Source organism: Amycolatopsis sp. NPDC051106, assembly GCF_040682775.1.
Lineage (GTDB): Bacteria > Actinomycetota > Actinomycetes > Mycobacteriales > Pseudonocardiaceae > Amycolatopsis.
Genome location: NZ_JBFBBQ010000051.1, coordinates 1 through 57671, shown reverse-complemented (window position 1 = coordinate 57671; position 57671 = coordinate 1). Strand labels below are relative to the sequence as shown.

47 protein-coding genes and 1 pseudogene (1 of these 48 running past the window's edge) are annotated in these 57671 nt (G+C 71.6%); 25 read left to right on the top strand and 23 right to left on the bottom strand.

Annotation, left to right across the window (positions count from 1 at the left end):
* Positions 1-596 carry the 5' portion of a helix-turn-helix transcriptional regulator gene (locus tag AB0M83_RS31300; RefSeq protein ID WP_364522304.1) on the bottom strand. It extends 283 nt beyond the left edge of the window, so 596 of the gene's 879 nt are visible here — the first part of the coding sequence; its start codon is at positions 594-596; its stop codon lies off the left edge, out of view.
* Between the two features lie 200 nt (positions 597-796).
* Between AB0M83_RS31300 and AB0M83_RS31295 the strand changes: the two genes are divergently transcribed.
* Complete coding sequence (locus AB0M83_RS31295) at positions 797-1594, top strand: SAM-dependent methyltransferase (RefSeq protein ID WP_364522330.1); 798 nt, start codon at positions 797-799, stop codon at positions 1592-1594.
* Between the two features lie 13 nt (positions 1595-1607).
* Here AB0M83_RS31295 and AB0M83_RS31290 read toward each other — a convergent pair whose 3' ends face one another.
* Entirely contained in the window at positions 1608-1988 is a 381-nt protein-coding gene (locus AB0M83_RS31290; protein WP_364522302.1) for a sterol carrier family protein, read from the bottom strand.
* A 61-nt stretch (positions 1989-2049) separates the two neighbouring features.
* Between AB0M83_RS31290 and AB0M83_RS31285 the strand changes: the two genes are divergently transcribed.
* From AB0M83_RS31285 to AB0M83_RS31265, 5 genes are all read left to right on the top strand, one after another.
* Positions 2050-2748 (top strand): type VII secretion system-associated protein, encoded by a 699-nt coding sequence (locus AB0M83_RS31285; protein WP_364522299.1) that lies wholly within the window; start codon positions 2050-2052, stop codon positions 2746-2748.
* A 99-nt stretch (positions 2749-2847) separates the two neighbouring features.
* A complete protein-coding gene (locus AB0M83_RS31280) occupies positions 2848-3648 on the top strand; it encodes a lysozyme (protein WP_364522297.1) in 801 nt (266 codons plus the stop codon).
* A gap of 192 nt (positions 3649-3840) precedes the next feature.
* Complete coding sequence (locus AB0M83_RS31275; RefSeq protein WP_364522295.1) at positions 3841-4710, top strand: lysozyme; 870 nt, start codon at positions 3841-3843, stop codon at positions 4708-4710.
* A gap of 216 nt (positions 4711-4926) precedes the next feature.
* A complete protein-coding gene (locus AB0M83_RS31270; RefSeq protein WP_364522293.1) occupies positions 4927-5820 on the top strand; it encodes a hypothetical protein in 894 nt (297 codons plus the stop codon).
* Positions 5821-5824: 4 nt separating this feature from the next.
* Complete coding sequence (locus tag AB0M83_RS31265; RefSeq protein ID WP_364522291.1) at positions 5825-6904, top strand: pentapeptide repeat-containing protein; 1080 nt, start codon at positions 5825-5827, stop codon at positions 6902-6904.
* Between the two features lie 624 nt (positions 6905-7528).
* Here AB0M83_RS31265 and purL read toward each other — a convergent pair.
* Complete coding sequence (purL, locus tag AB0M83_RS31260) at positions 7529-9811, bottom strand: phosphoribosylformylglycinamidine synthase subunit PurL (protein WP_364522328.1); 2283 nt, start codon at positions 9809-9811, stop codon at positions 7529-7531.
* Positions 9812-10074: 263 nt separating this feature from the next.
* Positions 10075-14838: pseudogene (locus AB0M83_RS31255) on the bottom strand (beta-ketoacyl synthase N-terminal-like domain-containing protein); the annotation flags it as partial.
* Positions 14839-15641: 803 nt separating this feature from the next.
* Here AB0M83_RS31255 and AB0M83_RS31250 point away from each other — a divergent pair.
* Positions 15642-16751, top strand: a complete 1110-nt coding sequence (locus AB0M83_RS31250) for a pyridoxal-phosphate dependent enzyme (RefSeq protein WP_364522288.1) — start codon at positions 15642-15644, stop codon at positions 16749-16751.
* Positions 16748-17365 carry a PAS domain-containing protein gene (locus AB0M83_RS31245; RefSeq protein WP_364522286.1) on the top strand — a complete coding sequence of 206 codons (618 nt, stop codon included), beginning with the start codon at positions 16748-16750 and terminating at the stop codon, positions 17363-17365. The genes AB0M83_RS31250 and AB0M83_RS31245 overlap by 4 nt, the downstream gene beginning before the upstream one ends.
* Positions 17366-17412: 47 nt before the next feature.
* Here AB0M83_RS31245 and AB0M83_RS31240 read toward each other — a convergent pair whose 3' ends face one another.
* Entirely contained in the window at positions 17413-18804 is a 1392-nt protein-coding gene (locus AB0M83_RS31240; protein WP_364522284.1) for an amino acid permease, read from the bottom strand.
* A 173-nt stretch (positions 18805-18977) separates the two neighbouring features.
* Between AB0M83_RS31240 and AB0M83_RS31235 the strand changes: the two genes are divergently transcribed.
* The 4 genes from AB0M83_RS31235 (at position 18978) to AB0M83_RS31220 (ending at position 24582) form a co-directional block, all read left to right on the top strand.
* Positions 18978-19883 (top strand): glutaminase, encoded by a 906-nt coding sequence (locus AB0M83_RS31235; protein WP_364522282.1) that lies wholly within the window; start codon positions 18978-18980, stop codon positions 19881-19883.
* 109 nt (positions 19884-19992) lie between these two features.
* Complete coding sequence (locus AB0M83_RS31230) at positions 19993-20994, top strand: LacI family DNA-binding transcriptional regulator (RefSeq protein ID WP_364522280.1); 1002 nt, start codon at positions 19993-19995, stop codon at positions 20992-20994.
* A gap of 80 nt (positions 20995-21074) precedes the next feature.
* Positions 21075-23921 carry a glycoside hydrolase family 2 TIM barrel-domain containing protein gene (locus AB0M83_RS31225; protein ID WP_364522278.1) on the top strand — a complete coding sequence of 949 codons (2847 nt, stop codon included), beginning with the start codon at positions 21075-21077 and terminating at the stop codon, positions 23919-23921.
* A 67-nt stretch (positions 23922-23988) separates the two neighbouring features.
* The gene (locus AB0M83_RS31220; protein ID WP_364522276.1) at positions 23989-24582 is read left to right on the top strand and encodes a hypothetical protein; all 594 of its coding nucleotides are present in this window, start codon (positions 23989-23991) and stop codon (positions 24580-24582) included.
* 19 nt (positions 24583-24601) lie between these two features.
* On the opposite strand, the gene AB0M83_RS31215 is transcribed toward AB0M83_RS31220, so the two are convergent.
* Entirely contained in the window at positions 24602-25297 is a 696-nt protein-coding gene (locus AB0M83_RS31215) for a TetR family transcriptional regulator (RefSeq protein ID WP_364522274.1), read from the bottom strand.
* 90 nt (positions 25298-25387) lie between these two features.
* Between AB0M83_RS31215 and AB0M83_RS31210 the strand changes: the two genes are divergently transcribed.
* Entirely contained in the window at positions 25388-26524 is a 1137-nt protein-coding gene (locus AB0M83_RS31210) for an FAD-dependent monooxygenase (RefSeq protein ID WP_364522272.1), read from the top strand.
* A gap of 32 nt (positions 26525-26556) precedes the next feature.
* Here AB0M83_RS31210 and AB0M83_RS31205 read toward each other — a convergent pair whose 3' ends face one another.
* Positions 26557-27234 (bottom strand): NUDIX hydrolase, encoded by a 678-nt coding sequence (locus AB0M83_RS31205; protein ID WP_364522270.1) that lies wholly within the window; start codon positions 27232-27234, stop codon positions 26557-26559.
* 83 nt (positions 27235-27317) lie between these two features.
* On the opposite strand from AB0M83_RS31205, the gene AB0M83_RS31200 reads away from it, so the two are divergent.
* From AB0M83_RS31200 to AB0M83_RS31180, 5 genes are all read left to right on the top strand, one after another.
* A complete protein-coding gene (locus AB0M83_RS31200; RefSeq protein ID WP_364522268.1) occupies positions 27318-28319 on the top strand; it encodes an SPFH domain-containing protein in 1002 nt (333 codons plus the stop codon).
* Complete coding sequence (locus AB0M83_RS31195) at positions 28316-29185, top strand: hypothetical protein (protein WP_364522266.1); 870 nt, start codon at positions 28316-28318, stop codon at positions 29183-29185. The genes AB0M83_RS31200 and AB0M83_RS31195 overlap by 4 nt, the downstream gene beginning before the upstream one ends.
* Before the next feature lie 243 nt (positions 29186-29428).
* A complete protein-coding gene (locus tag AB0M83_RS31190; RefSeq protein WP_364522264.1) occupies positions 29429-29734 on the top strand; it encodes a DUF6403 family protein in 306 nt (101 codons plus the stop codon).
* Positions 29727-31052, top strand: coding sequence for a hypothetical protein (locus AB0M83_RS31185; RefSeq protein ID WP_364522262.1), 1326 nt, complete (start codon positions 29727-29729; stop codon positions 31050-31052). The genes AB0M83_RS31190 and AB0M83_RS31185 overlap by 8 nt, the downstream gene beginning before the upstream one ends.
* Positions 31049-31918 carry a hypothetical protein gene (locus AB0M83_RS31180; protein WP_364522260.1) on the top strand — a complete coding sequence of 290 codons (870 nt, stop codon included), beginning with the start codon at positions 31049-31051 and terminating at the stop codon, positions 31916-31918. The genes AB0M83_RS31185 and AB0M83_RS31180 overlap by 4 nt, the downstream gene beginning before the upstream one ends.
* Here AB0M83_RS31180 and AB0M83_RS31175 read toward each other — a convergent pair.
* Together AB0M83_RS31175 and AB0M83_RS31170 are read right to left on the bottom strand one after the other, a co-directional pair.
* Positions 31906-34128 carry a glycoside hydrolase family 15 protein gene (locus tag AB0M83_RS31175; RefSeq protein ID WP_364522258.1) on the bottom strand — a complete coding sequence of 741 codons (2223 nt, stop codon included), beginning with the start codon at positions 34126-34128 and terminating at the stop codon, positions 31906-31908. The genes AB0M83_RS31180 and AB0M83_RS31175 overlap by 13 nt on opposite strands.
* A 257-nt stretch (positions 34129-34385) precedes the next feature.
* Positions 34386-35081: a TetR/AcrR family transcriptional regulator gene (locus AB0M83_RS31170; protein WP_364522256.1), complete on the bottom strand. Its 696-nt coding sequence runs from the start codon at positions 35079-35081 to the stop codon at positions 34386-34388.
* An 88-nt stretch (positions 35082-35169) separates the two neighbouring features.
* On the opposite strand from AB0M83_RS31170, the gene AB0M83_RS31165 reads away from it, so the two are divergent.
* Positions 35170-36165, top strand: coding sequence for an aldo/keto reductase (locus AB0M83_RS31165; RefSeq protein WP_364522254.1), 996 nt, complete (start codon positions 35170-35172; stop codon positions 36163-36165).
* Positions 36166-36212: 47 nt separating this feature from the next.
* On the opposite strand, the gene AB0M83_RS31160 is transcribed toward AB0M83_RS31165, so the two are convergent.
* From AB0M83_RS31160 to AB0M83_RS31115, 10 genes are all read right to left on the bottom strand, one after another.
* Positions 36213-37313 (bottom strand): glycerate kinase, encoded by a 1101-nt coding sequence (locus AB0M83_RS31160; RefSeq protein ID WP_364522252.1) that lies wholly within the window; start codon positions 37311-37313, stop codon positions 36213-36215.
* Complete coding sequence (locus AB0M83_RS31155; protein WP_364522250.1) at positions 37310-37687, bottom strand: gamma-glutamylcyclotransferase; 378 nt, start codon at positions 37685-37687, stop codon at positions 37310-37312. The genes AB0M83_RS31160 and AB0M83_RS31155 overlap by 4 nt, the downstream gene beginning before the upstream one ends.
* Positions 37678-39144 carry an NCS2 family permease gene (locus AB0M83_RS31150; RefSeq protein ID WP_364522248.1) on the bottom strand — a complete coding sequence of 489 codons (1467 nt, stop codon included), beginning with the start codon at positions 39142-39144 and terminating at the stop codon, positions 37678-37680. The genes AB0M83_RS31155 and AB0M83_RS31150 overlap by 10 nt, the downstream gene beginning before the upstream one ends.
* A gap of 124 nt (positions 39145-39268) precedes the next feature.
* Positions 39269-39751, bottom strand: coding sequence for a nucleoside deaminase (locus AB0M83_RS31145; RefSeq protein WP_364522245.1), 483 nt, complete (start codon positions 39749-39751; stop codon positions 39269-39271).
* A 1-nt stretch (position 39752) separates the two neighbouring features.
* On the bottom strand, positions 39753-42044 hold the full coding sequence (gene pucD, locus AB0M83_RS31140) for a xanthine dehydrogenase subunit D (RefSeq protein WP_364522243.1): 2292 nt from the start codon (positions 42042-42044) through the stop codon (positions 39753-39755).
* Positions 42041-42511, bottom strand: coding sequence for a (2Fe-2S)-binding protein (locus AB0M83_RS31135; RefSeq protein ID WP_364522241.1), 471 nt, complete (start codon positions 42509-42511; stop codon positions 42041-42043). The genes pucD and AB0M83_RS31135 overlap by 4 nt, the downstream gene beginning before the upstream one ends.
* Positions 42502-43371, bottom strand: coding sequence for an FAD binding domain-containing protein (locus AB0M83_RS31130; RefSeq protein WP_364522239.1), 870 nt, complete (start codon positions 43369-43371; stop codon positions 42502-42504). Before AB0M83_RS31130 ends, AB0M83_RS31135 begins: the two co-directional genes overlap by 10 nt.
* A gap of 195 nt (positions 43372-43566) precedes the next feature.
* Complete coding sequence (gene gcl / locus AB0M83_RS31125) at positions 43567-45255, bottom strand: glyoxylate carboligase (RefSeq protein ID WP_364522237.1); 1689 nt, start codon at positions 45253-45255, stop codon at positions 43567-43569.
* A 1-nt stretch (position 45256) separates the two neighbouring features.
* A complete protein-coding gene (locus tag AB0M83_RS31120; RefSeq protein ID WP_364522235.1) occupies positions 45257-46144 on the bottom strand; it encodes an NAD(P)-binding domain-containing protein in 888 nt (295 codons plus the stop codon).
* Entirely contained in the window at positions 46141-46953 is an 813-nt protein-coding gene (locus tag AB0M83_RS31115; RefSeq protein ID WP_364522326.1) for a TIM barrel protein, read from the bottom strand. The genes AB0M83_RS31120 and AB0M83_RS31115 overlap by 4 nt, the downstream gene beginning before the upstream one ends.
* 133 nt (positions 46954-47086) lie before the next feature.
* Between AB0M83_RS31115 and AB0M83_RS31110 the strand changes: the two genes are divergently transcribed.
* The 5 genes from AB0M83_RS31110 to AB0M83_RS31090 all read left to right on the top strand — a co-directional run bounded on the left by AB0M83_RS31110 (position 47087) and on the right by AB0M83_RS31090 (position 51111).
* On the top strand, positions 47087-47377 hold the full coding sequence (locus AB0M83_RS31110) for a barstar family protein (RefSeq protein WP_364522233.1): 291 nt from the start codon (positions 47087-47089) through the stop codon (positions 47375-47377).
* Between the two features lie 129 nt (positions 47378-47506).
* Positions 47507-48430, top strand: coding sequence for an ABC transporter ATP-binding protein (locus tag AB0M83_RS31105; protein ID WP_364522231.1), 924 nt, complete (start codon positions 47507-47509; stop codon positions 48428-48430).
* On the top strand, positions 48427-49212 hold the full coding sequence (locus tag AB0M83_RS31100) for an ABC transporter permease (RefSeq protein WP_364522229.1): 786 nt from the start codon (positions 48427-48429) through the stop codon (positions 49210-49212). The genes AB0M83_RS31105 and AB0M83_RS31100 overlap by 4 nt, the downstream gene beginning before the upstream one ends.
* 40 nt (positions 49213-49252) lie before the next feature.
* The gene (locus AB0M83_RS31095) at positions 49253-50446 is read left to right on the top strand and encodes a histidine kinase (RefSeq protein WP_364522227.1); all 1194 of its coding nucleotides are present in this window, start codon (positions 49253-49255) and stop codon (positions 50444-50446) included.
* On the top strand, positions 50443-51111 hold the full coding sequence (locus AB0M83_RS31090) for a response regulator transcription factor (protein WP_364522225.1): 669 nt from the start codon (positions 50443-50445) through the stop codon (positions 51109-51111). The genes AB0M83_RS31095 and AB0M83_RS31090 overlap by 4 nt, the downstream gene beginning before the upstream one ends.
* A 1-nt stretch (position 51112) precedes the next feature.
* On the opposite strand, the gene AB0M83_RS31085 is transcribed toward AB0M83_RS31090, so the two are convergent.
* The 4 genes from AB0M83_RS31085 to AB0M83_RS31070 are packed head-to-tail and all read right to left on the bottom strand — an operon-like array spanning position 51113 to position 56649.
* The gene (locus tag AB0M83_RS31085) at positions 51113-51976 is read right to left on the bottom strand and encodes a 2Fe-2S iron-sulfur cluster-binding protein (protein WP_364522223.1); all 864 of its coding nucleotides are present in this window, start codon (positions 51974-51976) and stop codon (positions 51113-51115) included.
* Complete coding sequence (locus AB0M83_RS31080) at positions 51973-53718, bottom strand: NAD(P)H-dependent oxidoreductase subunit E (protein WP_364522222.1); 1746 nt, start codon at positions 53716-53718, stop codon at positions 51973-51975. Before AB0M83_RS31080 ends, AB0M83_RS31085 begins: the two co-directional genes overlap by 4 nt.
* A gap of 2 nt (positions 53719-53720) precedes the next feature.
* On the bottom strand, positions 53721-55640 hold the full coding sequence (locus tag AB0M83_RS31075) for a molybdopterin-dependent oxidoreductase (protein WP_364522220.1): 1920 nt from the start codon (positions 55638-55640) through the stop codon (positions 53721-53723).
* 13 nt (positions 55641-55653) lie between these two features.
* Positions 55654-56649, bottom strand: a complete 996-nt coding sequence (locus AB0M83_RS31070; protein WP_364522218.1) for a 2-dehydropantoate 2-reductase — start codon at positions 56647-56649, stop codon at positions 55654-55656.
* Between the two features lie 183 nt (positions 56650-56832).
* Between AB0M83_RS31070 and AB0M83_RS31065 the strand changes: the two genes are divergently transcribed.
* Positions 56833-57570, top strand: a complete 738-nt coding sequence (locus AB0M83_RS31065) for a GntR family transcriptional regulator (protein WP_364522216.1) — start codon at positions 56833-56835, stop codon at positions 57568-57570.
* The last annotated feature ends 101 nt before the right edge of the window (positions 57571-57671 follow it).

The window sequence follows — 57671 nt, the reverse complement described above, 5'->3', positions numbered from 1 at the left end:
TGCTGCTTGAGTACTTTCATCCCGCCGATCGGCCGGTGCAGGACGGACTCGTCGAGCACCATCCACACCCGGGGCGCGTCCGGCCTGCTGAACATCTTCTGCCGCCGCATGCGCAGCGCGACCAGCTGGTCGACGCGCTCGTCGGCCATCTCCGGGCGGCCGTGGCTGAAGATCGCCCGCGCGTACCCCTCGATCTGCAGCAGCCCCGAAACGTACAGCGGCTCCCAGATCTGGATTCGCGCGGCGGCTTCTTCGAGGCCGACGAGGTCGGTGAACCAGTTCGGCATCGTGTCGCCGAAGCGCCGCCACCAGCCCGGCTCGTTCGACTGCTTGACCATGTCGAGGAACGTCTGGCGCTCGTTCGGGTCCTCGACGCCGTACATCGTCAGCAGGTCGGTGACGTCGCGTTCCTTGAAGCCCACCCGGCCCAGTTCGAGGCGGCTGATCTTCGATTCGGACCCGCGGATGTTGTACCCGGCCTGCTGGCGGGTGATGCCGGCCTCTTCACGGAGGCGCCGCAGCTGCGAGCCCAAGATCATGCGGCGCGCAGTGGGGCCGATGTTCTGTTCTCCTGCGGACGCGTTCACCGCGTTCATTCCCGGACCTTCCGCGCTCACGTCACCAGGGGGTTCTAGCCCGACTACTGAAAGTACACGCTAACCCGTCCTGCGCAAAGAGGTGACCCGGTTTACCCCATGCGCGCGTCGGCCTACTCTACGTAGAGTACGAGACTTTCGACACAGAACTTGCGAGGTTCATCATGCCCGACGCCGCGACCCGGACCGAACGAGTTCCCGTGGGGGTCGACCCGACCCGAGCGAGCATCGCGCGCGTGTACGACGCCTTCCTGCTCGGGAAGGACAACTACGAGATCGACCGGGAGGTCCTGCACAAGGTGCAGCAGGCCGCTCCGGAGGCCCAGGACCTCGCGTTCGAAAACCGCGGGTTCCTCATCCGCGCGTGCCGGTTCCTCGCCGGCCAGACCGGCATCACCCAGTTCCTCGACCTCGGCTCCGGCCTCCCGACCGCCGAGAACACCCACCAGGTCGTCCAGCGGATCAACCCGGAGACCAAGGTCGTCTACGTCGACAACGACCCCGTGGTCCTCGCCCACGGCCGCGCGCTGCTCGAAGAGAACGAGCACACCCACTTCGTCGCGGAGGACATCTTCGAGCCGCAGCGGATCCTCGAAAACGAGATCGTCCGCGAGCACATCGACTTCACGCAGCCGCTCGTGCTGCTGCAGATGGGCACCCTGCACCACTTCAAGGGCGACGACGACCGGCCGGCCGAGATCATGCGGGAGTACGTCGACGCGCTGCCGTCCGGCTCCTTCGTCGGGCTCAGCCACTTCTTCGACCCCGAAAACGAAGACTCCGCGACCGCGCGCCGCATGGAGGACTTCTTCCTGCACAGCCCGATGGGGTCCGGCACGTTCCGGACGCAGAAGGAGATCGAAGCGCTGTTCCCCGGCCTCGAGCTCGTCGACCCCGGCGTGACCCTGTGCGCCGACTGGTGGCCGGACGGCCCGCGGCTCAAGGAGCTCAACGTCGCGCAGCGGACCATCGCCGGCGGCGTCGGCCGCAAGCCTTAGGCACCTTCCTCCGTCAAAGGCGGACGAGGGGGAGCCAGTGGGAAAGGTCGGCCCGGGTGCCCGACGCGGACACCCGGCCGTCCGCCACCGCAGTGGTCCAGTCCACCCGGCCGGTGGCCAGTTCAAGCCACGTGCGCGGGTCGGTTTCGATCACGTTCGGCGGGGTGCCGCGCGTGTGCCGCGGGCCGTCGACGCACTGCACCGCCGCGAACGGCGGCACGCGGACCTCGACCGTGCGGCCCGGCGCGTCGGCCGCGAGCGCGCGCAGGCTGAGCCGGACCGCCGCGGCCAGTTCCGGCCGCGCCGGATCGGGCGCGTCGCCTTGCAGCCACGCGGAAATCGCCAGCACCGCCGCACGTAACTGTCCGGGGTCGACCGAACGCGAAGAGGCCATGGCCAAACAGTAGAGTGGCGCACCAAGAGTCTTCAGGCACACCCGAGAACGTGGGGATGAGATGGCGCAGCGGGACGAGGCGGATCGGATGGTTTCGCAGCAGCCCACCGGAAGCGGACCCGATCGCCCCGGCAAGCACAGCAAGCACAACCGGGCCGCGCGGCGCGGCGGGCAGCAGGCGCGGCGCTCCGGCAAGCACGGCACGCCCGAGATCACCGCGGAGATGCGCGAGAACGCCCGCGCCAACCCGGACAGCTGGCTGTACGTCATCGACGAGGCCTTCGACCCGAACGGCCCGGTGCCGTCGTGGGCGGTCGTCGGGGCCTACCCGGTGAACGGCGCGGGCGACGTCGTCGCCGACTTCCACCCCAACGACCGCTACCGGCCCTCGCCCAAGGCGCTCGGCTTCCCGGAGCCGTCGAACGACCTCGAGCAGCTGCTGCAGCTCGTGCGCACCGAGCACCGGCCGCCGTCGGACCTGCCGAAGGTCGTCCTCGACTCGACGCTGTTCGTCTACGCGATGTCGCCGGTGCAGCGCACCGTGATCGGCTTCCACAACACCGACGGCCGGGTCATGGTGCCCGCCTACACCCGCAAGGCGCTGGTGCCGCGCGAGTGGCCGCACGCCCGGGCCGTGCTCGGCCGCGACATCGTCAGCCTGCTCGGCGGGCACCCCGTCGCGATCAACCCGCACGACCTGATCACGGCCGTCGTCCCGGCCGAGCACCTGCTGAAGGCGCTGGCCGACGAACGGCGCTGACCTGCGGTTCTAACTCCATCGGGTGACCACCCGAGTCGCCGATCGGGCGACTCGGGTGCATGGTGAGGCTGGAAAAGACTCACGAGACCGGTGGGGAGCATGAGGGTGAAACAACGTTCGCTGCTGCCCATCGCCGCCGCCGTCCTGCTCGTCGCCGGACAGGCGCCGGCGACGGCCGCCGACATCTACGCGGACGCCGAGGACCACTACGCCGGTTCGCAGATCGCCAAGGTCGAAGGCGTCGACGCCGCGCCCGGCGTGCAGTACGCGACCGACGACCAGCAGCTCGGGCACGACGTCAGCGGCCACCAGGGCCCGGTCGACTGGCCCGGCGCGGCGCGGACGGGCGCGAAGTTCGTCTACGTCAAGGCGACCGAGGGCACCGGGTTCGTCAACCCGCAGTTCGCCCAGCAGTACAACGGGTCCTACGCCGCCGGCCTGATCCGCGGCGCCTACCACTTCGCCCGGCCGGACATCTCCGACGGCGCGTCGCAGGCGCGGTACTTCCTCGCCCACGGCGGCGGCTGGTCGGCCGACGGCCGGACCCTGCCCGGCGCGCTCGACGCGGAGTACAACCCGTACGGCGAAACCTGCTACGGCAAGGACGCCGCCGGGATGGTGCGCTGGATCAGCGACTTCTCCGAGACCTACCGCGCGGCCACCGGCCGCTACCCGACGATCTACACGTCGACGAGCTGGTGGAAGCGCTGCACCGCGAACAACGGCGGCTTCGACGGCAATCCGTTGTGGATCGCCCGCTACAACACCTTCATCGGCGAGCTGCCCGCGGGCTGGAGCATCCACACGATCTGGCAGTTCGCCGACCGCGGGTCCCTGCCCGGCGACCAGAACTGGTTCAACGGCCCGGCCGACCGGTTGCGGGCTCTCGCGCTGGGCTGAACGGCCCTCCGCTCGAGTAATAGGTGTTAACCAGCAACCAACTGAGGATCGACTCCCCAGGAAATTCACCCACGCGTATACCCAATTTCACGGAACTGAGTGACAAACCGCCACTTCGTCCTCACAATCGTGCACGGGCGGCTACCTGCAGTAAGCCGTCCTCAGCGAGGGTATCTGTGAAGGGATTCAACGATGTCCACTTCCCGAAGAAGGCGGCTGTTCGCCGCCCTGGTCGTCCCGGCCACGCTGCTCCTGCTCGGCAGCACGGCCCAGGCGACGACCTTCTCCCCCGAAGTCGACCCCGTGGCCGCGATCAACGCGGACATCGCACAGCACGACCACGAACTGGGGTCGCAGATCCGGCGCGTCGAAGGCGACAAGTCGACTCCGGACTCGCAGAAGGCGGCGCAGCAGCCGCAGCCCGGCCAGGCCATCCCGGGCCAGGTGCTGGCGACCGTGGCCGGCATGGACGTCGCCGGCTACCAGGGCAACGTCGACTGGGCGAACTGGTGGAACCAGGGCAAGCGGTTCGTCTGGACCAAGGCCACGGAGAGCACCAGCTACACCAACCCGTACTTCGCGCAGCAGTACAACGGCTCCTACAACCAGGGCTTCATCCGCGGCGCCTACCACTTCGCGACCCCGAACACGGCGAGCGGCGCGGCGCAGGCGCGGTACTTCGTCGCCCACGGCGGCGGCTGGTCGAAGGACGGCAAGACGCTGCCCGGGGCGCTGGACATGGAGTACAACCCGTACGGCGCGACCTGCTACGGGCTGAGCAAAGCGGGGATGACGTCGTGGATCCTCGACTTCCACGACACCTACCACTCCCTGACCGGCCGCTACCCGGTGATCTACACGTCGACGAGCTGGTGGAGCAGCTGCGTGAGCGGTGACTTCTCCAGCACGGCCCCGCTGTGGGTCGCGCGGTACGCGTCGTCGGTCGGCACCCTGCCCTACAACTGGGGCTTCTACACCGTCTGGCAGTACACCTCGAGCCCGCTCGACCAGGACACCTTCAACGGTGCCTACGACCGGCTCCAGGCCCTCGCCAACGGCTGACCCGCACCCGGCTCCCGGATCGTGACGACTGTGACAACCGGGGCTCCGCCATCCGGAACCCCCCGAAACGCAGTTTCGCGTCGTCGCGCCCGGGAGCCGGTTTCATGCCGTACCGTCCGAGCTTGCAGAATGCTGCTCACCACGTCCTGGGGGAACCACACGGGCCTTGCGGACGTCGGAAGCGCACGAACACCCAGCGCCCGGAAGGCATGAAAGATGACTTACCCGCCTCAGCCGGGCCAGCCCGGCCAGCCCGACCCGTACGGCCAGCAGCCCCAGTCCGGTGGCTTCCAGCAGCCGTACCCGCAGCAGGGTGGGTGGGACCCCAACCAGCAGCAACAGCCCTACCCGACGCAGCAGTACCCGCAGGGCTGGGACCCGAACCAGCAGCAGGGCTACCCGTCGGGCGGCTTCCCGCAGAGCCCGCAGCCGCAGTGGGGTGACCCGAACGCGCAGCAGCAGTCGGCGTGGGCGGACCCGAACGCGCAGCAGTACGGTCAGCAGGCCTGGGACCCGAACCAGGGCGGCCAGATGGCGGGCTGGGATCAGTCCGGGGGCTACGGCCAGGGCTTCGGCGGGCCGCCGGCGCCGCCGAAGCAGAACAAGACCGGGCTGTGGATCGCGATCGGCGCCGTGGTCGTCCTGCTCGCCGCTGTCGGGATCACCGGCTTCGTCGCGCCCGGCTTCTTCCTGTCGAAGGACGACAACAACACCGCGGCCCCGCCGGCGTCGAGCACGTCGGCCAAGCCGTCGACGCAGAAGACGACCCCTCGCAGGTCGACCACGCCGACCACGAAGCCGTCGTCGCCGAGCGGTACGGGCGCGGGCGCCAAGGTGGTGCTGCAGGGCTTCATCGACAAGCTGAACGCGGGCGACACCCCCGGCGCGCTGGCGCTGGGCTGCTCGGACTCGAAGGACCTGCTCGACTCGTGGCTCAAGACGTTCCTGAAGCCGCCGCTGCAGCTGGAGCTCGGCGAGGTGCCGGACGACGAGTTCCTCGTCGAGGGGCAGGTCACCGGGACGTCCGCGGGCAAGAACGTCAAGGGCACGCTGAGCGCGACGAACTTCGACGACAAGGGCTTCTGCGTCAGCACGATGCTGGTGTCCTGACCCGGTGAAGCTGTGGCGATCACCACTGGCGTGGACGTTCCTCGCATCGGTGGTGCTGCTGGCGGGGGTCGGCGGCTGGTTGCTGACCGACCCCGCCACCAGCCGCAGTGACGCGCTGAAGACCGGCGGCCTCGCGGGCGGCGCGATCGTGGCGCTGTACGCGCTGTGGCTGAACGACCGGCGCCGCCGGGTCGAGGAACGCCGCCAGGACATCGAGCGGCAACGGCACGAACTCGAGTCGCAGCGCGCGGAGCTGGACCGCGAGCGGGTGGCCGACGAGCGGTTCGCGAAGGCGGTCGAGCTCCTCGGGCACGCGGCCGACCAGGTGCGCGTGGGCGCGATGCACGCGTTGGCGGGGTTGGCGCGCAGCCGGCCGGCGTACACGCAGACGGTGCTGGACGTGCTGTGCTCGTACCTGCGGCGGCCGTTCGACGTCGAGGACGCTGCTTTGGATCCAGCGAAACCGGATCCTGAGCGGGAGCGCGAGCTCACGGTCCGCCTCACGGCACAGCGGCTGATCACCGACCTGCTGCCCGCGCGCGACGCCGAAGGCCCGGCGTACGACCTGGATCTGACCAGCGCGACGCTGGAGTACTTCGACCTTTCGGGCAAGCTCGTGGGCGGCCTCCTGCTGCGGCACGCGTCCTTGCGCAGCAGCACCAATTTCAGCGGCTGCCGGTTCAAGGGCCGCGTGTACTTGACCGCGGCGGGCACCGGAAACGGGCGCCTGATCGGTTACTTCCGTTGCCGCGGAGCGGTTTTCGAGAGCCACGCCTGGTTCAGCGGCACGAAGTTCACCGAGAACGCGGAATTCACGGAGACGACGTTCGCCGGGAAGACGACGTTCAAGGACGCGACGTTCGCGAAGGACGCGACGTTCACCGGGGTGGTCGCTTCCGATTCGCTGGATCTCAAGCGGACTCGCTTCGATGGACAGACCGACTTGCGGTTCGCTTCGCTGCCGCCGTCGATTTCGCTGTACAACACGCGGGTCGGGGCGAAGAAGACCGTGCAGCTGCCGGAGGGCTGGGAGCTGGAGGAACTGCGCGGCGGCGAAGTCCGGATCGTCTCGGCGGCGGGTTGAGCGGCTCCCTTTCTGAAGCCCTGTCCCGACGCCGATCGGCGGGGTTGCCGGCCACGCCGCGGTGGCGATCAGCTCGCACGGTCGGCGACGGCCAGAACGTCTTGAATGACTCATTCATGTCGTCGGACGAGGTGAATGAGTCATTCAAGACATCGCGGCTACGGTGCGTTTCCGCACGGTCGCGTTCCCGATGGTCGGCTGCTGGGAGGACGCCCCACGGCTTGGTGCAGAGCTCCGCCAGTAGCCCCAGCGATCGCACGCCAAGGCCGATTCTGGCGCGCTCAACGCACCAAAATCGGCATCCGACTCCTTCATCGAGCCGCACCGGCCTCCGGCCCAGCACACCCGCTGTCGCCGACCGGAATGTCACTTCGCCGGCGTTGTCGCTCGGAGAGCACTAAAGGGGCCTTCCTCGCATCACGTGCAAGGAAAGGCCCTTCAGCCAACGTTCGGACTGTGGGCGAGCACTTGGCGCCGAGCGCCCCCACGGCCGGCCCCCGCCCTTCCCTGGGGGGGCGTCCCCGAGTCCAGTCTACCGGCGGGGTGCGTCAAATCCGCCGGAAAAGCTCGCCAAGCCCCGACCTGTCCACAACCGAGCCGGGCTGTGGACAAGTCGGGATCCGGTCAGTTGAAAAGGGCCGGGAGGGTCTTCTCCCACGTCTCGCGCAGCTCGTCGAGCGTGAACTCCGTGATGCCCTGCAGCTCCAGCGTTCCCGACTCCGGGTCCACCACGCCGGTCTTGCGCCACGGGAGGCCGCGCGCCGTGCACATCTCCGTGAAGCGGAGCTCCTCCGTGCGCGGGACCGCCACCAGCACCCGGCCCGCCGACTCGGAGAACAGCTGGACGAACGGGTCCTGGTCCGCGTCCAGGAACACCCGGGCGCCGCACTGTCCGATGAGGACGGTCTCGACCAGCGTCTGGATCAGGCCGCCGTCGGACAAGTCGTGCGCCGCCGAGATCATGCCGTCGCGGGAGCCCGCCACCAGGATCTCGCCCAGCAGCTTCTCGCGGGCCAAATCGACCCTTGGCGGAACGCCGCCGAGGTGGCCGTGGAGCTCGCGGGCCCACGCCGAGCCGTCCAGCTCGTCGTGCGTTTCGCCCAGCAGCAGCAGGGTTTCGCCCGCCTCCGCGCCGATGCCCGTCGGGATGCGGCGGGTCACGTCGTCGATCACGCCGAGGACGCCGATCACCGGCGTCGGCAGGATGGCCGTCGAACCCGTCTGGTTGAAGAAGCTCACGTTGCCGCCCGTCACCGGGATGCCGAGCTCGACGCAGCCGTCCGCGAGGCCGTGCACGGCCTGCTCGAACTGCCACATCACGCCCGGGTCGGTCGGGGCGCCGAAGTTCAGGCAGTCCGACACCGCCACCGGCGTCGCGCCGCCCGTCGCCACGTTGCGGTACGCCTCCGCCAGCGCCAGCTGCGCGCCGCGGTACGGGTCGAGGTAGACGAACTTGCTGTTGCAGTCCGTCGCCACCGAGACGCCGCGGCCGGACGACTCGTCGATCCGGATCATGCCGGAGTCCGACGGCTGCGACAGCACGGAGTTCCCGCGCACGTACCGGTCGTACTGCGACGTCACCCATTCCTTGGACGCCTGGTTCGGCGAGGAGATCAGACGCAACACGTCCGCGCGCAGTTCGTCCGGAGTGGACGGACGCGGCAGCTTCGAAGAGGTGTCCGCGATCAGGGCGTCCTGAGTGGACGGACGCTCGATCGGCCGGTCGTACACCGGGCCCTGGTGCGCCACCGTGTGCGCCGGGACGTCGACGACGACCTCGTCGTTCCAGGTGATGACCAGGTGCTCGCCGTCGGTGACCTCGCCGATGTCGGTCGCGATGACGTCCCACTTGCGGCAGACCGCCATGAACGCCTCGACGTTCTCCGGCGAGACGACCGCGCACATGCGCTCCTGCGACTCGCTCGAAAGCACCTCGGCGGGCGTCATCCCGGTGGCGCGCAACGGAACGCGGTCGAGGTAGATGTGCATGCCGCCGTCGCCGGCCGCGGCCAGCTCGGACGTCGCGCAGGACAGCCCGGCGCCGCCGAGGTCCTGGATGCCGACGACCAGCTTCTGCGCGAACAGCTCGAGGCAGCACTCGATGAGCACCTTTTCGGTGAACGGGTCGCCGACCTGGACGCTCGGCAGCTTCTTGCGGCCGCCCGACGACTCGTCACCCGAAAAGGTGTCACTCGCCAGAACGGACACGCCGCCGATGCCGTCGAGGCCGGTGCGGGCGCCGAACAGGATGATCTTGTTGCCCGTGCCGGACGCGAACGCCAGGTGCAGGTCCTCGACGCGCATCGCGCCGACGCACAGTGCGTTGACCAGCGGGTTGCCGGCGTAGGACGGGTCGAACACGAGCTCGCCGCCGACGTTCGGCAGGCCGAGGCAGTTGCCGTAGCCGCCGACACCGGCGACGACGCCGGGCAGCACGCGCTTGGTGTCGGGGGCGTCGGCCGGGCCGAAGCGCAGCGCGTCCGAAACCGCGAGGGGCCGCGCGCCCATGGCCATGATGTCGCGGACGATGCCGCCGACGCCGGTCGCGGCGCCCTGGTACGGCTCCACATAGGACGGGTGGTTGTGGCTCTCCACCTTGAAGGTGACCGCCCAGCCCTCGCCGATGTCGACGACGCCCGCGTTCTCGCCGATGCCGGCCAGCATCTTGGCCTTCATCTCGTCGGTGGCGGTCTCCCCGAAGTACCGCAGGTGCTTCTTCGAGGACTTGTAGGAGCAGTGCTCGCTCCACATCACCGAGTACATGGCCAGCTCGGCGTCGGTGGGCCGGCGGCCGAGGATTTCCCGGATGCGGGCGTACTCGTCGTCGGCGAGCCCGAGCTCGCGATACGGCTGGGTGTGGTCCGGGGTCGCCCCGGCGCGCTCGGTGGTGTCAACGGTGCTGGTCACGGTGTCCGTGTCAGGGTTCGCCACGGCCGCCAGAATACGTGCCGGGCCCGGCCACCCCGGACGGTGGGCCACCGAACCCGGCGGGCCCGCGTCCGGTGTGACCGAGCCGACATCGGCGCCCGGCCGGAGCGCCCCAAGGTGGCCTTGGGTGCGTTGAGCGCACCCAAGGCGGCCTTCGGTGCGTCCAACGCACCCAAGGCGGCCTTCGGTGCGTCAGACGCAACCAAGGCCACATTGGGGCGCTCCGGGACCACCAAAGCCGGAGGTGCCTCGCTGCCGAGGAAGCTCAGCAACACATCACGCTGGGCCGCGATCATCTCGCGGCTCGTCCGCAGGAAGTCGGTGACCATCGCCTCCGCCGTGGAGTCCGGCGCGGCAACGGGCAAGCCGAGGGAAACCCGCGAAGCCGGCTGGAGGGCCCCTGCCGGGATCGTGCCGTCCGCGGTGCGGAGGAGGTGACCGTCCACCGTCCACCCGGGACGCTTCGGCCGCGGGACCGTCGCCGCGTCGACCGCGTCGCGGCCGCGGAACAGCCAGCCCGTCTCGATCGGGACCCCGGCCACCGCCAGCTGCGCCAGCGCGCCGAGGAAGCCCGGCAGGCCACGACGGCCCGGCTGCTCGAACCCGACCGTCCGGTGCGGACGGTCACCCAGGATCGAGCCGACCTGCCTGGCCAGGACCACACCCGGCCCGGCCTCGACGAACACCCGCGCCCCGGCCGCGTACATCGCCTCGACCTGCTCGACGAACCGGACCGGCGACCCCACCTGCCCGGCCAGCTCGCCGCGGATCTCCTCCGGCGAGGCCGGGTACGGCGCCGCGGTCCGGTTCCCGTAGACCGGCACCGCGGGCCGCACGACGCCGATCGCGTCGAGGGCCCGCCCGAACGTCTCCCCCGCCGCGGCGACCAACGGGCTGTGGAACGCGCACGCGACCGGAATCCGCTTCGCGCCGAGCCCCGCCGCGCGCAGCTGCGCGACCGCGGCCTCGACGTCGGCGGTCGGGCCGGAGATCACCGTCTGTTCCGGCGAGTTGTGGTTGGCCAGGACCACAGTGGACCCGGCGAGTACCGAATCCACCACAGCCGCCGAAGCCGCGACCGCGGCCATCGCACCCGGGTCTCCGGCCGGGATGGCGTCGAGGATCGCCGCCGCCCGGGCGTGGCTGGCGTGCAGCAGCGCCTCGGGGGTGAAGGTGCCCGCCGCGGCCAGTGCCGTCAGCTCGCCGTAGCTGTGCCCGCCGAGCATCGCCGGCCGCACGCCCGCGCGGGTCAGCAGGCGGAACGCGGCCAGCCCCGCGAGCCCGAGCGCGGGCTGGGCGACGCGGGTGTCGGTGACGCGGTCGGCCAGGTCCTGCCGCGCCCGCTCGCCGAACACCGCCGGGCCGAACACGACGTCGGCGGTCGGCGGGTCCAGGCGCAGGTACCGCTGCAGCTCCGGGAAGGCGACGAACAGCTCGGCGAACATGCCCGGCCGCTGGCTGCCCTGGCCCGGGAACAGCACCGCGACCTCGCCGGGCTCAGCGTCCCCGGTTCGGTACAAGCCGGGCGCGTCCTGGCCTGCGAGCGCCTGCCGCAGCAGTCCACTCAGTTCGTCCACAGTGGACGCGACGACCGCGAGCGTGACCGGCCGGCCCTGCGCGCGCAGCGACGCGGAAAGCGCGAGGTCCCGCAGCCGCCACGGCTGCCGCCCCGCCGGGACGTCCGCGGCCAGCGAAAGCAGGTCCCGGACCGCCGCGTCCGTGCTGAAGAGGAACAGCTCGGCCGGCCACTCGTCGGCGGAGAGAGCGGGTGGGACGCTGTCGTGCGCACCGAGCACGACGTGGAAGTTGGTCCCGCCGAAGCCGAACGCGCTGACGCCGGCGATCCGCTCGGCGGCCGGCGCGGCCCACGGCTGCGCGGTCGTCTGGAACATGAACGGGCTGGTCGACGCGTCCCACGCCTCGTTCGGCGCCGAAAGGTGCAGCGTCGGCGGTTTGACGCCGGTGTGCAGGGCCAGCGCGGTCTTGATCAGCCCGGCCAGGCCCGCGGCGCACTTGGTGTGCCCGATCTGGGACTTCACCGAGCCGATCGTGCACCCGCCCGGCGCGGCGCCGGCCTCGGTGAACACCTTGGTCAGCGTGCCCAGTTCGGTCCGGTCGCCGACGACGGTCCCGGTGCCGTGCGCCTCCACGAGCCCTACCCGGGCAGGCGACACGCCGGCGTTGCGGTAGGCGCGGGTCAGCGCGGTGTGCTGTCCCTCGGGCCGCGGCGCGGTCAGCCCCAGTGCGCGTCCGTCGGAAGCCGCTCCGACGCCCTTGATCACGGCGTAGACGCGGTCGCCGTCCCGTTCGGCGTCGGCCAGCCGCTTCAGCGCGACGCAGGCGACACCTTCGCCCAGCGCGATGCCGTCGGCCGCGCTGTCGAACGTCGCCGAGCGGCCGGTCGGCGAGAGCGCGTGCGCCGAGGCGAACAGGAGGTAGTCGTTGATGCCGTTGTGCAGGTCCGCGCCACCGCACAACACGAGATCACTGGTGCCGGCAGTCAGCTCCTTGCAGGCGACGTCGACCGCGGTCAGCGACGACGCGCACGCGGCGTCCACGGTGTAGTTGGCGCCGCCGAGGTCGAGCCGGTTGGCGATCCGCCCGGCGATGACGTTCGCCAGGACGCCCGGGAAGGAGTCCTCGGTGATCCGCGGCAGCCGGTCGTCCAGTTCGGACGGCAGTTCGCCCGCATAGGACGGCAGCACGGTCCGCAGGCTCATCGCGTTCGACAGGTCGCTGCCCGCCTCGGCGCCGAACACGACCGACGTCCGGGCCCGGTCGAACGCGCGGTCTTCGTAACCGGCGTCCACGAGCGCGCGGTGCGCCGCTTCCAGCGCCAGCAGCTGCACCGGTTCGATGCTGGCCAGCGACGACGGCGGGATGCCGTACTTCAGCGGGTCGAAGCCGATTTCGGGCAGGAACCCGCCCCAGCGCGACGGCGTCTTCTCGCCTTGGCCGTCGGGGTCGTAGTAGAGAGAGGTGTCCCAGCGCTGCGGCGGCACCTCGGTGACCGCGTCGGCGCCGGCCAGGACGTTCGCCCAGAAGGTGGCCAGGTCGGGCGCCTGCGGGAACATGCAGGCCATCCCGACGATGGCGATCTCCAGGGGCTCGGGCGCCGGGGGTTCCGGCGTCGCGATCCCGAAGGCGGCGGCCCGGTCGCGCAGGACGGCGTTCGCGCCTTCCCCCACCGCGTGGTGCAGGTCGGCGATCGTGGTGACGGCCGAGCGCAGCACGGCGACCTCGCCCGCCATGAACATGCCTTCGGCGAGCTGCCGGTCCTCGCCGACGTCGTGCAGTTCGGCGCCGACGCGCTCGATTCCCTTGCTGGCCAGGCGAAGCCGCCCGACGTTGAGCTGTTCCAGCCGCTCCCAGGCGTCGCGGCTCGGCACGCCCTGCTCGGCGAGCTCGGCCTTGATCGCCGCGTACTCCTCGGTGAACGGGCTGCGGACGCACCGCGTCGCGTGACCGGGCGCCGTCTCGAGGAGGTCGGTGTGCTCGGCACCGAGCAGGCTCCGCTGGAACAGCGGGAGCACGGCGCCGGCGTCGACGGCCTCGCGCGTGAAGAGGTAGGCGGTGCCCATCAGCACGCCGATCGCGGCACCGCGCGCGGCGGCCGGCGCGGCGAGCGCGGCCACCATCGCGGCCGACCGCTCGTCGTGGATCCCGCCCGCGAACAGCAGCTGCAGGTCCGCGGCCGCGTCCGGAGTGGACGCGAGGAAGTCGGTGACGACGCCGAGCTGCGCTTCCCACAACGGGAAACTGGTGCGGGGCCCGACGTGGCCGCCGCACTCCGAGCCTTCGAAGACGAACTTGCGGGCGCCGGCTTCGAGGAACTGCTTGAGCAGTCCCGGCGACGGCACGTGGAGGAAGGTGGCGATGCCGACCTCTTCGAGCGCCGCGGCCTGCGCGGGCCGGCCGCCGGCGATGATCGCGTGCGTCGGCCTCAGCTCGCGGATCACCTCGAGCTGCGCCGCCTTGACGTCTTCGGCGGCGAACCCGAGGACACCGACGCCCCAGGGCGCGTCGCCGACGGCTTCGCGGGTCCGTTCCAGCACGTCGCGGGTCTGCTCGCGGCCGGACAGGGCCAGCGCGATGAACGGCAGCGCGCCGGCCGCGGCGACTTCGGCGGCGAACGCGGGCTGGTCGCTGACCCGGGTCATCGGTCCCTGCGCGATCGGCAGCGCCGTACCGAGCGCGCGGCTGCCCGCGCTGCCGGGCCCCAGCACCGGGATTTCGGCGCGCAGAGCGTCACCGATCGCGTCGGCCAGGCCGCGCACGGCCGCCGTCACCGTGCCCCACCGGTCGCGGAAGCGGGTGGCGAGGAAGACGTCCTGACCGGCCTCGACCGGCTCGAACCCGTGCCTGGCCAGGCGCCGGACGCCGTCGGCGACCGTCGTTTCGGAACCGTCCAGCCCGGTGAGCGCGCGGGTGAGCGCCGAGGGCAGTTCGGCCTCCGGCAGCAGGGCGAGCTGGGTGTCGACGACCACGCCGGCCGCGCCGCCCGCGACCGCGGCGGCCGCGGTGTGCGGGCCGATCCCGCCCGCGGCCCACACCGGAACGTCGAGGGTCTGGTCGGCGAGCAGGGCCTGGAGCAGCACGAACGTGCTCAGCTCCCCCGTGCGGCCGCCGCATTCGTGCCCGCGGGCGATCAGGCCGTGGGCACCGCCGGCGACGGCTCGCGCCGCCGACGCCCGGCTGGTGACCTCCGCCAGTACCCGGCGGCCGGGGAAGTCTGCCGCGGTGCACGGAGAATCCTCGGTCAGCAGGACGGTCGTCGCGGCTTCGGGCAGGTCGGCGACCGGCCCGGTCAGCCGGACGCCGTAAGCCGGGACGTTCCACTCGCCCAGCAGCGCGAGCTCGTCGGAGGCGGCTCCCCCGGTGAGGTCGAGGACGCCGAGCCCGCCCCCGCGCACGGCGGCCGCGACTCCGCGCGCCGACGGCCACCGCACAGGGGACACGGCGACGATCAGGTCAGCCGATCCACGGTCGGCTTTCGAGACACGCATGGGTACTCCCGCGACGCACGAAAGGGTGATGGACGACAACGGGGAGTACTTAAGCGGGTTCACACCGCTGCCGTCAACAACCCACCGCGATTTAGTCGTTCCGGTTCATAAAATTCGGGATGGACCAGCCGTGAGACGCAAGAATTTAACGTCGCCGTCACGTTCCGCCCGCCGGGAAGACGCACCGGATAGGCCCGGCGCGGCGATCCCCGCCGGCCGCACCGGCCCGGACCTGCGGTCCACCTGGCACACACCACCAGATGGGGCAAGCGTTCTCACCCGGCGGACGCAGTGTGACTGACCACACCGGACCACGCCGTTGGGCGGTCCCGCCCCTTTTCGCGCGCGCCGCAAAGCGCCGTGGCGGCAAAACCGGCCACGACTTCCGGACCGTCCCACAACGCGGAACGCGCGGAATCCAGTATTGTGCGGCGGCTATTCTCCCGGCACTTTTACCCACAGCCGAAAGTAGTGTCCGGCATCCGCCCGATTCACCCGCCGGAACCGATGGGTCCACTGTGGATTCCCGGGAGTTCCGGGTTTCTCGTGCTCACACGACCCACCGCGCGCCGAACCCGGAACGCCCACACCGGGCGAGACCGCCCGCGACGAGGGCGACTGCGGGTATTCGGCCGGACACCATCGGTACCTCCACTCTTGCGCGACACGGCACGTCGACAAGAATTTTCCACTCTCCGGTGACAGATTTTCCTTAGAAGAAGCTGAAAGCGTTTCGCGTACCAGTCGGTAACCCTGGACATATCGTCTAGACTTGACTTATCTGTCCAAGCCTGGAGGTGGTCGTGGAGTACTGGTACGCCGACGAGCGGTCGGGGACGCGCTACCCGGGTGACCCGCTGCGATGGCGCGGCGACGACGGCGCGCCCCTGACCGTCGCCCCACTGGCCGGGCTCGCTCCCGGCGACGTCGACACCGGCGTCCGGTCACTCTGGCGGTATCGCGCCGCCCTGCCCGCTGACCTGCGCCCGGTCTCGCTCGGCGAAGGCTGCACGCCGCTGGTCCCCCGGCCGTGGGGCGACGGCGACGTCCGGTTCAAGCTCGAGTGGTTCAGCCCGACCGGCAGCTTCAAGGACCGCGGATCCAGCGTGATGATCTCCGCGCTGGCCGGCGCCGGGGTGGAGGAACTGCTGGAGGACAGCTCCGGCAACGGCGGCTCGTCGGTCGCGGCCTACAGCGCCGCCGCCGGGATCGCGGCCACCATCCTCGCTCCCGAAGGGACGTCGGCGGCGAAGGTCCTGCAGGCCCGCGCGTACGGCGCGCAGGTCGAACTCGTGCCCGGCACGCGTGACGACACCGCCGCCGAGGCCGTCCGCCGCTCCTCCGGCACGACCTACGCCAGCCACAACTGGCACCCCTTCTTCCTGCAGGGCACCAAGACGCTGGCCTACGAACTGTGGGAGGACCTGGGCTTCCGCGCGCCGGACGCCGTGGTCACGGTGGCCGGCGCCGGGAGCATCGTGCTGGGCTGCGACCTCGGGTTCGGCGAGCTCCTGGCCGCCGGGTCGATCACTCGCCGGCCGCGCCTGCTGGTCGCCCAGCCGCGCAACTGCTCGCCCATCGACGCCGCCGTCCACGACCGGCGGCCACCCGAGTTCGCGCCGACCGTCGCCGAAGGGACCGCCATCCGGCATCCGGTCCGGCTTCCCGAGGTCGTCGCCGCCATTCGCCGATCCGGCGGCGACACGGCCGCTCTCTCCGAAGACGCCATCGCCGCGGCCGCCCGCCGGCTGGCCTCGCTCGGCCTCTACGCGGAGCCGACCAGCGCGACCGCCGCTGCGGCGATCGACGTCTTCCGGAAGCGCGGGGCGATCCGGCCCGGCGAGACCACCGTCGTCGTCCTCACCGGCTCCGGCCTGAAGGCGCCCGACAAGCTGCGGGAGCTGCTCGGATGACCGAGGACGAGCTCCTGCTGCGCGAAGCCGAGAAGATCGCGCAGGCCGTCGCCCGGATGTTCCCCGGGCTGTGCGAGGTCGTGCTGCACGACCTGCGCGACCCGGCCCACGCCGTCCGCGCGATCGAAGGCGGGCTGTCCGGGCGCGCCGTCGGCGACCCGGCGACCGAGCTGGGCCTGGCCCGGATCGCCGATCCCGGGTTCCCGGACGTGCTGCAGAACTACCCGAACCGCTTCCCCGACGGCCGGCCCGCGAAGAGCACCTCGATCGGCCTCCGCAATGCGAGCGGTGAGTACGTGGCGGCGCTGTGCCTCAACCTCGACGTCTCCCTGCTCGGCTCCGCCGCCCGCGCGCTCACCCGGCTCGCCCGCGCCGACGAACCGGCGCCGCTGACCGAGTCGCTGCGCGCCCGCACGGCCGACGAGCTGCGCGCGCTGGTCGAGGACTACGCGACCGAGCGCGGCCACACTCCGCGCAGCCTGCCGGCCGCCGGGAAGAAGGACCTGGTGCGGACGTTGAAGGAGCGCGGGTTCCTGGAGGTGAAGAACGCGGTCCCGGCGCTGACCGACCTGCTCGGGATCTCGCGGGCCAGCGTCTACAACTACCTGCGCTGAGACGAACGGCCTCCCCGGGAGTTCGGGGAGGCCGTTCCACCCGGCCGCTACTCGACCGGGGCGCTTTCTCGCCGCTTCGAGAGCACGCGCCAGCCCACCGCGAGGACGATCACCAGCACCGGGATCGAGTAGAACGCGACCTTCTCGGCACCGTCCGAGAAGCCCATCAGCACGACCACCAGGGCCAGGAACGCCAGTGTCGCCCAGCCCGAGTAGGGCGCCCACGGCATCCGGTACGACGGGCGCTCCAGCTCGCCGCGCAGGGCGGCCTGGCGCAGGCGCATCTGGCAGAAGACGAGCGTCGCCCAGGTCGTGATCACGCCGAGGGAGGCGATCGCGATGGCGATGTCGAACGCGTCCTTGGGCACCAGGTAGTTGAGCACCACGCCGAGCAGGTAGGCGATCGAGGTGAACAAGATGCCGCCGTAGGGCACGTGCCGGCTGCTCATCCGGCTGACGAACGACGGCGCCTCGCCCTTCTCGGCCAGCGAGCGCAGGATCCGGCCCGTGGAGTAGAGGCCGGAGTTGACGCTGGACAGCGCCGCGGTCAGCACGACCGCGTTCATCACGTCACCGATGCCCGGGATGCCGAGCCGGCTGAACACCGTCACGAACGGGCTCTCGTCACCGTTGTAGAACGGCCACGGCAGCAGCATCGCCAGCATCAGCACCGAGCCCACGTAGAACACGCCGATCCGCCACACGACGCCGTTGATCGCCTTCGGCAGCACCTTGCGGGCGTCCTTCGTCTCGCCGGCCGCGATGCCGACGACCTCGATGGCCGAGTAGGCGAAGATGACCGCCTGCAGCGTCATCAGCGCGATGCCGATGCCCGCCGGGAAGAATCCACTGTGGCCGGTCAGGTTGTGCACGCCGGCGGGCGTGCCGCCGATGTCGGCGCTGGTGAACACCAGGCCGAGCGCGGTGATCAGGAAGACCACGATGGCCAGCACCTTGACGACCGAGAACCAGAACTCCAGCTCACCGAACAGCTTGACGCTCAACAGGTTCACCGCGAGCAGCACGCCGAGGGCGACCAGCGCGGTGATCCACTGCGGGACGTCCGGCAGCCACTTGTGGACGTAGATCGCGACCGCGGTGATCTCCGCGATCCCGGTCATCGCCCAGTTCACCCAGTACATCCAGCCTGAGGCGAAGCCGGCCCACGGGCCGATGAACTTCCGCGCGTAGGTGACGAAGCTGCCGGAGCTCGGCTCGTGCAGGACGAGCTCGCCGAGCGCGCGCATCACGAAGTAGGCGGCCACCCCGCAGATCGCGTAGGAGAGGACCAGCGACGGGCCGACCTGGTGGAGCTTGCCGCCGGCGCCGAGGAACAGCCCGACGCCGATCGCGCCGCCGATGGCGATCATCTGCACTTGGCGGTTGCCCAGTGCTTTCGAGTAGCTTTCACCTTTTTCGGTGAGCAGCGAGGAATCCATGGTTGCCAGACGTTAAAGCGTGTGCGGCAGGTCACCAAGCGGGCTAAGGAAGACTTAAGGTGTGCCGGAGATCACCGCGGGCTTTCCGCTGCTCTCCCCCCGTTTCGATTTGACAGGACCGATTCGACAGGGGCGCCGCGCGCCCGGCCGGACGCGGCTTCTACGCTACGGCCGTGGACCTCGCGGCGCTGCTGGACCGGATCGCCGATGACGTCGCGCCCGAGGTCGGCCGCGGCGCCGTCGCGGACTACATTCCCGCCCTGGCCCGGATCGAGCCGCGCCGGTTCGGCATGGCAGTGGCCGAAGTGGACGGTGCGCTGCACGGCGTCGGCGACTTCGAGCGGCCGTTCTCGGTGCAGAGCATGTCCAAGGTGTTCACGCTGGCGCTGGTGCTCTCCCGCGGCGACGGCGTGTGGGCGCGCGTCGGGCGCGAGCCGTCGGGCGACCCGTTCAACTCGCTGGTGCAGCTGGAACACGAGGACGGCATCCCGCGCAACCCGTTCATCAACGCGGGCGCGCTCGTGGTGACCGACGAACTCGCCCGCCACGGCGACGCGGTCGACGCGCTGCTGACGTTCCTCCGCGAAGAGAGCGGCCGGCCGGACATCGGCGTCGACCCCGAGGTGGCCGCGTCGGAGGCGGGTCACGCCGATCGCAACCGCGCTCTCGCGTACTTCATGGCGTCCTACGGCAACATGCGCCACCCGGTGCCGGCGGTGCTCGACCAGTACGTCCGCCAGTGCTCGATCGCGATGAGCTGCGCGGACGTCGCGCGGTCGGCGCTCTTCCTGGCCCGCCACGGCATCCGCAACGACGGCACCCGGCTGCTCGAGCTGAGCGCGGCGAAGCGGATCAACGCGGTGATGCTGACGTGCGGCACGTACGACGCCGCGGGCGAGTTCGCTTACCGCGTCGGCCTGCCGGGCAAGAGCGGCGTCGGCGGCGGCATCGTCGCGGTGGTCCCGGGCCGGTGCGCGGTGTGCGTGTGGAGCCCGGGTTTGGACGCGCGCGGGAACTCCGTGGCGGGCGTGTCGGCGCTGGACCGCTTCACGACGCTCACCGGCTGGTCGATCTTCTGAGCCGGAACGGTCGACACGCGTGAGCAGAGGGTCGGCGCTTCGATCACGGCCGCCCGGGTAGCGCAGGGGCCACGGGCGGGCATACTCGACCTCCGACAGGAGGTGGGCGGTGTCCTCGAGCACGGAACCCCGGCGGGTGACGATCCACGACGTCGCCCGCTCGGCCGGGGTCTCGCGGCAGACCGTGTCGCGTGCCCTGAACGACAAGGCCGAGATCGACGGCTCGACCAAGCAGCGCGTCCTCGACGCCGCGCGGGAGCTCGGGTACCGGCCGAGCCGGTTCGCCCGCGGCCTGGTCCGGCCGGACACCACCACCATCGGCCTGGTCGTGCCGGACCTGCTCAACCCCTTCTTCACCGAGGTCGCCTCCGGGGCGCTGGCGGCCGCCCGGGCGCGCGGCTGGCACGTCGTCGTCTACGACACCGCCGGCGACGCCGAACAGGAGCTCGCCACCCTCCGGGTCATCGGCTCGCAGGTCGACGCCGTGGTCGGCTACTTCAGCCGGTCCGAAGAGGACCTCGACCGCTTCACCCCCGGCATCCCAGTGGTGCTGCTCGGCCGCGATCCCCGCACCCCGCGGTTCAGCGGCATCTCGGTCGACGGCGAAGACGGCGTCCGCGAGGCCGTCGCCCACCTCGTCGGGCGCGGGCACCGGCGGATCGGGATGCTCGACGACGACGGGCGCGAACCCAGCATCCGCCGGACCTGGTTCCTCCGGGCCGCCGCCGAGCACGGCATCGCGGTCGCGCCCGGGTGGATCGCGCGGGCCGCCCAGACCGTCGACGGCGGCGGCGCGGCCCTCGCAAGCCTGCTCGCCGCGCACCCCGACGTCACCGCCGTGTTCGCCTTCAACGACGTCATCGCCATCGGCGCCCTGCGCGAAGCCCGCCGGTTCGGCCTGCGCGTCCCGGACGACCTCGCGGTGATCGGTTTCGACGGACTGGCCCTCGGCACCCTCGTCGACCCGGAACTCTCCAGCGTCGCCATCGACACCCGGGCGCTCGGCGCGCTGGCCGTCGAGCAGACGATGCGGCTCGTGACCGGTGCCGCGCCCCTCGAGCCCGGTGAGCTGGTCGTCCGCGCCCGGCTCCACCTGCGGGAATCCGCCTGATCCCTTGACACGCCGACGCGGCGGTCAGCACACTGCAGCCGGTCCCGTGAACGTTCACGGGAACGCTCACGGGAGGTGCCATGGCGTACGTCGAAGACCCCGGACCGGGATACGGCTCAGTGGCTCCGCGCGCGGCCTTCACCTCCGACGCCCCGTCGCTGTCGCTGAACGGCACTTGGCGGTTCCGGCTCTCACCGAGCCTTGCCGCCGCTCCCCCGAACGTCGCCGATCCCGCGTTCGACGACTCGGCGTGGGACGAGCTGCCGGTGCCCTCGCTGTGGCAGTTGCACGGTCACGGCCGGCCCGCCTACACGAACGTGCACTATCCGTTCCCGGTCGACCCGCCGCACGTGCCGTCGGAGAACCCGACCGGCGACCACCGGCTGCGGTTCGACCTGCCCGACGGCTGGCCGGCCGGGTCCGCGCTGCTGCGCTTCGACGGGATCGACTCGTGCGGCCGGATCTGGCTCAACGGCGCCGAACTCGGCGTCACGAAGGGCAGCCGGCTGCCCTCGGAGTTCGAGGTCGGGACGCTGCTGCGGCCGCGGGACAACGTCCTGGTCGTGCGCGTGCACCAGTGGTCGGCGGGCAGCTACCTCGAAGACCAGGACATGTGGTGGCTGTCCGGGATCTTCCGGTCCGTGACGCTGCTCGCCCGGCCGTCCGGCGGCATCGGCGACCACTGGATCCGCGCGGATTACGACCACACGACCGGGCTGGGCACGATCCGGGTCGAAACCGGCGCGGACGTCGTGCTGGACATCCCTTCGCTGGGCGTCGCAAGCCATCCGGCCGGTGAGCCGCTGGAGCTGCCCGTCGAGCCTTGGAGCGCCGAGACACCCCGCCTCTACGACGGGACGCTGTCCACAGTGGCCGAACGCGTTCCGGTGCGGATCGGCTTCCGGACCGTGACGATCGAGGGCGGGCAGCTCAAGGTCAACGGGCGGCGCCTGCTGCTGCGCGGGGTCAACCGGCACGAACACGACCCGCGCATCGGGCGCGTCGTGTCGCGCGAGACCGCGCTGGCCGACGTCCTGCTCATGAAACGCCACCACGTCAACGCCGTCCGGACCAGTCACTACCCGCCGGACCCGGCGTTCCTCGAGCTGTGCGACGAGTACGGCCTGTGGGTGATCGACGAGTGCGACCTGGAGACCCACGGGTTCGGGCCGCTCGGCTGGGACCGCAACCCGAGTTCCGAGCCGATATGGACGGACGCCTACCTGGACCGCATGCGGCGCACCGTCGAACGGGACAAGAACCGGCCCAGCGTGATCCTCTGGTCGCTGGGCAACGAAAGCCACACCGGGGACAACCTGGCGCGGATGGCGGAGTGGGTGCGCCACCGGGACCCGACCCGGCCGGTGCACTACGAGGGTGACCACGACTGCACCTATGTGGACGTCCACAGCCGCATGTACGCGACACCGTCCGAAGTGGAGCACATCGGGCGTCGCGAAGACGACAACGAGCGCCGTCGAGACCTGCCGTTCATCCTCTGCGAGTACGCGCACGCCATGGGCAACGGGCCGGGCGGGCTGCTGGAGTACCGCGAGCTGTTCGAGCGGTACCCGAACTGCCAGGGCGGGTTCGTGTGGGAGTGGATCGACCACGGCCTGGCCGCGCCCGGCCACTTCGCGTACGGCGGCGACTTCGGCGAACCCCTCCACGACGGCAACTTCGTCATCGACGGCCTGCTCTTCCCGGACCGGACGCCGTCGCCGGGGCTGACGGAGTTCGCCAAGATCATCGAGCCGATCCGGATCGACGCCGATCCTTCCGGCCTGCGGGTTTCGAATCACTACGACTTCGTGGACACCGGCCACCTGACGTTCACCTGGGTGCTCGAGGACGAAGGAACCGCCGTCGCCCGGGGTGTCCTCGATGTACCGACCATCCATTCAGGACAAAGCACTTCCCTGTCGTTGCCGCCATTGCCGCCCACCGAAGGCGAATCGTGGCTGACCGTCTCGGCGTCGCTGACCTCCTCGACCGCGTGGGCGCCCGCCGGACACGTCGTCGGCTGGGGCCAGGTGCCGGTGTCTCCGGCGCCCACCCGGCCTTCGCCCCCGACGCGCGGGCCGGTGTTCCGCACGGCCGGGCAGCTCATCCTCGGTGCCGGCGAGTTCGACGCCGTGACGGGCACGCTGACGTCACTCGGCGGGCACGCCGTGCAGGGCCCCCGGCTGGACGTCTGGCGCGCGACCACCGACAACGACCGCGGCTCGTCACCCGGGCCGTCCGAGGCTTCACAGTGGCTCGACGCGGGGCTGCACCGGCTGCAGCACCGTGTGATAGCCGTCGACGCCGACGGGGACGAGCTCGTCGTGCGCACCCGCGTCGCCCCGCCGGCGCAGCCGTTCGGTCTGTTCGCGGACTACACGTGGACGGCCTTCGACGGCGGCCTGCGGCTGCGCGTGGACGTCACCCCGGACGGCGAGTTCCCCGGCACGCTCCCCCGGCTCGGCCTGGCGATGGCGGTCCCGGGCACGTTCGGTTCGGCGGAGTGGTTCGGTGGCGGTCCCGGCGAGGCGTACCCGGACAGCCGCCAGGCCGTGAGGATCGGGCGGTTCTCGAGCAGCGTCGACGGCCTGCAGACGCCGTACGTCTTCCCGCAGGAGAACGGCAACCGGATAGACGTGCGCTGGGCCCGCCTGACCGACCCGGACGGCACGGGCATCCGCGTCGACGGGGAACCGGCCTTCGACTTCACGGCCCGCCGCTGGACGGCGGCGGCTCTCGAGGCGGCGCGGCACACCGACGAACTGGAGTCCGGTTCGCTGGTGCACCTCACGCTGGACGTGGCCCAGCACGGTCTTGGGACCGCGGCCTGCGGGCCCGGGGTGCTGCCGCGGTACCGGCTGGTGCCGCGGAAGACGTCGTTCACCCTGTCGCTGCGGCCCGTGGCGGGTGGTGTCGCAAATTGAGACCCCGGGACGCTCCCGGATGCGGTGTCGTTGAGGTCCAGACGGCCGCAGGACAGGAGCGTCCCGGATGACCCCTTCCACGACCACCCCTTCGAGTGCCCGGCAGCTGGCCACGCCCGGTGCGCTGGGCCTGGCCGACCTCGTCGCGATCTTCGACGACCTCCAGTTCACCCTCAAGTGCTGCGAACGGCTGGTCGCGGAGCTGGCCCACCCGCGGGTGGACGCCGTGCTCGTCGAAGCGCTCTGGGTGTCGGCGCTCAACTCGTACGCCCGGTGTTTCCGCACCGGTGACCGCGGCATGGGCCTGACGGTCGCCGACGTCGAAGCCACCGAAGTGCCGGGCGAGGTCGCCGAGTGGCACGCTCTGCTCGGCCGGATCCGCGACTTCTCGATCGACGGGCCGGTCAACCCGCGCGAAACCTACTCGGTGGGCGTCTCACAATCCTCGACCGGAGAGGCGTCGGGAGTGGTCATCACGTCCGCCGTCCGGCCACTGGTGGACGACGTCACAGTCCGGCAGACCGGGCGGCTGGCCTTCGAGCTGAGCCGCCTGGTGGACGAGCGGATCAAGGACCACCAGGCGAAAGTCTTCGAGGCGGCCTCGAAGCTGACTTCCGCGCAACTGGAGGAACTGCCCGCCATCGAGGTCGAGTCTCAATAAGTCTCATTAATGTGTCTCATTATTCGACGCCGGGCAGGTGGCGGTAGATCGTGGCGCGCGAGACGCCGAGCGCGGTCGCGATCTCGGCCGGGGCGTGGCCCGCGTCGTAGAGGCGCCGGGCCTCCTCGATCGTCTCCGGGCTCATCACCGTCGGCCGGCCGCGGCGGGCGCGGGGCCTGCCCTCGGGTTCCGGCGCGGCGAACAGCCGGTCGACGCCGTCGAGGACCGCGGCGCGCAGCTCGGCCACCGGAGCGTCGGCGAACAGCACCACCGGGTCGCTGAGCATCGCGATCGCCTGCGCCGCGCGGACCCGGCCGGCCAGGTCCGCGTCCGCGCCCGCCACCAGGTGGTTCGCCGTGAGCATGCCGTCGCGGAAGCGGTCGAACACGGTCTTCGACGCGGTCAGGCCGAGGTCGCGCAGGTTCATCCGCAGCAGGTAGCGGTGCCCGAGCCACACGTCGAGGAGTCCTTCGATCGCCGCCGCGCGGAGGTCGGCGGCCGCCGCGGCCTTCGTCATGGCCGCTTCGAGGTCGTCCAGGAGCGGTTCGGCCAGCGCCGTGACGATGTCGGCCTTGCCCGGGAAGTGGTACAGCACCGCGGTCTTGGTGATCCCGACGCGTTCAGCCAGCTCCCGGACCGACGTCGCGTGGAAACCGCGCTCGGAGAACTCCTCGAGCGCGGCGCGCAGGATCCGGGCGCGGGTGTCGTCGGTCATCGTCGGAGCCTAGCCGCCTTGCCTGACCGCCGGACAGGAGCGTACGGTCGGTCCTGACCGATGGTCAGGACCATGATGGGGGCAGAAACCATGACCGAGCAGACCGTACTGATCTCCGGCGCGGGCGTCGCCGGGCCGACGCTGGCGTACTGGCTGGCCCGCGCGGGCTTCCGGCCGACCGTCGTCGAGCGCGCCGCCGGGCTGCGGTCGAGTGGCAGCCCGGTCGACGTCCGCGGGCCGGCCGCGCGGGTCGCCGACCGGATGGGCATCACCGCCCGGCTGCGTGCGGCGAGCACGGCCGTGACGTCGCTGAAGTTCGTCGACGACGCGGGACGGCGGACCGGCCGGGTCGCGATGGGCGGCGACGGCGGCATCGAACTGCCGCGCACCGACCTCGCGGCGATCCTGCACGACGCCGCCCGCGCGGACACCGAGTTCGTCTTCCACGACTCGATCACCGAGCTCCACCAGGACGAGGGCGGCGTCGACGTCACGTTCGACCGAGGCGCACCGCGCCGGTTCGACCTGGTCATCGGCGCGGACGGGCTGCACTCGGCCGTGCGGCGGCTGGCGTTCGGGCCGGAGCACGCGTTCGTCGAGCACATGGGCGTCTACATCGCGACGCTGCCGCTGGCCGAGCCGCCGGCCGACCGCACGGAGCTGGTGATGTACAACTCGCCCGGCCGGGCGGTCGCGGTGCACCCGGCGCGCGGCACCGGGATCGCGGCGTTCATGTTCCGCGGCGACGCCGTGCCGGGGTTCGACCACCGGGACGCGGCGCTGCACAAGCGCATGCTCGCCGACGCGTACGAGGGCGCGGGCTGGCGCGTGCCGGAGCTGCTGGAGCGCGTCCGCGAGGCGGACGACCTGTACCTGGACTCGGTGAGCCGGGTGCGGATGGGCGGCTGGGCGTCGGGGCGGATCGCGCTGGCCGGCGACGCGGCGTCGTGTGTGTCCCTGTTCGGCGACGGCTCGACGCTGGCGATGGCGGGCGCGTACACCCTCGCCGAGGAGCTGGGCCGGACACCCGGTGACGCGGCGTCGGCGTTCCGGCGGTACGAGAGCGCACACCGGAAGCTCGTGGAACCCAAGCAGCGCAACGTCTCCACCGCGGCGGCTCTGCTGATCCCGGCCACGCGCGGAGGCCTCGCGGCCCGCAACTTCGGCACGCGGCTGCTGCCGCTGGTCACGGCCGCGCGACGGCTGGTGCCGACCCGGGCAGCCTGAGCCCCGCCCTTCAGCTCGGCGCGGCCTGAACGTCACGCTCGGAGCATCGGCGGGTACAGCACTTCGGCTTTTCCGCGCCGGTACAGCCGGGCCGGGCGTCCGCCGTCGCGGGTGGTCGTGCCGCCGGTCGGCTCCAGCAGCCCCTCCGCGCCGGTCACCTTGCGGTGGAAGTTCCGCGGGTCGAGCCGGGTGTCCCAGACCAGCTCGTACACCCGGCGCAGCTCGGCGACGGTGAACTCCGGGGCGCAGAACGCCGTCGCCAGCGGGGAGTACTCGAGTTTCGCGCGAGCCCGCTCGAGGCCGTCGGCGAGGATCCGGTCGTGGTCGAACGCCAGGTGCTCGCGGGCCAGTGACCGCACCGGGGCCCAGCGGGCTTCCGCCGCGTCGGTGCCCGCGCTGGGCGTCGGCAGGTCCGGTGCCAGCGCCAGGTACGCGACCGTCACCACCCGCATCCGCGGGTCCCGGTCCGGGGCGCCGTAGCCGGCGAGCTGTTCGATGTGGACGGTCCCCGGCGCCAGGCCGGTCTCCTCCGCCAGCTCGCGGCGCGCGGCGTCCGAGAGGTCCTCGTCCGCCCGGACGAACCCGCCGGGCAGCGCCCACTCCCCCCGGTACGGCTCGACGCCCCGGCGCACGACCAGGGCACACAGCTCGTCCCCGGTCAGGGTGAGCACGACGAGGTCGACGGTGACGGCGAACGGCGGGTGACCCATGCCACCACCCTACCCGCTAATCGTCAGCTTGACGATTAGCCCGTCGTCCGCATATCGTCACCTCGACGATAAGAGGAGGGCTCATGGCCGACATCGACCGCCGCTTCGGGTTCCGGCACCTGCGGGGCGCACCCACCGTGCACATCCGCCACTACCGCCGCGGCAAGCTCGCGCACGACGGCGTCGGGCTGTCGTTCTGGTACCGGCCGCTGACCGCGGTCGTCTCGGAGGTCCCGGTCGACGACCGCGAGCTGCCGCTGCTGTTCCACGCCCGCACGGCCGACTTCCAGGACGTCACCGTGCAGCTCGCGCTGACTTTCCGGATCGAGGACCCGGCGCTGGCCGCGCAGCGGATCGACTTCTCCATCGACCCGGACACCGGGCGCTGGAGAAGCGATCCCCTCGGCCAGATCAGCGGGCTGCTCACCGAGAACGTCCAGCAGTACGCCGTCGAGGTGCTGACCCGCACGCCCCTTGAGGAAGCGCTGGTCGACGGCGTGCGCGCGGTCCGCGACCGGATCCGCGCCGGGCTCGCCGAGGAGGACACCCGGCTCGCGCAGACCGGCTCGGCCGTCGTCGACGTCCGCGTCGTCGCCATCCGGGCCGAGCCGGAGGTCGAGAAGGCGCTGCAGACGACCGCGCGGGAGAAGGTGCAGCAGGAGGCCGACCGCGCGACGTTCGAACGTCGTGCGCTGGCCGTCGAACGCGAGCGGGCGATCGGCGAGAACGAGCTGCAAAGCCAGATCGAGCTGGCCCGTCGCGAGGAGCAGCTCGTCACCCAGCGCGGCGCGAACGCCCGGCGCCAGGCCGAAGAAGCCGCGGCGGCGAACCGGATCGAGACGGAGGCCCTGGCGTCGCGCAAGGAACGTCTCACGCTCGTGGAAGCCGAGGGCAAGCGGGCGCTGGGCGAGGCGAAGGCGGCGGGGGAAGCCGCCCGGCTGGCGGCCTACCGCGACCTGCCCGAGGGCGTCCTCACCGGGCTGGCGCTGAAGGAACTGGCCGGCAACCTGCCGCAGATCGACAGCCTGACGGTGACGCCGGACCTGCTCGCGCCGCTGCTGACGAAGCTGGGCGTGCGGTCGTGAGCCTCGCCCCGCGCGTCGTGCTGGTGCACCGGCGCACCGAACTGGACGAGCTGCTCGCCCGGCACGGCACGCGTGGCCAGGCGGAGTTCTTCCTCCGCACGCGCGGCCGTGACCTGGCCGAAGTGACCGAGGCGGACGCCGCCGTGCGCGCGGCGCTCGCCACCGCCTCGGCGGCGATCCCGCTGGACTGGCGCCGCGGCGAGGTCGAACGGGCGGACCTCGACCGGTTCCTGTTCACCCCCGAAGACGTCGTCGTGGTGGTCGGCCAGGACGGGCTGATCGCCAACGTCGCCAAGTACCTCGACGGCCAGCCGGTGATCGGCGTGACGCCCGGCGCGCCCGGGGTCCTAGTGCGCCACCCGCCGGCCGCCGTCGCGGATCTGGTGCGCTCGACCGGCGACGTCGAGCACCGCACGATGGCCGAGCTCACCTCGGACGACGGCCAGCGGCTGCTCGCGCTCAACGAGATCTACCTGGGCCACGCCGGGCACCAGACGGCCCGCTACCGGCTGGGGGTCGGTGGCGGGCCGGCGGAACGCCAGGCGTCGTCGGGGATCCTGGTCGGAACGGGCACCGGCGCGACCGGCTGGTGCGGGTCGGTGTGGCGGGAACGCGGGAGCGGGCTCCGGCTGCCGGCGCCCGGCGAGGCCCGGCTGGTCTGGTTCGTGCGCGAGGCGTGGCCGTCGCCGACGACCGGGACCACGTGCACCGAAGGGGATCTGACGTCGGCGCCGCTCACGGTCGAGGTCGAGTCCGACCGCCTGGTCGCGTTCGGCGACGGCCTCGAAGCCGACAAGGTCGCCCTCACCCGCGGCCAGACCGCGACGTTCGTCCCCGCCGCGAAGACGGTCCGCTTGGTCCGGTGACGGTCGGCTCGCGTACCCGGACGGTCGGCTCGCGTACCCGGAGAGTCGGCTCGCGTACCCGGACGGTCGGCTCGCGTACCTGGAGGGTCGGCTACCCGGACGGACGACACGCCGAGGGGGCATGTCGTCCGTCCACTCGTCCGGTGCTCGACTGGGACACAATGCGGCAACGTCGTCACATTCGCGGGCCCGGGCGGTCAAGATGACCTTCTCGCCGAAGATCGAAGTGCGAAGGTGACCGGGATGACGTGGCTCGTGTGGGTGCTCGGCGCGGTGGTGATCGCCGCCGCCGGGGTCGGGGTGGCCGCGTGGCCGTGGTGGCGGGACCGGGACCTGCGCCGGCGGACGGCCTGGTCGGCCGCGCGGGCGGCGATCGACAGCGCCGCCGTCAGCCGGGACGCCGCGTCCACTCCGCAGCCCGAGGCCGAGCAGCTGCTGGCCCGTGCCGAGACGATCGCGGCCGCGCACGGCGGCACGCGAGCGGCGCGGACCGCCGAAGACCACGCGCGGCGGGCCGATGTGCTCTGGCAGGCGACGGCCCGTGGCTGACCGGATTCGCTGGGTCCTGCTCGCGGCCGCCGGGGCCGTGCTCGTGACGTTCCTCCTCGTGCAGCAGCAAAGCACCAGCGTCAGCTACGGCCGGGCCCCCGCGAGCGGCGACCCGATCCCGGAGGGTTCGGCCGGCGAGCTGAGCGGCGCGACCGTCCCCTCGGCCGAGCAGCTGACGGCGATGGTCAAGGCCGCCCCCGTCGTGCGGCTGCCGGGTGCGATCGCGACCTGGGACGAAAAGGCCGTCCAGGCGGCGGCCGGGAGCGCCGGGGTCCGCATCCTCGTGGCCCCGCCGGGACTGCCGAAGGAGGCCCGGTCCCGGGTGAAGGACGTCGAGGACGCGACCGTCCAGGTGATCGGCACCGAGGTCACCGGCGGCGTCCTGCAGGCTTCGGCCGACCGCGCGTCCGAGTGGATCCGTCAGTTCGCCACCGGCGACGTCACGGAGTCGCTGACCACCCTGGTCGCCCACCTCAACCACCAGCCGGACGCCCCGGACCAGCCCGCCCTCGCCCGGCGCGACCCGGCTGCCGGCGAACTGGCCGAGGTCACCGCGGCGCTGCGCGGCACCGGCCGGTACGTCGCCCCGGGAGCGACCCTGGCGGACGTGCCCGCGACGACCGCCGCGTTCCCCGGCGCCCAGCCGTTGTACGTGGCCCTGCCGCAACAACCGGCCGGTCAGCCCTTGGTCCACTTCGGACCGGCGCTGGCGAAGGAGTTCCCCGGCCGCCCGATCGTCGCGATGTACGGCCAGTGGATCGAGTACGACGGGCCGTCGGCCGACGCGTTCGCGGACGTCGCGACGGCGAGCTTCTACGGCCAGTTCGCGGACCGGCTCAGCACCTACGCCTACCCGCAGCGCAACGTCCTGGGCGCGTGGCTCGACCGGGTCACGGCCATCCGCTACGCCGGGCTGTTCGACCGCCCGCTGCCTTACACCCCGTTCGACCCGCTCCGGGTCGCGCTGCCCGCGCTGCCGTGGCTGTTCGCCGCCTGCGCGCTCGGGTTCCTCGTCCTCTCGGCCCGCCGGGTGGTGCGCCCGGACCGGCCCGCCGGAACGGGCGTGCCGGCGCGCCTGGCCGGGCTGACCGCGCTCGCCGTCGAGATCTCGGGGCTGACCGGCGGCGCGTCGGCCGCCGCCCTGACCCGCGGGATCACGCAGCTGACGGCAGCTCGGGACGCCTTCACCGAAAAGCTGCCGGACCAGCACGTCCACGGCCTGCTCGACGCGGCCGAGGCGGACCTGGACAGCACGGCCGGGTTGCTGGGCCGCCCGGAGTACCGGCCGGCCGAGTACCTGCGAGGGAGGCTCGCGTGAAACGGTTCTTCCGCTCCGCGTTCGGGATCGCGGTGCTCGGCTGCCTGGTGCTGGCGGGCTGGGCGGTGTGGTCGGCGGGTGTGTTCGACGGTCCGGTCGCCCGGCAGCTGCGGTCGGCGTCGGTGTACGCCGCGCCCGGGATCACCCTCGACCGGCCGGCCGCGGAACGCGTGATCGGCAACCGCCGGCTGGTGGTGGGCTTCCTCGAGCCGGGCGCGGACCTCAGCGACGCGTGCGACAGCCTGGGCAGCGCCGCCGACGGCACCCTCGCCGTGATGCTCAGCCGGGACGGCGACGACTTCGAGAAGTACGGCTGTTCGCGATTGCCCGGGAGCGACGACGAGAACTTCGGGAAGGCGTTCGTCGCGGAGTCGATGATCGGCAACGGCATCGACGCCTTCGCCGACCGCCCGGTGGAAGCGCTGAAGGTGATGGTCGTCAACTACGACCTGCTGGTGCGCTCCGGCGCGATTCCCGACGGCGGCCGCACGGTCAGCCCCTCGCTGCCGCGGTACCTGGTCGCCGCGGCCGCGATCGGAGCGGTGCTCCTGGGCTCTGCGGCGCTCTACCTCACCGCGCGCCGGGCCACCCGGGTGTCACTGGCGAGGCGCGAACGCCGGGACGCGGAAGCGGACGAGCGGACCGAGCTCGCGGCGGCCGCGGCCGTGCTGGCCCAGGAGATCATCGACCTGGACCGGCGCTACGCCCGCCAGACGGGCACGAGCAAGTTCGCCCGGAGCTACCGGAGCCTCGTGTCGGACTACGCGAACCTGCTGCCGGACCTCGGCCGCGGGACCCCGGAGCTGCGGGCCCGGGTCGAGAAGCTGCTGACCCGGGCCCGCGTCCTGGCCGATCAGGTGCCGTAGCGCGACTTCACGATCGACGGCGTGTCGAGGTTGTGGCCCGCGTCCATGCTCTGCGCGAGCCGCAGGTACTGGCCCTCGGCCCACATCAGCGGACCCACGCTGCCCGTCGGGCGGCCCAGGCCGAAGCAGCCCACGTCGGCGCGGTCCCAGACCTGCTCGGGCACGAAGTAGCCATCGTTCGCCGAGTCCGCCATGGACTTCAGGTACACCGCCGCCGACCGGCCGTTGGCCAGCTCGTACTGCCCGCGCTCCCCCGACAGCACCGGCCACAGCCGCCCGAACCGCTGACTGCCGCCGGCGGGCCAGCCGGTGCAGGCCGTGGTGCTCTCGCCGTAGTTGTCGTGCGGGTAGCGGTGGAAGTAGACGTCGCCGTTGGGCAGCGTCACCTGCATCGCCGAGTTGCCGTCGGACGCCGCCGCGGTCGGCGCGACCGAGTTCGCGATCGTGGCGTCCCCGGCCGGGCGGATGCCGAGCCGCACCAGGTCGAGGAAGCCGAAGTCGGTCACGTCGTGTTCGTAGAAGCAGCCTTCGTCGAAGCAGATCGTCGCGCCGTCGTTGGGGTTCCCGGCGCGGTCGAGCCGTTCGTAGTAGGTGTGCCCGCCCCAGTAGCCGGACGTCGTCACGGTCCAGCCGGCCAGGGAGTTGCGCCACGAGTCCGCCGTGGACTCCCACGACGTCGCGCTCGCGGTGTCGCCGTTGGCCCGGGCGAGGGCGCCCGCGGCGATCAGCCCGGCGATCTCGGCCGCCACCGACGACGGCGACTTGCCGTACTGCTCCTCCCACCGCTCGGTGGTGTCCGGGCCGGTCGCGACGATGTGGTTCGCGGTCGTCTTGACCTTGGCGTAGGTCGAGGCGTCGGTGAGGCCGGTCAGCCAGGCCAGCAGGATCGCGTCGGCGTCCTGGTCGAGCTGTTCGCAGCAGCCGAGCTGCTGGGCACTGGCACCGGCGACGCCGGAAACCGGGCTGTAGCGCGGGAAGGACCCCGCCGGGTACGTCATGCCGTCGCCCGCGGTGGGACTGCCGATCCACTGGGAGTTCCAGAGGAACTGGGCCATCCGCTTGGCCTGCGCGCTGTCGCCGGCGGCCAGCAGGCCGGTCGCCTGCTGGTAGAGGTCGCGGCCCCAGACGCGGTGGTAGCCGTCGTTGAGCTGGTCTCCGTTGGTGAAGGTGCCCCACGGTGTCGCGAGGCCCGCCACGCTCGCGCCGGGGTGCTGCTTGTCCTCCGCGGTCTTGAGCGCCATCGCCGCGACGTAGTAGGCGCGACGCCGTTGCGTGTCCCCGGAAACGCTGGCGGGCGCGGGTTTCAGCCCGCCCACATAGGAGTTCCAGCCGCTGCGGTACGACGTCGCCACGGCGGAGAACCCGCTGCTCAGCGACCCGCTCGCGGCCGAAGTGGCGGCCGCCGCGGTACCGCCGTAGCCGAGGGCGACGGTGAACGTCGTGTCCGTGCCGACCGGGATCTGCCCACACTGGACGACGTTGCCGGTGCCGGCGATGTTGTCGAACTGGTTGTTCAGGGTCTTGTCGGCGCGCAGGTCGACCAGGCAGTCGCTGCCCGCGCCGCTGTAGCCGTTGTCGTGCGCGGTGAACCCGGTCGAAACGCGCAGTGCGGAGACGACCGTGGTGGCCACGCCGCCGAACAGCGTCTCGGTGCCGCCGGCCAGCAGGCCGCTGCCGTCCCACCAGGCGTTGTCGTTGGCGCCGCCGCCGGCCATCGACGGGTTGGCCAGGAGGTAGAGGCGGTAGTTGCCGCCGTCCAGGGATTGGAAGCGGGTGTTGCGGACGAGCGTCGAGCGGGCCGGGTCGGTGACGTAGTCGGTCGTGATGCGGTACTTCCCGCTCTTGGCCGTGTTCGTGACGGTGTACTGCAGGGCCTTCTCGTCGGGCATCGACACGACGTGGTTCGTCGCGTCGCGCTCCAGGTCCACGAAGCTGCTGCCGTCGGTGACCACGAACTGCATGTCCTGCATGTTGGGGACGTCGGCGCGGGGGTAGAAGACCTCGGACGTGACGCCGTCGGCCACGGTGAACCAGACCGGGCTGGTCGTCGTGGTCGAGGTTCCGAGGGCGGACTTGTTGCCCGTTGCCCAGGATGCTCCGCCTCCGCAGCAGTCCGTTGCGGTGCCGGTTGCCAGTGCTGTGCCGGGGAGTGCGCCGGCTAGGAGGACTCCTGCTCCGGCGCAGGCCAGGACTGCTTTCCACCTGATCATCGGGACCCTCCGACGGCTCTGTCGTCAATATGTTGTGGGTCGCAACATATTGGGCCTCGGCGGGGTGACAAGCAATGTCCGATCGTTCTGGATCGATCCAGGTCTGGGCCGGATGGGTGCTCGGTCGACGCTCGGTCTCCGCCACCCCGAAGCCGGATTGTGACTACGGCCGACAGCTCCGGCCCTGCCGGCCGTGTTCTGGCTTCGGATCGGGGTTGCGGGGGGGTCTGGGTGTTAGCCCCTTCGGGGCCGGTTGCTTACGCGTCGGCTATGCGGTCCAGCCACTCCGCCAGCAGCACCCGCTCGGCTTCGCTCAGCACCGCCGCGCCGTCGAGACCTGCGCGCAACGCGATCGCCCGCTCCGGGAGGTTGGAGCCGGCTGGCTCTTCGGGGCCGGTGAGGATGCGGCTCAACACCGTCTCGCGGGCCGTCGTTGACAGCTCGGGGTCGCGGTCTGCCTCCGGTGTTGCGATCAGGTTGAGGACCACGCCCATGCCCGTCGCGTGGACCAGCCGCGCCGCGCGTTCGACGCTCACCCGCAGCCGACCGGCTTCTGCCACTCGCTCGATGATGCTCCGCAGCATCGCTTCGGCCTCGCGGGCGGCCGGGGATGTGCGGCCGGGGCGCGCGTCGCCGTACATCAGCACGTAGAACTCCGGGCGCGATAGGCCGAACTCGACGTGCAGGTCCCAGCCTCGGCGGAGATCCTCGACCGCGTCGCCCGTGGACCCCAGCTCGCGCTTGCTTGTCAGGTACTCGTCGAACCCGTACGCGGCGACCGCGTCGAGCAGGCCGTCCTTGTCGCCGAAGAGGCGGTACAGCGCCGGTGGCTGGACGCCCGCCGCCGCGCTCACCGCGCGCGTCGAGAGGCCGTCGCGCCCCTCTGCCACCAGCAGCGCCGCTGCCGCTTCGAGGATGCGCTCGCGGGTGTCCGTCGCCGTCTTCGTTGCCATGGTTCCAATGGTAACAAATCTCCAGTAGCACTCGTTTGATATCGGTGATACGGTCATTCGGGTATCAACGGAAACAGGGAGAGACCCCATGCACACCCGCACCCTCGGCCGGACCGGTCCGGCCGTCAGCGCCCTCGGCCTCGGCCTGATGGGCATGTCCGACCTCTACGGCCCGGCCGATGAGACCGAGTCGGTCGCGACGATCCACGCCGCCCTCGACGCCGGCGTGACCCTGCTCGACACCGGCGACTTCTACGGCATGGGCCACAACGAACTGCTGCTGCGTGACGCGCTCCGGGGCCGCAGCCGCGAGAAGGCGGTGATCAGCGTCAAGTTCGGCGCGCTGCGCGGCCCGGACGGCAGCTGGCTGGGCAACGACGGCCGCCCGGACGTCGTCAAGACGTTCCTCGCCTACAGCCTGCGCCGCCTCGGCACCGATCACATCGACGTCTACCGCCCGGCCCGGCTGGACCCGACCGTGCCGATCGAAGAGCAGGTCGGCGCGCTGGCCGAGCTGGTTCAGGCGGGGTACATCCGGCACATCGGCCTGTCCGAGGTCGGCGCGGAGACCCTGCGCCGCGCCGCCGCCGTGCACCCGATCTCCGACCTGCAGATCGAGTATTCGCTGCTGTCGCGCGGGATCGAGGCCGACATCCTGCCCACCGCGCGCGAACTGGGCGTCGGCGTCACCGCGTACGGCGTCCTTTCCCGCGGCCTGCTCAGCGGGCACTGGACGCCGTCGCGCGAACTGAGCGCGGCCGACTTCCGCGGCTACAGCCCGCGGTTCCAGGGCGAGAACCTCGACCGCAACCTGGCGCTGGCCGACGCCCTCGGCAAGCTCGCCGCCGCCAAGGGCGTCACGACCGCGCAGCTCGCCATCGCGTGGGTCGCCGCGCAGGGCGAGGACATCGTCCCGCTGGTCGGCGCCCGCACGCGGGCCCGGCTGGCCGAGTCCCTGGGCACCGCCGACGTCGAGCTGACGGCCGGCGACCTGGCCGCGATCGAGGCCGCCGTCCCGGCCGGCGCCGCGGCGGGCGACCGCTACGCCGCCGCCATGCTGGAGCACCTGGACAGCGAGAAGTAAGCCCGTGAATGTCGCATCGAGGGACTCTACGTCCCTCAATGCGACATTCACGGATTTACGTGGTCGGCCGCGACGCGGTGGGCGAGGCGGCGCAGCAGGGGCGCCGCCTCCGCCATGCACCGCGCCGGGTCCGGTTCGAGGTCGGTCAACGCGTACGCGGCCGAAATGCCCGTGCCGGCCAGCTCCACAGTGGACAGCTGACAGCGACCGGACACCGCGACGCAGGGAATGCCCTTCGCCGCCGCGGCGCGGGCCACCCCCGCCGGGGCCTTGCCGGACAGCGTCTGCCGGTCCAGGGATCCCTCGCCGGTGACGACCAGCGAGGCCCCGGACAGGGCCGCGTCGAAACCGAGCAGGTCGAGCAGCAGCTCGATGCCCGGCCGCATCCGGGCGCCCAGCACGGCCATCGCGGCGAAGCCCACTCCCCCGGCGGCCCCGGCACCGGGCCGCTCGGCGAACTCCGGCCCGGCATGGGACGCCCAGTGCCGTAGTGCGGCGTCCAGCGTCTCGACGTCGGCGGGCGACGCCCCCTTCTGTGGCCCGTAGACGGACGCGGCCCCGCGCGGGCCGTAGAGCGGGTTGTCGACGTCGCTCGCCAATTCGATGTCCACTGCGGACAGGTCCAAACGGGACAGATCCAGCGAAGCCAGCTGGGACAAGGCCGCCCCGCCGGGCGGGAGGTCCCGGCCGGCGCTGTCCAGCAGCCGGGCACCGAGTGCGGCCAGCATGCCCGCGCCGCCGTCGGTGCACGCACTGCCACCGACGCCCAGCACGACCCGGCGGCACCCGGCCCGCACCGCGGCGGACAGGACGTCGCCGGTGCCGGCGCTGGTCGCGGTGAGCGGCGCCGGCGCTCCGGGCAGCCGGTGCAGCCCGGACGCCTCCGCCAGCTCGACGACGGCGGTGTCCCCGCGGACCGCGTAGGACGCCGTCACCGGCAGGCCGGTCGGGCCGCGCGCCGGTACTCGCACCCGGCGGAACCCGGCGGCGACGGCGGCGTCCACCGTGCCGTCGCCGCCGTCGGCCACCGGCAGGGCCTGCACCGCGAGGGCGGGGCGGACGTCGGCGAGGCCGGCAGCCACCGCCGACGCCACCTCGGCCGCGGTCAGCGACCCCTTGAACTTGTCCGGCGCGACCAGGACCTTCACGCGCTCGCCTTGTAGGCCCGCCAGTCGCCGACCTCGGTGATGTCGCGCAACGCCACGTGCGAGGTGTAGGGCCGCCGCAGCAGCATGGCGAACGCCGAACTGCCGTCCGCCAGTTCCACCACCCCGAGTTCCAGCTCGTGCGGCTCGGACGGCAGCACCTTGTCCCGCAGGTCGTCCAGCGAGACGTCGTAGACCTCGCCGGTCACCGCCGCGCCGCCGTGCGACACCGGGTACAGCGCCGGGCACTGGTCGCCGACGGCGTAGAACCGGTACTTCGGCGCGGTCTCCGCCGTCGAGACGAACGGCGAGCCGTCGAGGAGGTGGTGCAGGGGTTCGCCGCGCATGGCGCCGCCGTTGAAGAACATCAGGGCCACGGGGATTCTCCTAAGCGGAAGAGGGCTTCGACGCCGTCGACGGCGAAGTACACCGCGAACACCAGCGCCAGCAGGGAAAGCAGCCAGCCGGCCTCGCGCCACTTGCCACGGCCGATCTTGATCAGCACGAACGCGATCAGGCCGGCGCCGACGCCGTTGGTGATCGAGTAGGTGAACGGGATCAGCGCGGCGGTCAGGAACACCGGGATCGTGTAGTCCGGGTCGTTCCACGGGATGTTCCGGCACTGCGCGACCATCATGCCGCCGATGACCACCAGCGCGGGCGCCGCGGCCTGCGCCGGGACGACCCCCGCCAACGGCGTGAACAGCAGCGTCCCGGCGAACAGCAGCCCGGTGACGACGCTCGCGAGACCCGTCCGGGCGCCTTCACCCACCCCGGCCGCGGACTCGAGGAACACCGTGTTCGGCGACGAGCCGGTGACCCCGCCCGCGATCGCGCCCGCGCCGTCGACCAGCAGGATCCGGCCCATCCGCGGCACCTTGCCGTTCTTCGACAGCCCGGCCTCGTCGGAGACGCTGGTGATCGTGCCCATCGCGTCGAAGAACCCGGACAGCACCAGCGTGAACAGGAACACCGTGGCCGCGAGCGCGCCGGCCGAGGCGAACCCGCCGAAGAGGTCGATGTGGCCGAAGAGCCCGAAGTCCGGTGCCGCGACGACGTGGTCGGGCAGCGCCGGGGCAGTGAGGCCCCAGCCGCCGACACCGAACCCCTCGTGCAGCACGACGGCGAACACCGTCGCCACGCCGATGCTGATCAGCACCGCCCCCGGGACCTTGCGGGCCATCAGCACGATCATCAGCAGCAGACCGAAGCAGAACACGACGATCGGCCAGCCGTGCAGGTGCCCGCTCGCCCCGAGGCGCACCGGAACCGTGGTCTGCGCCGCGTCCGGCATCCGGGTCACGAACCCGGCGCTGACCAGCCCGACCAGCGCGATGTAGAGCCCGATCCCGACGGTGATCGCCATCTTGAGCGGCCGCGGGATGGCGTTCATGATCCGCTCGCGGACCCCGCTGACGGCCATCAGCACGATGCAGACGCCCTCCAGCACGACCAGGCCGAACGCCTGCGCCCAGGTCATCGACGGCGCCATCTGGAACGCGACGATCCCGTTGATGCCGAGGCCGGCGGCCAGCGCGAGCGGCGCGTTGCCGACGACGCCCATGAGGATGGTCATCACCGCGGCGGCGAGCGCGGTCGCCGTGGTCACCTGCGCGGCCGACAGCCGGGCGCCGGTGATGTCGGCGGAGGCGCCGAGGATGAGCGGGTTCAGCAGCACGATGTAGGCCATCGCGACGAACGTCGTGACGCCGCCGCGGACTTCGCGGCCGACGGTGCTCTGCCGGGCGCGTAGCTCGAACAGCTTGTCCAGCAGGGATCGGCGTTGCGGGGGTACTTCGTCGAGCTCGGGTTCGTGGATCTCTACCTGGGTCATGCGTCCTGCCCTTGCCGGTGGGGGTGCTCGGCCAGGCCAAGGCACAACGCCGTGCCTGGGCGAGCGGGACGTTCGATTCGGTTGTGCTCCGGTCAGCTGGCCTTGTGGGTCAGAAGTCGGCGGATCAGTAGTCGGTGCGGTCGGCCTTGTCGAGCCAGGCCGCGAAGGGAGCGAAACCGTCCTTCGTGGACAGCCGGGTCACGGGCACCGTCCACGTTTCGCGCGGACGGTCGAAAAGCTCGTAGAAGGCGCGGTCGTCGAAGCCGGCCTTGGCCGCGTCGTCGCGGTCGGCGGCGAAGAGGACCTTGTCGACGCGCGCCCACAGCGCCGAGGACAGGCACATCGGGCACGGCTCGCAGCTGGAGACGAGCACGCAGCCGTCCAGCTTGAACGTGCCGAGCGCCTGGCAGGCCGCCCGGATCGCGACGACTTCGGCGTGCGCGGTCGGGTCGAGGTTCGCGGTGACGCGGTTGACGCCGGTCGAGACGATCTCGCCGTCCTTGACGATCAGCGCGCCGAACGGGCCGCCGCCGTTCGCGACGTTGGTCTCCGCGATGCGGACGGCTTCGTCAAGCCATTCGGTCTCGGCGGAAATCGACGTGGTCATCTCAGACTCCAGTGATGTGTTCGGGGCGGATGGGGACGCGCGGCAGCTCGAGGCCGGTGGCCGCGCGGATGGCGTTGGCGATCGCCGGCGTGGCGGAGATCGTGGGTGGTTCGCCGACGCCGCGGACGCCGTAAGGCGCGTGCGGGTCGGGCCGCTCGAGGACGTCGACGCGCATCGGCGGCATGTCGAGGATGGTCGGGATGAGGTAGTCGGTGAACGACGGGTTCCGCACCTTGCCGTCCTCGACCAGGATCTCCTCCATCACGGCGAGGCCGAGGCCCTGGGCCGAGCCGCCCTGGATCTGGGCGACGACGGCGTCGGGGTTCATCGCCTTGCCGACGTCCTGGGCGCAGTCGAGCTGGACCACCTTGACGAGGCCGAGGTCCAGGTCGACGTCGACCACCGCGCGGTGCGCCGAGAAGCCGTACTGGACGTGGGCGTCGCCCTGCCCGGTCTCCGGGTCCAGGGGGTAGGTCGGGCGGTGGTGGAACTCGCGGGTCTCCTCGATCGCCGTGTCCCCGAGCAGTTCGGCCAGGTCCGCGACGACTTCGCCGTCGGCCGCGACGACCTTCCCGCCGGTGAGGGACATGCCTTCGGAAGGCACTCCGAGCCGCGCGTAGACCGCCTCGGCGACCGCGCGGCAGGCGTTGCGGACCGCGCCGCCGGTCACGTACGTCTGACGTGACGCGGAGCTGGAGCCGGCGTCGCCGACACTCGTGTCGGCCGGGTGCACGCTCACCCGCGTCAGGCCCAGTTCGGTGCGGGCGATCTGCTGCTGCAGCGTCACCAGGCCCTGGCCGACCTCGGCCGCGGCGGTGTGCACCATCGCCACCGGCTCGCCGCCGAGCACCTCGAGCCGGACGCGGGCGGTCGAGTAGTCGTCGAGGCCTTCGGCGTAGGAGATGTTCTTGATGGTGACGCCGTAGCCGACACCGCGGACGACGCCTTCGCCGTGGGTGGTGTTGGACGCGCCGCCGGGCAGCTCGCGGATGTCGCGCTCGCCGGTGGGCTCGGGCGGCAGCGGCAGGTCGCGCACCCGCTGGACCAGCTCGGCGACCGGCGCCGGGAAGTCGACCACCTGCCCGGTGACCACAGTGGACCCTTCGCTCAGCGCGTTGCGGATCCGCAGCTCGGCCGGGTCCATGCCCAGCGCCGTGGCGAGCTTGTCCATCTGGGACTCGTACGCGAAGGTCGGCTGGACCGCGCCGAGCCCGCGCATCGCGCCGCACGTCGGGTTGTTCGTGTAGACGCCCCAGCCTTCGATGTGGGCGTTCGGCACATCGTAGGGTCCGACGCTGAGCGTGGTGCCGTTGCCGACCACCACCGGGGTCTTGGACGCGTACGCGCCGCCGTCGAAGTACAGCTTCGCCCGGACGTAGACGAGCTTGCCGTCCTTCGTCGCGCCGTGCTCGTAGTACATCTTCGCGGGGTGGCGGTGGACGTGCCCGAAGAACGATTCCAGGCGGTTGTAGCTCATCTTCACCGGGCGTCCGGTGCGCAGGGCCAGCATGCACGAATGGATCTGCATGGACAGGTCCTCGCGGCCGCCGAACGCGCCGCCGACGCCGGACAGCGTCAGCCGCACCTTCTCCAGGGGCAGACCCAGAGCCTTCGCGGTCTGGCGCTGGTCGACGTGCAGCCACTGGGTCGCCAGGTAGAGGTCGACGCCGCCGTCTTCGGCCGGCACCGCGAGCCCGGACTCCGGGCCGAGGAACGCCTGGTCCTGCATGCCGATCTCGTAGACACCGGCCACGACGACGTCCGCGGTCGCGGCCGGATCGCCCTTGACGATCCGCTGGTGGCGGACCAAGTTCCCGCCCGGGTGCAGCTTCGGCAGGGAGTCGTCGTGCGCGGCGCGCTCGGGGTCGGTGATCGGCTCGAGGACGTCGTACTCGACGACGATCTCCTTGAGCGCCTGCCGCGCGATCTCCGGGTGGTCGGCGGCGAGGATCGCGACCGGCTCGCCCTGGTAGCGGACCAGGTCTGAGGCCAGCGCCGGGGTGTCCTGGAACTTGAGCCCGTAGACGTTCTCGCCAGGGACGTCCTCGTGGGTCAGCACCGCGTGCACCCCCGGCTGGGCCAGCGCCCGGGAGACGTCGAGGCGGACGATCCGGGCGTGCGGGTGCGGGCTGCGCAGCGTGGCGCCCCACAGCATGTCCTCGTGCCACAGGTCGGAGGAGTAGGCAAACTCGCCACGGACCTTGAGCGTGCCGTCCGGGCGCAGCGGGCTCTCGCCGATGCCGCCGGCGATCGTGTCGTGCAGCTCCTGCGAGGAGCGGGCCGGGGCGCTCATCGGAGCGCCTTCTTCGCGGCGGCGTCGCGGACGGCGTCCAGGATCTTCTCGTAGCCGGTGCAGCGGCAGAGGTTGCCGGCGAGGGCCTCGCGGATTTCGACGTCGCTGGGGTCGGGGACGCGCTCGATCAGGTCGTGCGCGGCGACCAGCAGGCCGGGCGTGCAGAAGCCGCACTGGACGGCGCCTTGCCCGACGAACGCCTCCTGCACCGGGTCCAGGGCGTCTCCGGAAGCGAGCCCTTCGACCGTCACGACGTCCCGGCCCTCGGCCTGGCCGGCCGCGACCAGGCACGCGCACGCCGGCACGCCGTCGAGGTAGACCGTGCACGAACCGCATTCGCCCTGCTCACAGGCGTTCTTCGAGCCCGGCAGGCCGAGCCGCTCACGCAGCACGTAGAGCAGGCTTTCGCCCTCCCAGACGTTGTCCGCCCGGCGGTGCTCGCCGTTGACGGTGACGTTCACGCGCACTTCGCGCTCCCTTCGCAGTATTCGCCCCAGGCCCAGGTCAGCGTGCGCCGCGCCATCACGCTCAGCGCGTGACGGCGGTACGCGGCACTCCCCCGGACGTCGTCGATCGGCGCGGCGGCCGACGCGACCAGGTCGCCGAAGCGGCGCTTCACCGAGTCGTTGAGGGCTTTCGGGGCGTCCCAGTCCAGCTCGCCGGCCAGGAATTCTTCGGCGTCGAAGGCCCGGCGGGGTGTGGGCGCGGCCGAGCCGACGCCGGTGCCGACGCGCTTTTCCGACGGGTGCAGCGCCAGCCCGAAGGCGGCGACGGCGATGACCATGGCGTTGCGGGTGCCGATCTTGCTGAACTGCTGCGGCCCGGTGGCCGGAGCTAGCAGCACGGCCGTGATCAGCTCGTCCGGCTCCAGGACGTTCTTCTTCACCCCGACGTAGAAGTCTTTCGCCGCAACGATCCGGGTGCCGCGGACCGAAGCGATCTCGACCTCGGCGTCGGCGGCCAGGAGCGCCGGGTGCGAGTCGCCCGCCGGCGAAGCCGCGCCGAGATTGCCACCGACGGAACCGCGGTTGCGGATCTGCGGGGAGCCGACGGTCCGCGAAGCCATCGCCAAGCCGGGCAGCTGGCTGCCCAGCTCGGTGATGATCCGGGTGTAGGGCACGGCCGCGCCGAGCCGGATCCGGCCGCCGTCGGTGCCGTGCTCGTGGAGTTCGGCGACGCGGCCGAGGTCGAGCAGGGCGCCGGGACGGCGGTGGTCGAAGTTGAGCTCGACCATCACGTCCGTGCCGCCGGCGATCGGGACCGCACCGGGGCTCGCGGCCTTCGCGGCGAGCGCGTCGGCCAGCGTGGCGGGTCGGAGGAATTCCACTGTGGACGTCCTTTCGGGGCTGCTTCGGCAAGAAGTACACACGCTGGAGTGTGGCCGGGACCACGGCAAAACCCCTGAAAGACGGGTGAATTTACGGCCCCGGTTTGTACTTTCCGACAACCCCTTGATCGCGGACGCGGAAAGGCCGCCGCACGAGGTCAGGGTCTCGTACGGCGGCCTTTGGTCACGCGGGTGTTACGCGGGCTCGAACTCCCGGACGGCGTCGAGGGCGGCGCCCATGGCGGCGTTGCCCTCACGTTCGATCATGATCTCCACCAAGACGGGCCGGCTGGTGCGCTCGGCCTCCTTGCGGGCCCACTCCAGGGACGTCCGGATCTCGGCCGGCTCGTGCACGCGGGTGCCGGAGCAGCCGTACGCCTCCATGATCTTGACGTTGTCCGTGCCGTTCGAGTCGTAGTGGATGTCGACCTCGAAGTTCATGTCGTAGCCGGTCTCGGCCTGCCGGATCAGGCCGAGGTACTCGTTGTTGAGCATGATCAGCACGAACCCGACGTCGTACTGGGCGGCCACCGCCAGCTCCTCGACCAGGAACTGGAACGAGTAGTCGCCGACCACGCCGACGACCTCGGCGTCCGGCCGCGCCTTCTTCACCCCGATCGCGGCGGGGATCTCCCAGCCGAGCGGGCCGGCCTGGCCGCACACCTGGTAGTGACGCGGCTTGTGCGCCTTCTGGAACTGGCCCGACCAGATCTGGTAGAGCCCGATCGCGGTGACGAAGTAGGTGTCCTCGCCGAAGGTTTCGTTGATCTCCTTGAAGACCCGCGGCGCCTTGATCGGCAGAGCGTCGAAGTCGTCGCGGCGGGGAAGCGCTTCCTTCAGCTCCGCGATCCGGCCTACCCACTCGCGCCGTTGAGAGACTTCCCGCTTGTCCAGCGCCGTCAGCAGCGCGTCGAGGAACTCCCGCGTGTCCGAGACGATCCCGAGGTCGGGCCCGAACACCTTGCCCAGCTGCGTCGGCTCGATGTCGACGTGGATGAACTTGCGGTCACCCCGGTAGACCGACAGCTCGCCGGTGTGCCGATCGCCGAACCGCGCGCCGAGCGCCAGCACCAGGTCCGCCTCCAGGAAGGCGGCGTTCGCCCAGCGCTGCGACGTCTGGATGCCGGCCATCCCGGCGAACAGCTCGTGGTCCTCGGGGAAGCTGCCCTTGCCCATCAGCGTCACCTGGACCGGGACGTCCAGGCGCTCGGCCGCGGCCCGCAGCTGCTCGCTCGCCTCGCCGAGGACGACGCCGCCGCCGGCCAGGATCAGCGGGCGTTCGGCGGCGAGGAGCAGGTCGAGGGCCCGTTCGACCCGCGCGGCCGCGGGCTTCACGGCCGTCACCGGCAGCGGCGAGTCGATCGAGGAGTCCCACTCGATGTCCTGCTTCTGGACGTCGATCGGCAGGTCGATGAGCACCGGTCCCGGCCGCCCCGAGCGGGCGATCCGGAACGCCTCGCGGAAGATCCACGGCAGCTGCGCGGCCTCCTTGACCTGCACCGCCCACTTCGTCACCGGCTTGGCGATCTCGACGATGTCGACGGCCTGGAAGGCCTCCTGGTGCAGCTTGGTCGTGGCGGCCTGGCCGGTGATGCAGATCATCGGGATCGAGTCCGCGTGCGCGGTGTAGAGCCCGGTGATCATGTTCGTCCCGGCCGGGCCGGACGTGCCGATGGCCACGCCGACGTTGCCGTTCGTCCTGGCCCAGCCGTCGGCCATGTGCGTCGCGCCCTCTTCGTGGCGGACGATCAGGTGCTCGATCGCCCGGCCTTGTAGGGCGTTATACAGCGGGAGGATCGCGGCGCCGGGGCAGCCGAAGACGGTGTCGACCCCTTCGCTCTCCAGGACGTCGACGACCGCTTGCATGGCGGGGATTCTGGGCATGTCACACCTCCGCCGGGACGCGGCCCGACAACTGTTCGACGACCTTCAGCAAGGCCGAGTGGTCCAGGGAGCCGTGGCCCATGGCGCGGCCGGCGGCGACGAGCTGGGCGACCAGCCCGGTGAGCGGGAGCGCGACGTCGGCCTGCCGGGCGGCGGCCAGCGCGATCCCCATGTCCTTGTGGTGCAGGTCGATCCGGAACCCGGGCGCGAACTGGCGGTCCACCATGGACTTGCGCTTGAGCTCGAGGATCCGGCTGCCGGCCAGTCCCCCGGCGAGCACATCGAGGCCGATGGCGGCGTCCACACCGGACGCTTCGAGCAGCACGATCGCCTCGGCCACCAGGCCGTAGATGCCGCCGACGACGAGCTGGTTCGCGGCCTTCACGACCTGGCCGGCGCCGTGCGGGCCGACGTGCACGATGGTCTTGCCGACCGCGTCGAACACCGGCTTCGCGGCTTCGAAGTCCTCTTCGGAGCCGCCGACCATGATGGACAGTGACGCCTGTTCGGCCCCGGCCTGACCGCCGGACACCGGAGCGTCGAGGACACGGATCTTCTTGTCCCGCGCGGCTTCCGCGACCGCGATCGACGTCTCGGGCCGGATGGTGCTCATGTCGATCAGCAGCGTGCCGGGATCGGCGGCGTCGAGAACCCCGCCCGAGGCCAGCACGACCTCCTCGACCTGCGGGTGGTTCGGCAGCATCGTGATCACGACCGCCGCCCCGGCCACCGCGTCCGCGACCCCGGTCGCGGCGCGCCCGCCAGCGGCCTGGAGCTTCTCCCCCGCGGCGGTGGTGACGTCGTAGCCGCTGACGTCGTGCCCGGCCGCGACCAGGTGCGCGGCCATCGGGGCACCCATCACGCCCAGTCCGATGAATCCCAGTTTCATGCTCGTCCCCTTCGGGTTTTCGGCAGCCAGGCCAGCGACGTGACGGTGTCGGGTTCCGGGACGTACTCGATCCCGACGAACCCGTCGTAACCCGCGTTCTGCAGCTTTGCGAGGTGCCCGTCGATGTCCAGCGAGCCGGTGCCGGGCTGGTGGCGCCCGGGTGCGTCGGCGATCTGCACGTGCCCGATCCGGGAGAGGTGCGTCGTGGACAGGGCGTCCAGGTCGTCGCCGTTGACTGCCAGGTGGTACAGGTCGGCCAGCAGCGCCGCGTTGTCGCGCCCGAGGTCGTCGAGCACGGCCACGGCGTCCGCGGCGGTCTTGAGCGGATAGCGGTCCGCGCCGGAGAGCGGTTCGAGGACCAGCTGCGCGCCGATCTTCGCGGCGGCCTCCGCGGCCGTCGCGAGGTGGACCAGCGCCAGATCGTCCTGCTTGGCGGGGTCTTCGCCGTCGAGCCGGTTGCCGTAGAGCGCGTTGAAGCTGCGGCACCCGGTGCGTTCGGCGATGCCGAGCGCGACGACGAGACTGTCGGCGAACTCGGTCTCGCGGCCGATCCACGACACGAGACCCCGCTCCCCCGCCGCCATGTCGCCGGCGTAGAAGTTCAGCCCGCGCAGCCGGACGCCGTCGAGGCTCCGCACGAAGGCGTCGATCTCGTCGCGCGCGGGGACCGCGGTGTCGAACGGCCACCAGTACTCGACATCCGTGAACCCGGCCTCCCGCGCGGCGACCGCGCGCTCGAGCAGCGGTACCTCCTTGAACAGGATCGACAGGTTGGCGACGTACGGCAGGGAGTGCCCCTCTTCTGGCATCGCGACCTCGAATTTCACTATCCGGAATTTTTCTTTCGCATATCGAGAATAGCTGCTGACCTGCGTCGGGGTCAACGGCCCGCTGCCCGATAACCTGGGCGCTGCACTTCCCGGCTGCCGAAGGGACAAGACCGTGCGCGTCGTCATCGACGGGAAGGCCATCCGGTCGGAGGCGGACCTCCACGACCAGCTCGCCGGCCCCCTCGACTTCGGGCCGTACTACGGCCGGAACCTCAACGCGCTCTGGGATCGGCTGTACCGGGACGTCGAACGGCCGGTCGAGCTGGTCTGGGCGGATGCCGCGGTCAGCGAGGAGAACCTCGGCGCGGAACTGTTCGCGAAGATCGCCCAGCTGATGACGGACGTCATGGCCGAGGACGCCGCGCACTCGCCGGAGAACCGGTTCACCGTCCGCTTCGCCTGATCACCCGCCTACGACCTCCGGCGTAGCGCCTACGCCGCGAGTCGCACCGGTGGCGCGTCAAGATCGCCCTCCAGCCGGTCGTTCCCGCCGTCGTCCCGGCCTACCTTCGGCCGCGACGAAGGGAGTCAGATGATCGAGGCACGTGCGGTGTCCAAGCGCTACGGCGGGCGGGCGGCGGTGGACGGGGCGACGTTCACCGTCGTTCCCGGTGCGGTGACCGGGTTCCTCGGCCCGAACGGGGCCGGGAAGTCCACCACGATCCGGATGATCATGGGACTGGACGCGCCCACCTCGGGCTCGGTGACGGTCAACGGCAAGGCGTACGCGGACCATCCGGCGCCACTGCGGGAAGTGGGGGCGCTGCTCGAAGCCAAGGCCGTCCACCCGGGACGGTCGGCCTACCACCACCTGCTGGCTTTGGCGCTCACCAACGGAATCCCGCGGCGACGCGTCGAGGAGGTGCTCGACCTGGTCGGCCTGGCCGGCGTCGCACACCAGCGGGCGGGCGGGTTCTCGCTCGGCATGGGACAACGGCTCGGCATGGCCGCCGCCCTGCTCGGCGACCCGGCCACGCTGATCCTCGACGAACCCGTCAACGGCCTGGACCCGCAGGGCATCCTGTGGATCCGCACGCTGCTGCGCCGCCTCGCCGCCGAAGGGCGCACGGTGTTCGTCTCCTCGCACCTGATGAGCGAGATGGCGCTCACCGCCGACCACCTCGTCGTGATCGGGCGCGGCCGGGTCATCGCCGAGACGTCGGTGCGCGAGTTCATCAGCCGCGCCTCGGCCGACGTCGTCCGGGTCCGCACCCCGCGCGCGGCCGAGCTGCGCGAACTGCTCACCGGCCCCGGGATCGACGTCACCAGCACCGCCCCCGGGCTCCTGGAGGTGCACGGCGTCGGCAGCGCCGAGGTCGGGCTGCTCGCCTGCCGCCACCAGATCCCGCTCGAAGAGCTCGCGCCCGTCGAGGCGTCGCTCGAAGAGGCGTTCATGGAGCTCACCGACGGCGCGCTGGAGTACCGCGTCCACGAAACCGAAGGACACCCCGCATGACGACCGGCGTCACCTTTCCCCGCGTGGCGAGTTCGGAGTGGGTCAAGTTCCGCTCCCTGCAGTCCACGCCGATCACCGTCACCACGGCCCTGGTCGGCATGATCGGCCTGGGCTGGCTCACCTGCGCACTGAACGCCGACCGCTGGCCGGTGATGACCGAGCAGAGCCGGGCGCGCCTCGAGCCGACCGCGCTGAGCATCCAGGGATACGTCCTGGTCCAGCTCGCGTTCGGCGTCCTGGGCGTGCTCGTGGTCTCCGGCGAGTACACCACCGGGCAGATCCGCTCGACGTTCTCCGCCGTCCCCACCCGGACGCCGGTGCTGGCGGCGAAGGCGGCCGTGTTCGCGGCGGTGACGTTCGTGGTCGGCGAGGTCGCCGCCTTCGCGGCTTTCCTCGGCGGTCAGGCTTTCCTTTCTTCCCAGGACATCGAGACGAGCCTGGCCGAACCCGGCGTCTTCCGCGCGGTGGCCGGGGCCGGGCTCTACCTGACCGGTGTCGGGCTGCTCGGGGTCGCGTTCGGCTGGCTGATCCGCCACACCGCCGGCGCCATCGCGGCGCTCGTCTTCCTGGTCATGATCGTCCCGAGCCTGGCCGGCGTGCTCCCGGAGAGCTGGATCCCGCACGTCGTGCCGTACCTGCCGAGCAACGCCGGGCAGGCGCTGATCACGGTGCGGCCGTCGGCGCTGAGCCTCGCTCCCTGGACCGGTTTCGCGTGGTTCTGCGGTTACGTCGTCGTCGCGCTCGCCGCGGCCGCCGTCGTGCTGAAGCGGCGGGATGCCTGAAACCGTGCCCCCGCGGCGACCGGGAGGAGATGATGGGCGGGTGACCGACACCTCCCTCGCCCCCGGGTTCCGCTCCGCGTGGCCGGGCGTCGAGCCGCTGCGCGCGTGGGCGCGGCGGCACCCGGTGCCCGCCGACCTCCTGCTGGCGTGCGGCCTCCTCGGCCTTTCGCTCGTCGTCGGCGCGCAAGGGTCCGCCGGCGGGCCCCACCTCGCCGTGGTCCTGCTCGCGCTGGTCGCGGCGCTGGGGTTCCGGCGGCGGTTCCCGCTGACCGTGCTCGTGTTCACGGCCACGCTCGGTGTCGTCCAGGACCTGCTGGAGCCGCAGTTCCCGCCGACGACGGTCGCCGTGCTGATCGCCGTCTACACCGTCGCCGCGTACCGCGAGCGGTTCCGCGTCGCGGCGGCGGTGGCAACGGTCGTCGCGCTCACCGCGGCGGGGATCGGTGAGGACACCGGGCTCGGGACGTTCTTCGCGCGCCTGGTGTTCACCACCGCGATCGTCACCGCGGCCTTCGCGCTCGGGGTAAACGTGCGGACTCGCCGGGCGTACCTGGCGTCGCTGCACGACCGGGCGGTGCGGGCCGAGCGGGAACGCGACCAGGAGAGCCAGATCGCGGCCGCGCGGGAACGGGCCCGCATCGCGCGCGAGATGCACGACATCATCGCGCACAACCTCTCGGTGATGATCGCGCTCGCCGACGGCGCCGCGTTCGCCGCCCGCACCAACGGCGCCCAGGCCGAGGCGGCCGCGAAGCACGTCTCGGCGACGGGAAGGCAGGCACTGGACGAAATGCACCGGCTGCTCACCGTGCTGCGCAGCAACGGCGACGACAGCCCCCGCGCGCCACAACCCGGTATCGCCGCCCTTGACGAACTGGTCAACCAGGTCCGGGCGACCGGGCTGCCCGCGACGTGGACGGTGTCCGGCCGCCGGTTCCCGCTGCCGCCGACCGTCGAGCTGGCGGTCTACCGCGTCGCCCAGGAGGCGCTCACCAACGTCCTCAAGCACGCCGTCGCCCCGACGTCGGCGAAGATCCACCTCACCTACGACGAGCCGCTGGTGACTCTCGAGGTGCTCGACGACGGACGCCCGGCGCCGGTCCCGGTCACCGGCGGCGGGCACGGGCTCAGCGGAATGCGGGAACGCGCGAGCGTCGCCGGCGGCGACGTCGAAGCCGGACCACGGCCCGGCGGCGGCTGGCGAGTGCTGGGGACGTTCGGGAGCGGCGCGTGATCACCATCCTGCTCGTCGACGACGAACCGTTGCTGCGCCTGGGGTTCCGGCTGGTCCTGGAGTCCCAGCCGGACCTGACGGTGGTCGGCGAGGCCGCCGACGGCGCCGCGGCCGTCACCCGCACGGCCGAGCTCGATCCCGACGTCGTGCTGATGGACGTCCGGATGCCCGGGGTGGACGGCATCACCGCGACCCGCGAGATCGTGCGCGGCTCGCCCCGCTCCCGGGTGCTCATCCTGACCACGTTCGACGTCGACGAATACGCCTTCCCCGGGCTGAAGGCGGGGGCCAGCGGGTTCCTGCTGAAGAACGTCCCGCCCGACGACCTGCTCACGGCGATCCGCGCGGTCGCCCGCGGGGACGCCGTCGTGGCGCCGACCGTCACCCGCCGCCTGCTGGACACGGTCGCCGACCGGCTGCCCGACCCCGTCGCGGACGGCGGCCCGCCGACCTCCCGCGGCCTGCACCGGCTCACCGAACGCGAACTCGAGGTGCTCGAGAAGGTGGCCGCCGGGCTGTCCAACGCGGAGATCGCGGGCGAGCTGGTGCTGTCGGAAGCGACCGTGAAGACGCACGTGGGCCGCATCCTCGGCAAGCTGGAGCTGCGCGACCGGGTCCAAGCCGTGGTCCTGGCCTACGAAACCGGCTTGGTCCGGCCGCGCTGAGCTAGTCCTTCTTCTTCTCGACGTGCTGCCAGCCGAAGCGGCCCTTGATGCAGAGGTTCCCGTGCGTCACCGAACTGTCGTGCGGGGACGTCACCTTGACGATCTCGTTGTCCTGGACGTGCAGCGTCAGGTTGCAGCCGACCCCGCAGAACGTGCACACCGTCGTCGTCGCCTTCTGGCGGGACTCGTCCCACGTGCCGTCCTCGCGCTTGTCGTACTCGCGCTTGAAGCTCAGCGCCCCCGTCGGGCACACCTCGACGCAGTTGCCGCAGTACACGCACGCGCTGTCGGGCAGCGGGTTCGAGAACTCCGTCGAGATCCGGGCGTCGAACCCGCGGCCGGCCACCGTGATCGCGAACGAGTTCTGCCACTGGTCACCGCACGCGTCCACGCACTTGTAGCACAGGATGCACTTCGCGTAGTCCCGGACGTACAGCTCGTTGTCCACCAAGGCCGGTTGCGCGACAGTTGCCGCGTCCGGGCCGAAACGGTCCGGATCCGCGCCCGTTTCGGCCATCCAGCGGTCGACGTCCGGAGTCGTCGACAGGTCCGTCGCCGACGCCAGCAGCTCCAGGACGACCTTGCGGCTCGTGCGCGTGCGCGCCGAATCCGTGTGCACCACCATGCCCGGCTCGGCCTTGCGCGAGCACGACGGCACCAGCGTCCGCGACCCCTCCACCTCCACCATGCAGACGCGGCAGGCGTTCGCCGGCTCGAGAGTGTCGCCGTAGCACAGGGTCGGGATCTCCTTGCCCGCCGCCGTGCACGCGTCGAGGATCGTCGAGCCTTCCGGAACGCGGACGGTCGAGCCGTCCACCGTGAGCTCGACCAGCCGACGCGGGATTCCGATGTCCACAATGGTCACTGCAGTGCTCCCAACCGGTCGATGGCCGACTCGATGGCGTTCCACGCGGTCTGCCCGAGGCCGCAGATCGACGAGTCCCGCATCACCCCGCCCACTTCGCGCAGCAGCGGACGCTCCTCCGAGCCGGCCGCGAGGACGCGCCGGATCGCCTCCTCCTGCCGCACGGTCCCGATCCGGCACGGGACGCACTGACCGCACGACTCGTCGCGGAAGAACTCCGCGATGCGCAACAGGAATCCGCCGAGGTCGGCCAGGTCGTCCAGCACCAGGACGACACCGGACCCGAGCGTCGTCTTCGCCGCCCGCGCGTCCTCCATGGTCAGCGGCAGGTCCAGCTCGTCGGGCCGGACGAACCCACCCGCGGCACCGCCGAGCAGGATCGCGCGCAGCGAGCGGCCCTCGGGTACGCCGCCGGCCAAAGCGAGCAGGTCACGCAACGGAGTGCCGAACGGCACCTCGTAGACGCCCGGCCGCTCGATGTTCCCGGACAGGCAGAACAGTTTCGGCCCGGCCGAGGCCTCGGTGCCGATCGCCCGGTACGCGGCCGCGCCCTCGGTGAGGATCAGCGGCACGTTCACCAGCGTCTCGACGTTGTTCACCACGGTCGGCTTGCCGAACAACCCCTTCTCGACCGGGAACGGCGGCTTCGTGCGGGGTTCGCCGCGGAAGCCTTCGATCGAGTTGAAGATCGCGGTCTCCTCGCCGCAGATGTAGGCACCCGCGCCACGCCGGATCTCGATGTCGAACGAGAACCCCTCGTGGCCCATGATGTCCACGCCGAGGAACCCGCGCTCCCGGCAGACGGCGATCGCGTTGCGCAGCAATCGCAGTGCCCGCGGGTATTCCCCGCGCAGGTAGACGTAACCGCGGCGGGCCCCGATCGCGAACGCGGCGATCGTCATCGACTCCACCAGCGCGAACGGGTCGCCCTCGAGCAGCACCCGGTCCTTGAACGTGCCGGGCTCGCTCTCGTCGGCGTTGCACACCAGGTAGTGCGGCCCGGCGGGCTGGGCGGCCGTGGCGGCCCACTTGCGCCCGGTCGGGAACGCCGCCCCGCCCCGGCCCAGCAGCCCCGCGTCGGTGACCTCGCGGATCACCGCGGCCTCGCCCATGCGCAGGGCGTTGCGCAGTGCCGCGTAGCCACCGGCCGCCCGGTAGTCGTCCAAGCTGGACGGATCCACCACGCCCACCCGGCGCAGCAGCCGCAGCCCCTCCCGTTGGTGGATCACCGGAGCGGCACCGTCCGAAGCGGACGGTGCCCGCCCCGCCGCCAGCACGGCCGACGCGCCGGTCGCCGGCGCGAGCAGCTCGGCGGTCGCCGGGTCGCCGGCCTGGAACGTCAGCGCCGCGGGGGCTCGTTCGCACACGCCGAGGCACGGGCTGCGCAGCCACGTGACCCCGCCGCGCGCCTTCCCCGCGGCGCCGACGTGCTCGGTGAGGACGTCGCACACGGTGTCGGAGCCCTTGAGCCGGCAGGCCAGGTCGGTGCACACGTGCACGACCCGCTCCGGGCGCTCCTCCAGCGCGAACAGCGAGTAGAAGGTCGCCACGCCGTACGCGTCGGCCGGCGGCACGTGCAGCGTCTCGCAGATGAGGTTGAGCGCGCCTTGGCTGATCCAGCCGACCCGGTCGTTGACCGCGTGGAGGGCCGGCAGCAGCCGGTCGCGGCCGCCGCCGGCGAACCCGGCGACGGCGTCGCGTTCCTCGCGGGTGGCGACGGCGTCGAGGAGCTTGAGATCCATCGTCAGACTCCCGCGGTCAGCTTCTCGACGCGGATCGCCGCGGCCTTGTACTCGGCGGTCCCGGCGATGGGGCAGGTCGCCTCGATGGTGATGACGTTGACGTCCACCTCGTCCGGGAAGTGGAAGGTCATGAACGCCAGCCCCGGTTTGAGCCCGGTGTCGAGCCGGACCGGCGCGACGATCTCCCCGCGCCGCGACGAGATCCGGACCAGCTCGTCGGGCTCGACGCCGAGCGACCGCGCGTCCTCCGGGCAGAGGTCCAGGGTCTCGCCCTGCCGCATCGGGGAGGGGAACCCGGCGGACTGGACGCCGGTGTTGTACGAGTCGAGCCGCCGCCCGGTGGTGAGCCGGATCGGGAACTCCTCGGTGAGCAGGTCGACCGGCGGGCTGTGCTCGAGCACGGTGAACGGCGCCGGGCGGCCCCGCTCGGCCGGGTCGTCGGCCCACAGCCGGCCGTGCAGGAAGGTCGGCTCGAGGGTGTCCTCGGAGTAGCACGGCCACTGGATGCCGCCGAGCTCTTCCAGCCGCGCGTAGGACATCCCGGCGTGCATCGGCGACAGCGAGCGCAGCTCGTCCCAGACTTCCTGGCCGCCGGTGTAGTGCCAGTCGTGGCCGAGCCGGCGGGCGAGCTCCGACAGCAGCTCGATGTCGTCGCGCGCGCCTTCCGGCGGTTCGAGGGCCTTGCGGACGCGCTGCACCCGGCGTTCGGAGTTGGTGAACGTGCCGTCGCTCTCGCACCAGGCCGCCGACGCCGGCAGCACGACGTCGGCCAGCTGGGCGGTCTTGGTGAGGAAGATGTCCTGCACCACCAGGTGGTCCACGTTGGCCAGCCGCTTGATCGTGTGCTCACAGTCCGCTTCGGACTGCACCGGGTTCTCGCCGATGATGTACACGCAGGTCAGATCGCCGCGTTCCATCGCGTCGAGCATCTGGGTGAGGTTGAGCCCCTTGTGCGGCGGGATCGACGAGCCCCACGCGGTGTCGAACTTCGCGCGGACACCGGTGTCGAGGACATCCTGGAAGCCCGGCAGCCGGTCCGGGATGGCGCCCATGTCGCCGCCGCCCTGGACGTTGTTCTGCCCGCGCAGCGGGTTCAGCCCGGCGCCGTAGCGGCCGACCTGCCCGGCCAGCAGCGCGAGGTTGATCAGCGACAGCACGTTGTCGGTGCCGTTGTGGTGCTCGGTGATGCCGAGCGTCCACGACATCTGCCCGCGGTCGGCGCGGGCGTAGGTGTGCGCGAGCTCCCTGATGAGCTCGGCCGGGACGCCGGTGGTCTTCTCCGCGACCTCCAGGGTCCACGGCTCGACCGACGCCGCGAACTCGGCGAAGCCTTCGGTGGCTCGCTCGATGAACTTCGTGTTCGCCAGGCCGGAGTGGATGATCTCGCGGGCGACCGCGTGGGCCAGCGGGATGTCGGTGCCGACCTCGAGCTGCAGCTGCCGGTGCGCCCAGCTCCCGGTGCTGGTCCGGCGCGGGTCGACGACGAAGAGCTTCGCTCCCTTGTGGACCGCCTTGAGCACGTGGTGGAAGAAGATCGGGTGCGCCTCGCGCGGGTTGCCGCCCCAGATGACGATGACGTCGGCGTCCTCGATCTCCTGGTAGGACGACGTCCCGCCGCCGCTGTCGAACACCCGGGCCAGCCCGGCGACGCTCGGCGCGTGGCAGGTGCGGTTGCACGAGTCGACGTTGTTGGTGCCGATCACCGCGCGGGTGAACTTCTGTGCGACGTAGTTCATCTCGTTGGTCGCGCGGGCGCACGAGAACATCCCGAACGCCTCGGGGCCCTTGCACTCCAGGGTGCGGCGGATCCCGGCGGCGGCCCGGTCGAGGGCCTCCTCCCAGGTCGCCGGCCGCAGCACGCCGGAGTCGCGCACCAAGGGCTGGGTGAGCCGCACGTACGGCTCGGTCTTCCTGCGCTTCACGGGCACCTCCGGTTCAGTGCGCCCCGACCGGGACGGGCGGGTTGCTGGTGTGGTCGAGCAGCGAGATGGCGGCGTGGACGTGCCGCAGGGCCGGCGCGGGCACGCCGGTGAGGCCGGCCAGCTCCACGACCGCGCCGATGATCGCGTCGATCTCGAGGGGCTTGCCCGCTTCGAGGTCCTGCAGCATCGACGTCTTGTGGTGGCCGACGCGCCAGGCGCCGTCGATGCGCTTTTCGACCGAGACGCCCGGGTCGCTGCCGGCCGCGCGGGCGATGGCGAGGGTCTCGGTCATCATCGTGGCCACGAGCGCGCGCGTGTCGTCGTGCTCGCACATCTGCGCCATGGTCGCCCGGGTCAGCGCCGAGAGCGGGTTGAAGGCGACGTTGCCCATCAGCTTGACCCAGATGTCGTTGCGCAGGTCGGGTTCGACCGGCGCCTTGAGCCCGCCCGCGATCATCGCCGCGCTGAGCACCTTGCAGCGCGCCGAGATCTCGCCGTCCGGCTCGCCGAGGGAGAACCGGGTGCCTTCGAGGTGCCGGATCACGCCCGGTTCTTCGATGACCGTGGAGCAGTAGACGACGCAGCCGATCGCGCGCCGCAGCTCGAGCACGGCGGTCACCGAGCCGCCCGGGTCGACCGTCTCGACGCGGCGCCCTTCGAGCGGATGTCCGGTCAGGCCGTGGAAGTACCACCACGGGATGCCGTTCTGCGCGGCCACGATCGCCGTGTCCGGCCCGAGCAGCGGGGCGAGGAGCGGGGCGCACGAGGCGTAGGAGTTGGCCTTGAGGCCGAGGAAGACGAAGTCGGCCGGGCCGACTTCGGCCGGGTCGTCCGTGACGTGCGGGTGCGCGGTGAAGTCGCCACGCGGGCTGAGCACCCGGACGCCGTGCTCGCGCATCGCGGCGAGGTGGGCCCGCCGGGCGATCAGGTGCACCTCGGTCCCGCCGCGGTGCAGCGCGGCCCCGACGTAGGCGCCGATCGCCCCGGCCCCGAGAACAGCCACCTTCATGATGTGCCTCCCACTTCGGTCCAGCACGTGATTGCATACAGTATCCTGGATTCACTGCGGAAGCCAGAGTTCGGGCTGGCCGGAAGGCAAAACTCCCGAGCGGGTGAGATTTCGGGATTTTGCATACCAAAACCTGTATCCTGGGGACAGATCATCGCGTTCCTCTCCCTTCCGAGGTGTCCCGTGAGCCAGCCCGCTTCCCCGCTCCAAGACCGCGGCCCGTCCGGCCGCCGCACGGCCAAGGGTTCGCTCAGCTCGACCGCCGCCAAGCGCGTCGAGCGGCCCGCCCCGCTGCGCCAGGTCGTCTACGAGGCCCTCGCCGAGCTGATCATCAACCGCACGCTCGAGCCCGGGCAGCACCTGGTCGAAGCCGACCTGGCCGAGTACCTCGGCGTCAGCCGGCAGCCCGTCCGCGAAGCCCTCCAGCGCCTGCAGAGCGAAGGCTGGGTCGACCTCCGTCCGGCGCAGGGCGCGTTCGTGCACCTGCCGACCGACGAGGAGGCCGATCAGCTGCTGAGTGTCCGCGGGGTCTTGGAGACGCACTCCGCGAAGCTCGCCGCCGAACACGCCACCCCGGCGGACGTCGACCGGCTCTGGGAACTCCAGAAGGCCGGGCTCGACGCGCTCAAGGCCGAAGACACCGAAGGCCTCGTGGCGGCCAACGCCGCCCTCCACGCGTTCATCACCCAGCTGTCGGGGAACGCCGTGCTCGCGGAACTGATCGGCCTCGTCGACCGCCGGGTCCGCTGGTACTACACGCCGATCGCCCGGCCCCGCGGGCGGGACGCGTGGAACGAACACGAGGAGCTGATCACCGCCATCGCCAGGGAAGACGCGGAGATCGCTTCGAAGATCATGGCCAAGCACACCGAACGGACCCGCCAGGCCTACCACGAACGCCCCGAAGCTCCCCGATCCTGATTTCGGCAGGACCGGGGAGCCCCTGGACACCCCGAAGAGGGGTCAGCCGTCGGCCGCGGCCGACGGTCGCGGCGGCGCCGCGCGGTGGGGGGGGGGGTTGT

Coding starts and splice junctions, on each gene's coding strand:
- AB0M83_RS31275 (WP_364522295.1), top strand. CDS start 3,841: ATGTCCACTTCCCGAAGAAGGCGGCTGTTCGCCGCCCTGGTCGTCCCG.
- AB0M83_RS31270 (WP_364522293.1), top strand. CDS start 4,927: ATGACTTACCCGCCTCAGCCGGGCCAGCCCGGCCAGCCCGACCCGTAC.
- AB0M83_RS31205 (WP_364522270.1), bottom strand. CDS start 27,234: ATGGGTCACCCGCCGTTCGCCGTCACCGTCGACCTCGTCGTGCTCACC.
- AB0M83_RS31105 (WP_364522231.1), top strand. CDS start 47,507: ATGATCGAGGCACGTGCGGTGTCCAAGCGCTACGGCGGGCGGGCGGCG.
- AB0M83_RS31225 (WP_364522278.1), top strand. CDS start 21,075: ATGGCGTACGTCGAAGACCCCGGACCGGGATACGGCTCAGTGGCTCCG.
- gcl (WP_364522237.1), bottom strand. CDS start 45,255: ATGCCCAGAATCCCCGCCATGCAAGCGGTCGTCGACGTCCTGGAGAGC.
- AB0M83_RS31120 (WP_364522235.1), bottom strand. CDS start 46,144: ATGAAACTGGGATTCATCGGACTGGGCGTGATGGGTGCCCCGATGGCC.
- AB0M83_RS31150 (WP_364522248.1), bottom strand. CDS start 39,144: ATGACCCAGGTAGAGATCCACGAACCCGAGCTCGACGAAGTACCCCCG.
- AB0M83_RS31290 (WP_364522302.1), bottom strand. CDS start 1,988: ATGGCCTCTTCGCGTTCGGTCGACCCCGGACAGTTACGTGCGGCGGTG.
- AB0M83_RS31165 (WP_364522254.1), top strand. CDS start 35,170: ATGCACACCCGCACCCTCGGCCGGACCGGTCCGGCCGTCAGCGCCCTC.
- AB0M83_RS31170 (WP_364522256.1), bottom strand. CDS start 35,081: ATGGCAACGAAGACGGCGACGGACACCCGCGAGCGCATCCTCGAAGCG.
- AB0M83_RS31280 (WP_364522297.1), top strand. CDS start 2,848: ATGAGGGTGAAACAACGTTCGCTGCTGCCCATCGCCGCCGCCGTCCTG.
- AB0M83_RS31240 (WP_364522284.1), bottom strand. CDS start 18,804: ATGGATTCCTCGCTGCTCACCGAAAAAGGTGAAAGCTACTCGAAAGCA.
- AB0M83_RS31115 (WP_364522326.1), bottom strand. CDS start 46,953: ATGCCAGAAGAGGGGCACTCCCTGCCGTACGTCGCCAACCTGTCGATC.
- AB0M83_RS31245 (WP_364522286.1), top strand. CDS start 16,748: ATGACCGAGGACGAGCTCCTGCTGCGCGAAGCCGAGAAGATCGCGCAG.
- AB0M83_RS31215 (WP_364522274.1), bottom strand. CDS start 25,297: ATGACCGACGACACCCGCGCCCGGATCCTGCGCGCCGCGCTCGAGGAG.
- AB0M83_RS31175 (WP_364522258.1), bottom strand. CDS start 34,128: ATGATCAGGTGGAAAGCAGTCCTGGCCTGCGCCGGAGCAGGAGTCCTC.
- pucD (WP_364522243.1), bottom strand. CDS start 42,044: ATGAGCGCCCCGGCCCGCTCCTCGCAGGAGCTGCACGACACGATCGCC.
- AB0M83_RS31200 (WP_364522268.1), top strand. CDS start 27,318: ATGGCCGACATCGACCGCCGCTTCGGGTTCCGGCACCTGCGGGGCGCA.
- AB0M83_RS31285 (WP_364522299.1), top strand. CDS start 2,050: ATGGCGCAGCGGGACGAGGCGGATCGGATGGTTTCGCAGCAGCCCACC.
- AB0M83_RS31210 (WP_364522272.1), top strand. CDS start 25,388: ATGACCGAGCAGACCGTACTGATCTCCGGCGCGGGCGTCGCCGGGCCG.
- AB0M83_RS31145 (WP_364522245.1), bottom strand. CDS start 39,751: ATGACCACGTCGATTTCCGCCGAGACCGAATGGCTTGACGAAGCCGTC.
- AB0M83_RS31220 (WP_364522276.1), top strand. CDS start 23,989: ATGACCCCTTCCACGACCACCCCTTCGAGTGCCCGGCAGCTGGCCACG.
- AB0M83_RS31070 (WP_364522218.1), bottom strand. CDS start 56,649: ATGAAGGTGGCTGTTCTCGGGGCCGGGGCGATCGGCGCCTACGTCGGG.
- AB0M83_RS31100 (WP_364522229.1), top strand. CDS start 48,427: ATGACGACCGGCGTCACCTTTCCCCGCGTGGCGAGTTCGGAGTGGGTC.
- AB0M83_RS31190 (WP_364522264.1), top strand. CDS start 29,429: ATGACGTGGCTCGTGTGGGTGCTCGGCGCGGTGGTGATCGCCGCCGCC.
- AB0M83_RS31080 (WP_364522222.1), bottom strand. CDS start 53,718: ATGGATCTCAAGCTCCTCGACGCCGTCGCCACCCGCGAGGAACGCGAC.